This window comes from Streptomyces sp. NPDC051136 (genome assembly GCF_044455745.1).
Taxonomy (GTDB): Bacteria; Actinomycetota; Actinomycetes; order Streptomycetales; family Streptomycetaceae; genus Streptomyces.
In genome coordinates, this window is sequence record NZ_JBITFE010000001.1 from 744,634 (window position 1) to 802,304 (window position 57,671).

A 57,671-nucleotide genomic window follows, 5' to 3' on the forward strand; every position below is an offset into this window, starting at 1 on the left:
GGCGGCCCCGGTGGAAGGTGAAGGCGCTGGGGTACGGCTCGGACTGGGCCCTGACCAGGCGCTCCAGGTCCTCGGCGGGCCAGCTCCAGTCGACCCTGATGTCCTCGGCGGACCGCTTGTGGAAGAAGCTCGCCCGGGACCGGTCCTGCTCGGTGAACTCGGTCTGCCCGGAGGCGATGAGTCCGAGGGCCCCGATGGTGACCGGGGCGATGAGGTCGACGGTCTTGTGGAACAGGTCGGTGGCGGTGTCCGTCGGACCCACCGGCACGGCCTCCTGGCGGACGATGTCGCCGGCGTCCAGTTCCTCGTTCATCATGTGCGCGGTGACGCCCACTTCGGTCTCCCCGTTGATCAGTGCCCAGATCAGGGGGGAGAATCCGGCGTACTTCGGCAGCAGCGAGTCGTGCACGTTGAGCGTGCCGTGGCGGGGCAGGCCGAAGATGCGCGGGGGAATCCAGGTCCGCCAGTTGTTGGCCACGATGATGTCCGGATCGGCGTCCTCGAGACGCTGGAACAGCTCGTCGTCGTCCGGGCGGTTGCGGATCAGCACCGGGACACCGTGCTCCTCGGCGAGGTCGGCGACGGAGTCGCTCCAGATCTTCTCGTAGGCGTGCTCGCTTCTGGGATGCGTCACCACCAGGACCACGTCGTGCTCGGAGTCCAGCAGGGCTCGCAGGGTGCGGTGCCCCCAGGTCTGGTAACCGAACATGACGACCCGCATGGGGTTCCTCCTCGAAGCAGGGGATGGCCCGGGCAGTTAAGCAAGGCTTACCTTAGTTCGCAACATCCATGCGGGACATCGCAGTTGGCTCGATTCCGTCGCTGTCGCGGCCTATCGACAGCCGTCCCTCGTTAGCTTAGGCTCACCTAAGTTTCCGGCGCTCGATGGGAGTGACATGTCACGGGTTCTTCCTGGTGACGCAACGCTGGTCCACGACCTCATTGGAATCGGCTTCGGGCCGTCCAATGTCGCCATGGCGATCGCGATCCGCGAACACAACGCACGGGCCGGCGGGCAACAGGCGCTCGACGCGCACTTCTTCGAGCAGCAACCGCGCTTCGGCTGGCACCGCGGCATGCTGATCGACGACGCCACCATGCAGGTGTCCTTCCTCAAGGACCTGGTGACGTTGCGCAACCCGGCCAGCGAGTACAGCTTCCTGTGCTACCTGCAGAGCAAGGGGCGGCTGATCGACTTCATCAACCACAAGAACCTCTTCCCGCTGCGGGTCGAGTTCCACGACTACTTCGAGTGGGCCGCGGCCAAGGTCGACGACACGGTCTCCTACGGGCACGAGGTCGTCGGCGTCGCACCGGTCGTGCGGGACGGAGCCGTGGACCACCTGGAGGTGACGGTCCGCTCGGGGGAGGGGCTCGGGGTCCACCGGGCGCGCAACCTCGTCATCGGCACCGGGCTGCGCCCCCTCGTGCCGGAGGGCGTGGAACGCGGCGACCGGGTCTGGCACAACTCCGAACTGCTGTCCAGAGTCGACGCGTTGGAGGGCACTTCGCCCTCCCGGTTCGTCGTCGTCGGCGCCGGGCAGAGCGCCGCCGAGAACGTCGCCTACCTGCACCGCCGCTTCCCCGGAGCGGAAGTGTGCGCGGTCTTCTCCCGCTACGGCTACAGCCCGGCCGACGACAGCGCGTTCGCCAACCGCATCTTCGACCCGGCGGCGGTCGACGACTACTTCACCGCACCGGGCACCGTGAAACGCCGGCTGATGGACTACCACGGCAACACCAACTACTCCGTGGTGGACATCGACCTGATCGACGACCTGTACCGGCAGATGTACCGGGAGAAGGTCCTCGGCACCGAGCGGCTGCGCTTCCTCAACGTCTCCCGGCTCACCGACGTCACAGAGGCACCGGACCACGTACGCGCCACCGTGACCTCCCTGGTCGACGGCGAGGAGACCCTCCTGGACGCGGACGTGCTGGTCCTGGCCACCGGCTACGGTCCGGCCGACCCCCTCGGTCTGCTCGGCGAGGTCGCGGACCGCTGCCTGCGCGACCACGAGGGCCGGGTGCGTGTCGAGCGCGACTACCGCGTCGCCACGGACCCCGCCCTGCGCTGCGGCATCTATTTGCAGGGCGGCACGGAGCACACGCACGGCATCACGTCGTCGCTGCTCTCCAACACCGCCGTCAGGGTCGGCGAGATCCTCGACTCGCTCCTCGACCGGGGGCTCAAGTCCGCGTCCGACGAGGCCCGTACGGTCGCCGACGGGACCGGCACCGGCGCGCGTTAGTGTACGTCGCCATGACCACGACTGCGGTTGAGCGTCCGGCGCCCGCGCCCGGCGGCCCGGCACGGGCCCGGCAACGCCGTCTCGCCGGCCTGGGCGTGCTCGCGGCGCTCCTGCTGGTCGCGGCGGCGGCCTCGCTGGCCGTCGGTGCGCGTGCGCTCACTCCCGCCGAGGTCTGGCACGGGCTCTTCGCGGCGCCCGAGTCCGACCGGCGGCTCACGGAGATCAGGCTCATCGTGCAGACCGTGCGCGTGCCCCGCACCGTGCTCGCGGTCGTGGCCGGCGCCGCCCTGGGCGTCGGCGGCGCGCTGATCCAGGGCTACACGCGCAACCCGATCGCCGACACGGGCCTGCTGGGGGTGAACTCCGGCGCCTCGTTCGCCGTGGTGTCGGGGATCGCCGCCTTCGGTTTCACCAGCCCGTTCCAGTACGTCTGGTTCGGCTTCCTGGGCGCGGCGGTCGCCGGGGCCGTGGTGTTCGGGCTGTCGAGCATCGGCCGCGGGGCGGGCAACCCGCTGACGCTGGCCCTGGCCGGGCAGGGTGTCACGGTGTTCCTCGCGGCCATGACCACGGCGGTCGCGCTGACGGACAAGGCCTCGCTGAACGCGCTGCGGTTCTGGAACGCGGGCTCCCTGACCGGCGTCGGCTTCGACGTCATCTGGCCCGTGTCCGCGTTCGTCGCCGCCGGGCTGCTGGCGGCGCTGACCACGCTGCCCTCCGTCAACCTGCTCAACCTGGGCGACGACGTCGCCCGCGGGCTCGGGGTGAACGTCGCGCTGACCCGCACCGTCGGCATCGCCGCCATCACCCTGCTGGCCGGGGCGGCGACGGCGGCCTGCGGACCCATCGCCTTCCTCGGTCTCATGGTGGCCCACGTCGCCCGGTACCTGACCGGCCCGGACTACCGCTGGCTGGTGCCGTACGCCGGTCTGCTCGGCGCCGTCGTGCTGCTGGGCTGCGACATCGTGGGGCGCCTGGTCGTGAGGCCCGGGGAGCTGGACGCGGGGGTCGTCGTCTCGCTGCTCGGCGCGCCGTTCTTCGCCGTCCTGGTGTGGCGCGGGAAGTTCAGGAGCGCGTGAGCGGGCCGGACGGGACGGCGGACGTGGCGGACATGACGGCGGAGGGGGCGAACACGGCGGTGGACGGGGCGGATGCGGGGGTGGACGTGAAGGCGGACGTGCGGGCCCCGGTGGCGCCGGGGGTGCGGTTCGGCGGTGTGTCGTTCGTGTGGCGGCCCTGGACCGCGGGTGTCACGCTGCTCCTCGCGGTGGCGTGCTTCCTGCTTTTCTGCCTGTCGATCGGCGTCGGGGACTTCCCCATCGGCCTGCCCCGGGTCCTCGCCACCATCGTCGGCCGGGGCGAGCAGGTCGACGAGTTCGTGATCATGGACCTGAGGATGCCCCGGGCCCTCGCCGGGCTCGTCGTGGGCGTCGCGCTCGGGGTGTCCGGCGCCCTCACCCAGTCGATCGCCCGCAATCCGCTGGCCAGTCCGGACGTCCTCGGCATCACCAGCGGCGCCGGGGCCGTCGCGGTGTTCCTGGTGACGGTGTCGGGCGGTGCCGCGACGGCCGTGACCGACTCCGTGGGCCTGTCGGCGGCGGCCCTCGCGGGCGGCCTCGGTACCGGCCTGCTGGTGTACTTCATGGCGTGGCGCCGGGGGATCGACGGCTTCCGGCTCATCCTCATCGGCATCTCGGTCAACGCCGTGATGCAGGCGGCCACCACCTGGCTGCTGGTCACCGCCGACATCCGGGACGTGGCCCGGGCCCAGGCGTGGCTGATCGGTTCGCTGGACAACCGGTCGTGGGACGAGGTGCACGTCGCCCTGTGGGTCACGACGGCCCTGCTGGTCGTCGTGGCCTGTGCCGCCTTCCAGTTCAAGCCGCTGCACTTCGGGGACGAGGTCGCCGCCGGTCTCGGCGTCCGGTACGGCGCGGTGCGCGCTGCGCTGCTGCTGTGCGCGGTGCTGCTGGCCGGCGTGGCGGTGAGCGCCGCGGGCCCGGTGCCGTTCGTCGCGCTGGTGGCGCCGCAGGTGGCGATGCGGCTGGCGAGGTGCCCGACCCCGCCGCTGGTGGCTTCCGGCCTGGTGGGGGCGGTGCTGCTGACCGGCTCCGACCTGGTGGCCCGCACCGCCCTGCCGGTCTCGCTCCCGGTCGGCGTGGTCACCGCCGCCATCGGCGGCCCCTTCCTCGTCTACCTGCTGGTGCGGGCCAACCGCCGATAGCTGGTACAAAGTAAGGCGAGCCTAATCGAGGGGGCCTTGTGGTCGTTCAGTCCATCACCGGGACCGGGACGGGAGTTGACGGCGCCTCACGCCTGGCGGCCCGGGGCGTCAGCGTCGGTTACGGTGCGCGGTCCGTCATCGAGGATCTCGACGTGACCGTCCCGCCCGGCGTGATCACCACGATCGTCGGACCCAACGGCTGCGGCAAGTCGACCCTGCTGCGCACCCTGTCGCGACTCCTCAAGCCGACCGGCGGCACGGTCGTCCTGGACGGCGAGGACATCGCCGCGCTCAGGACCCGGGACGTGGCGAAGAAGCTCGGCCTGCTGCCCCAGGCGCCGGTGGCGCCCGAAGGGCTGACCGTGTCCGACCTGGTCGCCCGGGGCCGGCACCCGCACCAGAGCTGGCTGCGGCAGTGGTCGTCGGACGACGCCGACGTCGTACGGCGGGCCCTCGCCATGACCGGGGTGTCCGACCTCGCGGACCGTCCGGTCGACTCACTGTCCGGCGGACAGCGCCAGCGCGTCTGGATCTCGATGACCCTGGCCCAGGGCACCGACCTGCTCCTGCTGGACGAACCGACCACCTATCTCGACCTGGCCCACGCGATCGACGTGCTCGACCTGGTCGACGACCTGCACGAGTCCGGGCGCACCGTGGTCATGGTGCTGCACGACCTCAACCTCGCCACGCGCTACAGCGACCACCTCGTCGTCATGAAAGAGGGCGCGATCCTGGCCCAGGGGCACCCGCGCGACGTGGTCACCGCCGACCTGCTGCACGAGGCGTTCGGACTGCGCGCCAAGGTGATCGACGATCCGGTCGGCGACCGTCCTCTCGTCGTACCGATCGGGCGCACTCACGCCGAACCGGCCCGTCCGGCACCGGAGTTGCAGCAGTGAGGGTAGGCTAACCTCACTCAGGCGCGGTAGGGTTTGCTGCCCTCGGACGGGGGGCAGTGGACGGCGCGACAGCAAGGGATCTCCGGATGCTCCTCAGAACGACGCGTATGCGGCCCCGACGACGACTCGCGGCGGTCCTGTCGGCCGCCGTGCTCGGCGTCGGCCTCCTCGCGGGATGCGGCTCCGAGTCGGACGACTCGGCGGACGACGGCGGAGGCGGCACCCCGGCCGCCGCCGGCGCCTTCCCGGTCACCGTGGAGCACGCGTTCGGAACCACGAAGGTCGCCGAGGCGCCCGAGCGGGTCGTCACCGTCGGCTACACCGACGACCAGACCGTCCTGGCCTTCGGCATCAAGCCCGTCGGCATGGTCGACCAGTACCCGAACCCGGCCGGTCAGAGCCCCGACATCAACACCCAGTGGCCGTGGGTGAAGGAGAAGTGGGGCGACACCGAGCCCGAGGTCATCATGAAGAACGGTGACACCGGACCCAACTTCGAGAAGATCGCGGCGCTGCGCCCCGACCTGATCATCGCGGTGTACTCCGAGGTCGACCAGGCCGCCTACGACAAGCTCTCCAAGATCGCGCCGACCGTGGGACGCACCAAGGCGGAGAAGGAGCCGTTCAGCGCCCCGTGGCAGGACAACGCCCTGCACATCGCCAAGGCCCTCGGCAAGGCCGAGGAGGGCGAGAAGATGGTCGCCGACATCCAGGGCAGGCTCGACACGGCCAAGAAGGCGCACCCCGAGTTCGCGGACCAGACCGCCGTCGCACTCTCCTGGTACAAGGACTCGGTGGCCCCCTTCACCTCCACCGACGTGCGTGGACGCCTGCTGACGGGCATCGGCTTCAAGTACCAGACCAAGATCGACGAGGTCGCCGGCGGCGACTTCTACACCACACTCTCGCCCGAACGCGTCGACCTGGTCGACGTCGACCGCGTCTTCGTCATCAACGACCGGGCGGACCAGGACGCGTTGAAGAAGTTCGAGCTGTTCACCAACCTCGACGCCGTGAAGAACGGCAAGGTGACCTACCTGCTGGACAGCGAGGGCCCGGCGGTCGGCGCGGCCATCTCCCAGGGCACCCTGCTGTCCATGCCGTACGCCGTCGACGAACTCGTCAAGTCGGCCGGGCAGGTGTGAGCGTCACCGACACCCGCGGCGCCGCGGCCCCGGCCGTGCTGCGTACGGCGACCGGTCGCGAGGCCGGCCGGTGGGTCGCGGTCCACTGCCGCGAGGCGCCGTGGCTGAGCGCCACCACGGTGCTCACCACGGTGGCCGGAGCGGCCCTCCAGGTGCTGCCGGTGCTGCTGCTCGGCCGCGTGGTCGACGCGGTGGCCGGGGACGAGTCGCAGTCCGTCCTGGTCACCATCGGGACCCTGATGGCCGCCGCGGCGCTGCTCGGCGCGGCGGCGACCGCGGTGTCGACCTACCTGATCGGGCGGCTGGGCGCCGACCTGCTCGCCCGGCTGCGGGAGGGCGCCGTCCGTGCGGTCCTGGGCATGCCCAGCGCCCGCGTCGAGCAGGTCGGCCGCGGAGACGTGCTGTCCCGGGTCGGCGACGACGTCGCCGTGATCTCCAACGGCATCCGGACGGCCGTTCCCACGGTGTTCTCGGCGGGTGTCCTCGTCGTCATCGCCACGGCCGGCATGTTCGGGCTCGACTGGCGGCTCGGTCTGGCGGGCGCCGGCGCACTGCCCGCGTACGCGCTGGCGCTGCGCTGGTACCTGCCCAGGTCGGCCCCGCTGTACCAGCAGCAGCGCAGGGCCCAGGCCGACCGGGCGCAGGCTCTGATCAGCGGCCTCAACGGCATCGACACGGTCCGCGCCTACCGCCTCGAGGACGCCTTCCGCGACCGGGTCACCCGTGAGTCGTGGCGGGTGCGCGACCTCGGCATCGAGGTGTTCCGGTTCTTCGGCCGCTTCGTCGGGCGGGAGAACCGCGCCGAGTTCATCGGACTGACCCTCATCATCGTGGTCGGCTACGCGCTCCTGGAGGCGGACGCGGCCACCCTCGGAGAGGTCTCCGCGGCGCCGTTGCTGTTCCACCGGCTGTTCACCCCGCTGGGCGCCATCATGTTCACCTTCGACGAGGCGCAGAAGTCGGGTGCGAGCCTCACCCGCCTGGTCGGCGTGCTGGGGGAGGACGCGGAGGACCGGCTGGTGGGCGACGCGTCCGCCGGCGGCGCGGCGGCCGGCCCCCACCCGGTGACGGTGCGGGGCCTCACGTTCACCTACCCGGGCGCCGAGAAGCCCGTCCTCAGGGATGTCGACCTGACCATCCCGGCGGGTGGTTCGCTCGCCCTGGTGGGTGCCACGGGCGCGGGCAAGACGACGCTGGCCGCGCTGGTCGCGGGCATCGGGACCCCGCAGGCCGGATCGGTGTGCGTCGGGCCGACCGACCTGGCCGGACTGGACGAGGCCGGGGCGCGGGCCCTGGTGAGCATCCTGACCCAGGAGACCCACGTGTTCTCCGGGCCGCTCGCCGACGACCTGCGGCTGGCCGCGCCCGACGCGACCGACGGCGAACTGATGGCGGCCCTGCGCACGGTGGGCGCCGGACCGTGGGTCGACGCCCTGCCCGACGGCCTGGCCACCCCGGTCGGCGAGGGCGGCGAGCGCCTCGACGTGACCAAGGTCGCCCAGATCGCGCTGGCCCGGCTGGTGCTGGGCCGGGCACCGGTGGTCGTCCTCGACGAGTCGACCGCGGAGGCGGGCAGCGAAGGCGCCGCCGAGCTGGAGCGGGCCGTGCTGGCGGCGTGCGCGGGCCGTACCACGCTGTTCGTGGCGCACCGCCTGACGCAGGCCATGGCCGCCGACCGGATCGCCGTCCTGGACGCGGGACGAGTCGTCGAGGAGGGCACGCACGAGGAGTTGGTGGCCCTGGGCGGACGCTACGCACGGCTGTGGCGGGCCTGGCGGCAGGGCAGCCGAGGGGATGGTTAGGCGTGCCTAAGTTAGGTTAGCCTGCCTTCACTCCTTGGAAGGGGCGTTGAGTCTTCGATGATGGAACCGACCGCTTCTCTCGTCCGGCTTTCCCGTGGGCACCTGACCGACATGCGCCGGCGCCTCGGCGACCACCGCGACCGGGCCGTCGCCGAGGCGTGCGCCATCGCCCTGGCGTACTGGGCCGCGGGCCGCAGCCCCGCCGGCCTCGACCTCACCCCGGGCACGCTGTTCACCGACGTGCTCGCCTGGGCCGACAACGGCGGGAGCGCACCGAGTGGCTGGCACGTCGCCGCCGACGGCCGCAGCATCACCCTCCCGGACGGTGTCGCACCGGACGAGGCGCGGCTCGCCCTGGACGACCTGGCCGAGTTCCCGCACCGGCCGCTCGGCACCGTCGGCCCGTCCGGTCCCGCGGCGCGGCTGGCGGACCTCGCCCGGTGGAACGACACCGGCGCCGACCGCGTGCGTCCCACCCTGGTGGAGATGTTCCGCGAACAGGCCCGCGCCAGGCCGGACGCCGTGGCCGTGACCGACGAGAGTCGCACCCTGACGTACCGTCAGACGGCCGAGCTGTCCGCCCAGTTGGCCCACCACCTGATCGCCCGCGGCCTGACCGCCGAAGACATGGTGGGCATCTCCCTGGAACGCTCCGCCGAGATGGTGATCGGCCTGCTGGCCGTGCTCCAGGCGGGCGGCGCCTTCGTCCCGCTCGACCCGCACTGGCCCGCCGAGCGCCGGGCCGTCGTCGTCGAGGACGCCCGGGTCGTCCTGCAGCTCAACTCCACGGGCGAGCACGCCCCGGGCGAACCGGAGGCCGTCGCCGTCGACCTCGGCGACTGGCGGTTCGACGGCCACCCCACCGAGGACACCGGAGTCACCGCCCCCGGGGACGCCCTGGCCTACGTCATCTTCACCTCCGGCTCCACCGGACGGCCCAAGGGCGCCATGATCCGGCAGGAGGCGATCAGCGAGCGCCTGCTGTGGCAGATCCACGAGATCCTTCACTTCGGACCCGACGACGCGTCCCTGTTCAAGGCGCCGCTGTCCTTCGACATCTCCATCAACGAGATCTTCCTGCCCCTCGTCAGCGGCGGCAGACTCGTGGTCCTGCGGCCCGGCGGCGAACGCGACCCGCACCACCTGCTGCGCGTGATCGCCGAACAGCGCGTCACCTTCACCTACCTCGTCTCGTCCATGCTGGACGTCCTGCTGGAGATGGCGGGCGACACGGGACGCCTCGACAGCCTCCGGCACGTCTGGTGCGGCGGCGAGGTGCTCACGCCCGAACTCTACGAGCGCTTCCGCACCCGGCTCGACATCCCCCTGTACCACGGCTACGGCCCCGCCGAGACGACCATCGGCGTCTCGCACGTCGTCTACCGGGGAGCGGCCGAACGCCTGTCGACGTCGATCGGCCGGGCCAACCCCAACACCCAGCTGTACGTCCTGGACGACGAACTGCGCCCGGTGCCGGTCGGCGTCGGCGGCGAACTGTACGCGGGCGGACTGCTGCTGGGCCGCGGATACGTGAACGCGCCCGGGCTGACCGCGTCCCGGTTCGTGGCGAACCCCTTCGCGGACGACGGGTCCCGGCTGTACCGCACCGGCGACCTCGCGCGCTTCGCCCCCGACGGCTCGCTCGACTTCCTCGGCCGCGCCGACAACCAGATCAAGATCCGCGGCATGCGGCTGGAGATCGAGGACGTCGAGGTCGGCCTCGCGGAACACCCCCACGTGCGGCACACCTGCGTCGTCGCGAAGAAGAACGCGTCAGGCGGCACCTACCTGGTCGGATACGTGATCCCGGCCGCCGGGCACGAGGACCTGCGCGCGCAGGACGTCAAGGCATGGGCCGGGGCGCACATGGTGGAGTACATGGTGCCCACCCACGTCGTCGTGATGACGGAGTTCCCGCTCACCGCGAACGGCAAGCTCGACCGCGGCGCACTGCCCGAGCCCGTCGTCGACGCCGCCCCGGCCGCCCCGCCGACCACCGACGAGGAGCGCGCGGTGTGCGCGGCGGTCGCGACGCTGCTCCGCCTGGACCGGGTCGGAGTCGACCAGGACTTCTTCCAGCTGGGCGGCGACAGCATCCTGGCGATCTCGCTGCTGAGCGCACTGCGCGACGCGGGCCTCTACGTCACGGCTGGGCAGATCTTCACCCACAGCACGGTGGGCGCGCTGGCGGCGGTGGCGAGCCGCGAGGACACCACGGCCGTGGACCACCGAGACGTGGCGACCGGAACCGTCGTGGGCTCACCCGTCGTGCAGTGGCTCGGCGAGACCACCGACGCGATCGACGGCTTCGTCCAGTCCGTCGTGCTCAACACGCCCGCCACCCTGACCGCCGACGCCCTCGACACGATCCTCGCCGCCCTCGTCCAGCGGCATGCCATGCTGCGCGCCCGACTCGTCCGCGGCGACCGCTGGGGATTCGACATCCCGGAGGCGGACGCCCGCACCGTCGCGGCCGCGGCCCGATGGCAGGACAGCGACCAGCCGCTCGACGCGTGCGTCACCCTCGCCACCGAGGCACTGGACCCCACGGGCGGCGCGATGGTGCACGCCGTCTGGCGACGAGCGGCGCGCCAACTGGTCGTCGTCGTCCACCACGTGGTGATCGACGGCGTGTCCTGGCGGATCCTGATGGAGGACCTCGCCACCGCTTGGCGGCAGTACGCCTCGGGAGCCCCCGTCGAACTGCCCCCGGTGGGGACGTCGTTCCGGCGCTGGACCCAACTGCTGGAGCGCGCCGCGTTCGACGCGGACAGCACCTGCTTCCGGCGCCCGCTGCCGGGGCCGGACCGACCGCTGGGCAGACGGGCCCTGTCCGAGGGCGACACCGTGGCACGCGAGCGCGTCCGCACCGTGTCGGTCGACGCCGCGACCACGGCCGCGCTGCTCGGCAGGACACCCGCCACGTTCCACGCGGGTGTCAACGACGTCCTGGTGACGGCGCTCGCCGTCGCCCTCGCCCGGTGGCGCCGCGACCTCGGCCAGGACCAGACCTTCGCGCACATCGAACTCGAGGGCCACGGCCGCGAACCGCGGTTCGTCGCGCCGACCGCCGGCTACGAACCCGAACTCTCCTGCACCGTCGGCTGGTTCACCACCCTCTTCCCGGTCACCGTCGACCCCGGCCCGGCACCCGACCTCACCGCACCCGCGTACCTGGCCGCCGCGCTCAAGGCGGTCAAGGAAGACCTCGCGCGCGTCCCGGACCACGGCGTCTCCTACGGCGCCCTGCGCCATCTGGCCCAGGCCGCCTTCGACGCACCCGCGCCGCAGGTGCTCTTCAACTACCTGGGACGCTTCGAGGCGGGTTCGTCAGCCGACTGGCAACTCGCGCACACCACCGATCAGTTGGGGGAGCGGCGGGACCCTCGTATGCGCCTGCCCCGGGCCCTGGAGTTCAACGCGATCGCCGAACCCGCCCCCACCGGCGCTCACGAGCTGGTCACCACCCTCTCCTGGCCCGACGGCATGTTCACCGACGCGGACATCACCGCCCTCGGCACCTACTACCAGGAGGCCCTCACCGGCCTGGCCGCGCTCGACCGGGGCGGCCACTCGCCCAGCGACTTCCGCCCGCTGACGCTCACCCAGGCCGACGTCGACGCCCTGGACGGCCCGGCGCTGCTGGACATCCTCCCGCTCACCCCGTTGCAGGAGGGCCTGTACTTCCACTCCGTCTACGACGACGACACCACCGGCAGCTACGTCGAGCAGCAACTGCTGACCCTGGAGGGCGAGGTGGACCCCGAGCGGCTCGCGGCCGCGGCCACCCGCCTGCTGACCCTCCACCCGAACCTCGCCGCCCGCTTCGTGGCCCTGTCCGACGGCCGGGTGGTCAGCGTGCTGGAGAGCGGCGCCGTGCCGCCCTTCACCGTCCTGGACCGCCCGGACATCGGCGACGACGAGATCCGCGCCCTCGCCGAGCGGGACCGCAGGGCCGGGTTCGACCTGGCCACCGGGCCGTTGATGCGGTACACGCTCGTCCGGGCGGGAGCGGACCGGCACGTCCTGGTGCAGACGGTGCACCACATCATCGCCGACGGCTGGTCGGTGCCGCCCATGCTGCGCACCCTGCTGGCCGAGTACCACGCACCCGGTTCCGGACACGCCCTCGGCGGTTTCGCCGACCACGTGCGCGGCCTCGCCGGACGCGACCAGGACACGAGCGACCGGGTGTGGGACCAGCAGCTGGCCGGGCTCGCCGGCCCCTCGCTGATCGCCGAGGGACACCCGCCCTCCGACCGGTTCGCCGACGTCGCCGTGACGGCGGACACCGACGTCGACGCGGCGGCCCGCGCCGCCGGTGTGCCGCTGAGCGTGGCCGTGCACAGCGCCTGGGCCCTCACCCTCGGCGGCATGCTGCACAGCGACGACGTGGTGTTCGGCTCCACTGTGTCCGGCCGCGACGCGGACGTGCCCGGCATCGGGAACATGGTGGGCCTGTTCATCAACACCGTCCCGCTGCGCGCCCGGTGGACCGCCACCACCACCGCGCATGACCTGCTCGCCGCCGTCCGGGCACACCAGAGCGCGGTCCTGCCGCACCAGCACGTCTCGCTGGCGCGGATCGCCCGCCGGTCCGGCACCGGCACGCTCTTCGACACCCTGGTGGTGTTCGACGTGGCGACCGACGTGGACGCGCTGCGGCGACCCGGCGACACGCTCGCCGTCACCGACATCGTCAACGAGGGCGCCCCGCACTACCCGATGACCCTGGTCGTGGAGCGCACACATGACGGCCGCCCGCGCTTCAACCTGATCCACGACACCGGGCTGCTGCGCGAGACCCACGTCCGCGAGATCCTGCACACGTTCACCCGGAACCTCACCGGCCTGCTCACCCGGCCGGACACCCCGGCCGCCGACCTGGCACACCGAGAAGCCGGGCACACCGGGCCGGTCACCCGGGCGACGCTCGGCGACCTCTTCGACGCCGCGGCACGGCGTGCCCCGTCGGCCACCGCCGTCACCCAGTGCGCCCTGGACGGCGCCACCCGCTCCCTGACCTACGGCCAACTGGCCGAAGCCAAGAACCAGCTGGCCGCCGTCCTGCGCGCGGCCGGGGCCGGTCCGGGCCGGCGCGTCGCCGTCGCCCTGCCGCGCTCCGTCGAGCAGGTCGTCGCCCTCGTCGCCGTCGTCGGCGCCGGCGGGGCGTACGTCCCGCTGGACCTGGCCTACCCGGACGAACGCCTGGAGTACGTCCTCGCCGACTCCGCCCCGCAGGTCGTCCTCGTCGACCGGGAACAGCGCGACCGGTTCACCCGGCTGCTGAACCGCGCGGGCGTGCCGGCCCGGGTGCTGGTACCCGAGGAGGAGCCGACGCCGGCCGTCCGGGAACCGGGGCCCGCGGCCGGATGGCACGACCCCGCCTACGTGATCTACACGTCCGGATCGACCGGCCGGCCCAAGGGCGTCGTCGTCCCGCACGCCGCCGTCGTGACACTGCTCGCCCGCACCCGTCCCGCGATGGGCTTCGGCCCGGACGACGTGTGGGTCCAGTTCCACTCCTTCTCCTTCGACTTCGCCGTCTGGGAGCTGTGGGGCGCGCTCGTGCATGGCGGTGAGCTGCTGGTGCCGGAGTACGGACTGACCCGTTCCCCGGTCGACTTCCACCGCCTGGTGCGCGAACACGGCGTGACGGTGCTCAACCAGACCCCGTCGGCGTTCTACCCCTTCGCCGAGGCCGACCTGCGGGCGGGCACGCCGCTGCCCGCACTGCGCCGGATCATCTTCGGGGGCGAGGCGCTGGACCTGGGGCGGCTGCGCGACTGGGTCGACCGGCACGGCACCGCCGCGCCCGAGCTGGTCAACATGTACGGCATCACCGAGACCACCGTCCACGTCACCCACCGGGTGCTGACCGACGCCGACTTCGCGCCCGGCGCCGCCACCACCAGCCCCATCGGCGGCCCGGTCCCCGGCCTCGTCACGCACCTGCTCGACGACCGGCTGCGCCCGGTGCCTCCCGGCCGCGTGGGTGCCATCTACGTCGCGGGCGACCAGGTGTCCCTCGGCTACCTGGGCCGGCCGGGACTGACCGCGGCCCGGTTCGTGGCCGACCCGTTCGGGGCGGACGGCTCCCGCATGTACCACACGGGCGACCTCGCCCGCCGCACGCTCGACGGCGAGCTGGAGTTCGTGGGCCGCGCCGACGACCAGGTGCAGCTGAAGGGGTTCCGGATCGAGCCGGGCGAGGTGGAGTCCGCGATCCGGGCCCTCGACGGTGTGGCCGACGCCGCCGTCACCGTGGCGGACAGCGAGGACCACCTGGTCGCGCACGTCGTGGGCCGGGTGCCGGACGACCTCACCGCGCTCCTCTCGGCGAAGCTGCCCCCGCACATGGTTCCGGGCCTGGTGCTGACCGTGGACGCCCTGCCGCTCACGGTCAACGGCAAACTGGACCGCAGGGCGCTCACCGAACGCGCCGCCCGGACACCGGACGCGAAGGGCGAGGCGCCGAACGGCGGGCCCGACGCCGTGCTCGCGTCCCTCGTCGACCTCTTCGCCCGGGCACTGCCCGGCTCCGCCCCGGACGCCGACACCGACTTCTTCGCCGCCGGCGGCGACAGCATCGTCGCCATCACCGTGATCAACCGGGCCAGGGCGATCGGCCTGCCGATCGCGCCCCGCGACGTGTTCCTGCTCAGGACGCCCCGCGCGCTCGCCGCACACCTGGCGGCGCGTGCCCCCAGTGCCGAGCCGTCCCCCGCACCCGCCCGTCACGAGGACGGCCCGCTGCCACCCACACCGATCATGCTGCGCCAGCGGGAGCTGGGCGGATCGCTCCACCGGTTCGCCCAGGCCAGGACGCTGACCGCACCCGACGGGACCGAACTGCCCGACGTGGAGCGCGCCGCGCGGGCCGTCGTCGCCGCACACCCGGCGCTGCGACTGCGGCTGCGCGTCGAGCACGGCGTCTGGTCCCCGATCACGGAACCGGACCGCGAGGTCACGGTCGTCCGCGGGAGCGGGACCGATGCGGCGCGCGCGGCCGACGACGCGGCCGGCCGCCTCGACCCCGGCGCCGGCGAGGTCGTCGCCTTCACCTGGCTGGAGGCGAGCCGCACCCTCGTGGTCGCCGTGCACCACCTCGCCGTCGACGCCGTGTCCTGGCTGATCCTGCTGGACGACCTGGCCGACGTCCTGCGCGGTGCGGCCCCGGCGTCGCCGACCACGCCCTACGCGGAGTACGCCCGGGCCCTCACCCACCGGTCCGCCCACGAGGCCGACGGCCTGGCCCACTGGATCAGCACGCTCGGGGCCCCCACGCCGCTGCCCACCGCCGGCAGCAGGCGCGAGCGCACGGTCGTCCTCCCACCCGGGGTGAGCGACCGCGTCACCCGCACCGCACCCTCCGCGCTGGGCCTCGGACTCACCGAGCTGCTGTGCGGCGCGCTGCGCACCGCGCTCACCCGCATCCAGCCCTCACCCACCGATCTGGCGGTCGACCTCGAACGGCACGGCAGGGTCCCCGCCCTAGACCACCACGACTACACCCGCACCGTCGGCTGGTTCACCGCCATCGCACCCGTACGGCTGACTCCGCACACCGACCCCGTCGCCGCGGCGCGCGAGGTCGCCGAACGCCAGCCGGACGAACGCGCCCACGTCGCTTACGGCGGCCTCAGGTACCTCAACCCGCAGACCGCGCCGCTGCTCGGCACCGCCCACCCGCAGGTGCTCTTCAACTACCTGGGACGGGGCCACGAGTCCGACGCGCCGCGGCTCACCGGCGGCGACCGGCCCGGCAGCCCGTACGCCGTCGAGGCCGACGCCTGGACCGACGCCGCCACCGGCAGCCTGCACGCCACCTTCACCCTCGCCGAAGGCGTTCCGGACGAGATCACCGAGCACTGGCTGCGCGCACTGGAACACCTCGCGGACGCCTCCGCCACCGCGGAACGCACGGCGCCGGTCACCCCCCTCCAGCGAGGTCTGTACTTCCAGACCCAGCTCACGGGCCCGGCCGGGCACTACGTCGCCCAGAGCTGGTTCACCTTCGAACGGCGCCTCGACGCCGACGCGCTGGCCGAGGCGATGGCGTACGTCATTGCCCGGCACCCGGCCGTGGGGGCCGGCTTCACCACGGACGAGAACGGCAGTCCCGTCCAGGTCCTCTCCGCCGGCCGGCGGGTCACCGTCCGCACGGTCGGCGCGGCGACGGACGCGGAGGCCGACGCCCTGCGGCTGCGGGACCGGGAGGCGGGTTTCGACCCCGGCGAGCCGCCGCTGATCCGGCTGACCGTGGTCCGCCTGCCCGGCGACCGCGACGGACTGCTCCTCAGCTACCACCTGCTGCTGTGGGACGGCTGGTCCAGGGAGATCGTGCTGCGCGACCTGTTCGACGCCTACCGTGCCGTCCTCGACGGCGCGCCCCTCGACGCCGCATCCGCCGGTCCCGGCTTCGAGGACCACGCCCGGGCCCTCGCCGCCAGGGACCCGGCCCCCTCCGAACGCTTCTGGGCCCGGCACCTCGCCGGCCTGACCGGCCCCACCCTGCTCGCCGGGCCGGCGCCCGCGCTCCCCGACGACCTGCCGCGCGCACTGGTGCGCACTCTGACCACCGAGCAGTCGGAGGCGCTGAAGGCGGTGGCCAGGATTCACGGCGTCACCCTGAACACCGTGCTGACCGGCGCGTTCGGCCTCCTCCTCGGCGCCCGCACCGGCCGCGGCGACGCCGTCTTCGGCGTGACCGTCTCGGGGCGGGAGGGCGAAGGACTGTCCGACGTGGTCGGCGTCCTGCTCAACACCGTGCCCATGTGGACGCGCGCCCGGCCGCACGACACGGTGCGCGCCTACCTGACGTCCGTGCAGACGGCCCGGGTCGAGGCCATGGAGCACGAGCACCTCGGGCTCGGCGAGATCCAGCGGGCCGCCGGCCACGACACCCTGTTCGACAACCTGTTCGTCCTCCAGAACTTCCTGGACCTGGACGCCTTCGCCGAGATGAACGCCCGGCACGGTATCACCTCGGTGCGGGCCGACGACTCCACCCACTACCCGTTCACGTGGGTGGTCACCCCCGGCGACCGGCTCACCGTCAAACTGGAGTACCGCGACCACGACACCGCGGGCGCCCGGAGCCTCCTCGACGACTATCTGCGCGTCCTGGAGGACCTGACCGCCTCCGACGGGCCCCTCGGCGCCCTGCCGGGCCCCGTGCCCGCCCCGGAGGCAGGTGAACGCACCGACGTCGGCACGGACACGGTCGTCGACCGGTTCGACCGGGCGGCGGACGGCGAACCCGGGCGAGTGGCACTCGTCGCCCACGGCGCGGCCCTGACCTTCGCCGAGCTGAGGGACCGCAGCCGAGCGGTGGCGGGCGTACTGGTGCGGCGCGGCATCGGTCCGGAGACGACGGTGGGCATCGCCCTGCCGCGCTCCCTCGACTCGATCGTGGCCCTCTTCGCCGTGCTGCGCACCGGCGCCGCCTACGTGCCCCTGGAACTTGACCACCCCGACGAGCGGATCGCGGCGATCGTGGCCGACGCCCGCCCCCGTGTCGTCCTCACCGTCAGCGCGGTCGCACACCGGCTCTCCGGGGACCTGATCGAACTCGACCGCCCGCTCCCGGACGCCGAACCGTTCACGACCTTCGCGCCGGACGACCCGGACCGGCTGAGGCACCCCGCGTACACGATCTACACCTCCGGCTCGACCGGCCGGCCCAAGGGCGTGGTGACCGAGTACGCCGGACTCACCAACATGCTGGTCAACCACCGGCGCCGGATCTTCGAGCCGGTGCTGGCGGACCACGGCCACCGGACCTTCCGCATCGCCCACACCGTGTCCTTCGCCTTCGACATGTCGTGGGAGGAACTGCTCTGGCTCGCCGACGGCCACGAAGTGCACATCTGCGACGAGGAGTTGCGCCGGGACGCGCCCCGGCTGGTCGCGTACTGCGCGGAGCACGGGATCGACGTCGTCAACGTCACCCCGACCTACGCGCAGCAACTGGTCGCCGAGGGCCTGCTCGACGACCCGGCCCGCCGGCCGGCGCTGGTGCTGCTGGGCGGCGAGGCCGTCACCCCGGCCCTGTGGCGCCGCCTCGCCGAGACCGAGGGCACCGTCGGGTACAACCTGTACGGACCGACCGAGTACACCATCAACACCCTCGGCGTCGGCACGTTCGAGTGCCCCGACCCGGTGGTGGGCGTCGCCATCGACAACACCGACGTGTACGTGCTGGATCCCTGGCTCCGGCCGCTGCCCGACGGCGTCCCCGGCGAGCTGTACGTCGCGGGCATCGGCATCGCACGCGGCTACCTCCGGCAGCCCGCCCAGACCGCGCACCGCTTCGTCGCCTGCCCGTTCGGCGCCCCGGGCGAGCGCATGTACCGCACCGGGGACCTCGTGGTGCGGCGGCCCGACGGGAACCTGATGTACCTGGGCCGCACCGACCAGCAGGTCAAGATCCGGGGCCACCGGGTGGAACTCGGCGAGGTGGAGGCCGTGTTCGCGGCGCACCCGGCGGTGCGGTTCGTCGCCGCCGTCGCCCAGCCCGACCCGCAGGTCGACGGCGCCCACCGGCTGGCCGCCTACCTCGTGCTGGACGGCGCCGAACTCGCCGAGGTCGCCGGCGAGGTCGGCGCCGCGCTCCCCGACTTCCTGCGCCCCACCCACTACGCCCGGGTCGACCGCATCCCGCTGACGGTGAACGGGAAGGCCGACACCAAGGCGCTCCCCGAGGCCAAACCGCTCGGGGCACTCACCACGGCGGCGGAACGCGCACCGGAGACGGAGACGGAGACGACGGTGTGCGAACTCTTCGCCGAGGCACTGGACCTGGACGACGACGAGGTGAGCGCCGTGAGCGACTTCACGGCCCTCGGCGGGCACTCCATGCTGGCGGTCCGGCTGACCGGGCTGCTCCGCCGGGAGTACGGTCCAGTGATCACGGTCCGCGATCTGATCACCCTGCGAACCCCGGAAGCGATTGCCCACCACCTCGATGACCACTCCTGACACCCAGCGGCCCCGCACGGGGTCCGACATCCTCCGTACCGCCCTGCGGCGCAACGTCGGCGCGATGGCCTGGGGCACCGTCCTCATGGGCCTCTACCAGGCCGGTGAGACGGCCTTCCCCATCGCGCTCGGCCTGATCGTCGAGCACACCATGCGCCACCGGAGCCCCGAGGCGCTCGGCCTCTCCGTCGCCGCGCTGGCGGTGATCATCACGACCGTGTCGCTGTCCTGGCGGTTCGGCATGCGGATCCTGCAGAAGGCCAACACCACCGAGGCACACCACTGGCGGGTCCGGGTCGCGGGGACCGGGCTCCAGCCGGTGGCCAGGGACGTCGACCTCAAGTCGGGCGAGGTGCTGACCATCGCCACCGAGGACGCCGACCAGACCGCCGACATCATCGAGGTCGTGCCGCTGCTGATCAGCTCGCTCGTGGCGGTGCTGATCGCCGCGGTCGCCCTGGGGCTGGCCGACCTCCGGCTCGGGCTGCTGGTCATCGTGGGAACCGTCGCGATCCTGTCCGTCCTCAGCGTGATGTCCCGGCGCATCGGCTCCAGCACCCGTGAGCAGCAGGCGCGGGTGGCGCGCGCGGGCGCCAAGGTCGCCGACCTCATCATCGGCCTGCGCCCGCTGCACGGCTTCGGCGGCAACCACGCGGCCTTCCGCTCCTACCGCAGGGTCAGCACCGAGGCGAGGCGCCAGTCCGTCACGGTGGCGCGGGTGGGTGGCGTCTACGCGGGCACCGCGCTCGCCCTCAACGCGGTCCTCGCCGCCGCCGTGACCCTCACGGCGGGGTGGCTCGCCTTCGAGGGGCGGATCACCATCGGTGAGCTGGTCATGGCCGTGGGCCTGGCGCAGTTCATCATGGAACCGCTGAAGCTGTTCTCGGAGATGCCGAAGTACGTGATGATCGCGCGCGCCTCCGCCGAGCGGATGGCGCTGGTCCTCGCGGCACCCGCGGTGACGACACCGGGGACCGGGCGGCCGGTCCGGGGCACCGACCTGGAGGTCGACTGCGTCCGCCACGGGACGCTGCGCAAGGTCCGCTTCCGGGTCCGGGCCGGCGAGTTCGTGGCCGTCGCCGCCTACCAGCCCCGAGCTGCGGCCGAACTCGCCGAGGTCCTCGCGCTCCAGGTCCCGCCGGACGCGTACGAGGGGACGGTGCGCCTCGGCGGTCGGGACCTCGCGGACCTGGCGGTGGCGGCGGTCCGCGAGCACATGCTGGTCAATCCGTACGACGGCGAGATCTTCGCGGGCACCCTGCGGTCCAACATCGACCCGTCGGGCACCAGCCGCAGGGTCCCCGAGGCCGTCGAGGCCTCGATGCTGACCGACGTCGTCGCCCTGCACCGGGAAGGGCTCGACCACGCGGTGCGCGACCGGGGCGCCAACCTCTCCGGGGGGCAGCGCCAGCGGCTCTCCCTGGCCCGCGCCCTGGCCGCCGACAGCGACGTCCTGGTGCTGCGCGACCCGACCACGGCCGTGGACGCGGTCACCGAACAGCTCATCGCGCGGGGCGTCGCCGCACTGCGCCGGGGCCGCACCACCCTGGTGATCACCAGCAGCCCCGCCCTGCTGGACGCCGCCGACCGGGTGCTCGTCCTCGACGAGGGCGTCGTCACCGCCGAGGACACCCACCGCCGCCTCCTGGCCACCGACGAGGAGTACCGCCTGGCGGTGACCAGGTGACCAGATGACAAGGTGCCGCCGTGCCGGAGGTTTGCCCCGGGCCTCGCCAGGAAAGGGGCACTGTGATCACCGGTGGCGACAATCCGGTGCAAAGCGTGGAAACACGAGCACCAAGGAGGTATCGATGTCCTCGAAACGACGTCGCAAGAAGAAGGCCCGCCGCAAGAACGGCGCCAACCACGGCAGGCGTCCGCAGAGCTGAGGACGTCCCGGTGCTGAGGGTGGGCGGCTGCGTGCCGCCCACCCTCACGCGTGTCCCGGGACGTCCCGGCCCAGTGTCCAGGCCACGTCCCGCAGGAGGGCGTGCCGCCAGCCCGCCCGGTCGTGGCCCGACGCCGACCGGGAGACCCGCACGGTCGCCCCGGCCCGCTCGGTGAGTTCCTCCACCAGGGCGCAGTGCGGCAGCATCCGCGTCTCGTGCTCGCCCACGTCGAAGGCGACCCGCAGTCCGGACAGGTCGGGACGCCCGCGCAGGCGGTCCGCGAGGGCTCCGCCGGTCGGACCGCCCAGCGGGTCCGCCGGATCCGCGGCCGTCGGTGTCCACCACAACGACGGCGACTGACAGGCCACCCGCGTCACCAGACCGGGGAACTCCACGGCGGCGTACAGCGCGCTCAGCCCGCCCAGGCTCTGTCCCGCCACCACGAGCCCGGCCGGGTCGGCCGGCACACCGCACTCCGCCACGAGGGGCAGCAGTTCGTCCCGCACCGCCTCCCACAGACCGGGCCGGCACCCGAACTCGGCCGCGCGGTCCTTGGCGGGCAGGAACACCAGGGTGACCGGGGGCATCTCACCGCTCGCGACGGCCGAGTCGAACGCGACGGTGGCCGGATGCAGGTACAGCCAGTCGTCCCCGTCCAGCAGCAGCACCACGGGTCCGCCCCCGCCGGCCGCGTGGACCCGGACGGTGCGCCGGCCCCCGAGCCGTTCGCTCGTCCAGCGCAGCCGGGTCCGGGGCAGGGGCAGGACGTCGTCCGCGCCGACCGGGGGCCAGTGCGGCTGGGGAGGCGCGTCGGGGGTCGAGGCGACGGACCGGTCGCCGCCCGCGCCGTCCGGGTTGCACGGGTCCGCGTATGCCGCGTCGCCGGCCAGGAACTGGTACGTCACACGCAGCCGCGCGGGCATGCGCACCGTCGCGTACCAGCAGTCGGTGGCGCCCCACCGGCGCAGTGGCACCGGGTCCGACCAGCTCTCGAAGCCGATGACCGCAGCCTCGCCACCGCGACGCAGGAACAGGGTCCTCCAGCCGTCGCCGTCCGGCACCGACGCGGGCGAGCGCGCGTCCGCCCAGAAGGCTTCCGTGCCAGGGGCGCCGGGCACCCCGAACGCGGCGAAGGGCTCGTGGCCCGTCAACTCCATGCGCGTCTCCTTGTGGAGCGGAACACCGGAAGGTTAGGCTCAGCGATAATTAGGCGAGCCTAACCTAATCCTCCGGGAGGTACCGGGCATGAGCACCAACCCGTTCGACGACGCCGACGGCCGTTTCCTCGTTCTCGTGAACCACGAGGGACAGCACTCGCTGTGGCCGTCCTTCGCGCAGGTGCCCGGCGGATGGACCGTGGCCTTCGAGGAGAACACCCGGGACGCCTGCCTGGCGTACGTGGAGGCCAACTGGACGGACCTGCGCCCCCGTTCGCTGGCCGGGTCCGTCGACTCCTGAGCGGCGGTCCTGCGGGAAATCGTTCGCGTGCGCGTGCCGCGAGCCGCTAGTGTCCCCCGCGGCGCCGGACGGGCGGCGCGGAGCGCACCGCGAAGGGAGCCGGGCATGGGGACCGAGAGCGCGCGGACGGACCGACTCGGCCTGCTGCTCGACCAGTTCGACCAGGCCAGGGAGATGGCCCAGGTACGGATGGCGGGACTCGGGGACGAGGAGCACCTGTGGGAACCGGTGGCCGGGTGCTGGTCGGTCCGGCGCCGCGGCGAGGCGGTGACGCCCAGGGCGTACGGGCCCGGCGAGTGGGTGCTCGACAAGGGGGCCCCGGACATTCCCGCGAGCGAGTACGCCGAGGTGGCCCGGCAGGCCGCCGGGGGCATGCCGGTCGCGAAGATCGCCGACGACTGGAGCGTGACCGTCGCACGGGTCGAGGAGGTCCTCGCCCACACCGGCACGCCCGAGCCGGACACGACGCCGGTCACGACCATCGCCTGGCGGCTGGCGCACCTGCACTCCTGCTTCGCGGGGCAGTGGGAGTGGACCTTCGGTGAACGGCGGCAGGACCCGCATCTGCTGGTCGACTTCACCCCCTCCGCCGACCTGGCACTCGATCGGTTCTGGACGCTGATCGACCGCTGGCGCGAGGACGTCGCGTCCGTCACCGACGAGCAGCTGGACACCGTCGGTTTCTCCCAGTACCCGTACGGCTCGGACCCCGACGACCCCTACATCGTCGTCGTGGCGGGATCCGGCCTCGAGTTCATCCACCACATGGCCGAGATCGCTCTGCTCCGGGATCTGTGGCGGGCCCGCTCGCGGGGGTGAGCCGAGGAGTCAGCGCCCGGCGGAGCGGACGTGGTCGCCGCCCGCGTCGGCCGCCGGGCCGGTCTGTGACCGCCAACCGTTCAGGAGCAGATCGAAGACCGTCTCCACGGTCGCCCGCGGGTCACGCCGTCCCGCGGTGAGCGCCGGCACCTCCAGGACGAAACGGGCCAGCGCCGCGCACGTCAGGTCGTCCGGCTCCCGCCCGAGTTCCTCCGCGATCACGGCACCCAGCGTGCCCGCGTGCCGCATCCACATGCGCTCCCCGTACTCGCGGAGCGCCGGCGTGCCGTCGACCAGCGCCGTGAACCGCTCCCGGCGCGGATCGGTCATGATCGGCAGCCAGGACTCCAGGGCGTGGGTCCGGAGCGCCTCGACCACCCCCTGACCCGCGGGCCGTTCGCGGACGGCGGCGGCCAGCGCGGCGTCGACGTCCGCCTCGCGGTCGAAGACCAGCGCCTCCTTGCTCGGAAAGTGCGCGAAGAGGGTCGTCGTCGACACGTCGGCCCGCTCGGCGACGTCGCGGACGCTCACCCGGTCGAAACCGTGCTCCAGGAAAAGCTCCAGAGCCGCGTCGGCGATGGCCTGCCGTGTCGCGGCCTTCTTGCGCTCGCGGCGGCCCGGGGTCGGTGAGTCGGACATAGCGCCACCCTACCGCACGACTGGAGTCACACAGTAATCGATGTGAGTAGTGAAATGGCATGAGTAAGAAACTGGAACAGTTGCAGTTTCTTACTCACTTCTGCTTTGGTGGTGGCGGAAGAACCGCCGACGGAAGGAAGACGCCATGCACTCTCCGACACCCGCGAAGGCGCGGATCAGCATCATCGGGGCGGGGCCGGGCGGCCTCACCTGCGCACGTGTCCTGCGGCAGCACGGCATCGCGGCGACCGTGTACGACCGCGACCCGGACGCCGCCGCCCGCAACCAGGGAGGCTCGCTCGACCTGCACGAGGAGGACGGTCAGCGCGCCCTGCGGGAAGCGGGCCTGCTGGAGGAGTTCTTCACGCTCGCCAGGTTCGAGAGCCAGGAGGAGCGCCGCCTCGACACCGCGGGGCGCCTCCTCGGACACCGCCTTCCGGCCGAGGGCGACACGGCCCGCCCGGAGATCGACCGTGGCCAGCTGCGGGACCTCTTGCTGCGCTCGCTCGATCCCGGAACGGTGCGGTGGGGGCACACCCTGGAGTCGGTGGGAGGATCCGCCGACGGACCACGGACCCTGACGTTCACCGACGGGAGCACCGTGGAGACGGACCTCGTGGTCGGAGCGGACGGCGCCTTCTCCCGCGTTCGCCCCGCGGTGTCCGACGCCGAGCCGCGCTACACGGGGGTCGGCTTCCTGGAGGCCCGGTTCGACGCGATGGAGACCGCGCACCCGGAGCTGTCCGCGCTGGTCGGGCGCGGCAGCGCACACGTGGCCGACGGGGAGCGCGGCCTGTTCGCGCAGCGCAACAGCGGCGGCCACATGCGCGTCTACGTCATGCGGCGGGTGCCGCTCGACTGGATGGCGGCGAGCGGGCTGCGTCCGCAGGACACCGACGACATCCGCGCCCGGCTCGTCGCCGAGTACGCGGGCTGGTCGCCGCGGATACTGCGGATGATCACCGAGAACGACGGCGCCTATGTCGACCGTCCGCTCTTCGCCCTGCCGGTGCCGCACACCTGGGAGCACACACCCGGGGTGACTCTCCTCGGGGACGCCGCGCACCTGATGCCCCCGCTCGGGGTCGGCGTCAACCTCGCCATGCTGGACGCCGCGGAACTCGCGCTCGCCCTGGCCGGCTCGGCCACCGTCGACGACGCCGTGCGCACCTACGAGAAGACGATGCTCCCGCGCTCGGCAGAGATCGCGCGGATGCTGGAGGGCGGCGCCGGGTTCCTCCTGGAGGAACCGGACGCCGACGAACTCGCCCGGTTCGGCGAACCGGGTGCCGGACCGGCCGACGGCCCCCTCGCGGCCGGGCGTTCGGGTGGCGACGAGGGGGCGGACGGCCGGGCGCCGGTCACTAGCAGCTGAGATTGGCCCCGGGTTCGACGCCGAGCACCTGGGTGAAGCGCTCGTAGTTGTCGATGCGGCTCTGGACCTGCGCCGGGTTGCCTCCGTCGCACTCCAGGCTGCCGTTGATGGCGCGGATGGTCTCCCCGAATCCGGCGCCGTCGACCATCGCGTCGTGCGGGGTCATGCTGCCGGGCCCGGACTGGGTGTTCCAGTACCACAGGCCCGTCTTCCAGGCCACGGCCGAGTCGTTCTGGACCAGGTCGGGGTTGCCCAGAAGGTCGATGCCGAGGGCGTCCCCGGCGGCCTTGTAGTTGAAGTTCCAGCTCAGCTGGACGGGCCCGCGCCCGTAGTACTTGTCGTTGCCGGCCGGGCATCCGTACGGCTGTGAGGTGTCGCAGTAGTGCGGGTAGTTGGCGGTGTTCTGCTCGACGACGTACACCAGTCCGCCCGTTTCGTGGCTGACGTTGGCCAGGAAGGCGGCGGCCTCCTGCTTCTTCACCGTGTCGCTGCCGGTGTTCGAGAACCCCGGGTAGGCGCTGAGCGCGGCGGTGAGACCGCTGTACGTGTAGAAGGAGTTCCGGTTCGGGAACATCTGGTCGAACTGGCTCTCGCTGACCACGAATTCCGCGGCGGCGGTACGGCTGTCGGACTTCTGGGCGAGCGCCGACGGCGCCGTGGTCAGGCTGCACAGGACGGCCGCGGCGCCGGTGGCGGCCAGCAGTGCGAGTTTGCGGTGCTGCACGGTATCGACTCCTGCTCGTGGGGGGACGCGGTGGGAACGGTGGAGGGGGGAGCGACCGCCGTCCCGGAGGCGTGCGGTCGCTCCGGTCTGCTCCGACCGGCCCGTCAGCCGCCGACGTTGACGTCGATGCAGGCGTAGAAGGCGTTGTCCGTGTCGGCGACGTTCCACACGGCGAGGACCTTCTGCGGGCCGGTGAGCCCACCGAAGTCGACCTGGTGGTTCACGACCGCGCCGGGCTTCGCGCCGCCGTCGTCGAACAGGGCGATCCGCTGACCGCCGACGTAGTACTCCCAGGTGCTGGTGGCGTGCTGGGCGGTGAGCCGCCACGAGAACGTCGTGTTCTTCGGCACCGGGGTGACCTGCCAGCCCTTGCTGTCGTCGTCCAGCTCGGCGAAGCGGCTGTTGCCGCCGCTGCAACTGGTCAGGCCCTTGGGGCCCTCGACGCTCTGCGGCTCGTAGGTGATGTCACCGCAGGACACCGTGCCTGCGGCGCACTGGGCCTGGCGGCTGGGCGGGTCGGAGATGTAACCGTGTGCGCTCGCCGAGGAGGCGGGCAGGCTCACGGCGACGACCGGGGCGAGGACCGCGCCGATCAGGGCAGCGGTCTTCCGACGTGCGTGCATGGGGAACTCCTTCACATCCGGCCGTCCGGGGTGCACACGGTCCTGTGTGGGGGTGACCGCGCACGCCGGGGTACGGCCTCTCGTGGGTGGGGCCAGGAGGCGCGAAGGTGACGCGCACTCACCGTCCTCGCGGGGGAGTGGGACCCCGGCAAGGCTCAACTCCGTAAACGGAGCGGTGAGTTCTGTTGGACTAGACCATACAAGCGGTCGACGTGACCGTGTCAAGAGTGGGGTTGCCGTGAACCGGTGCCCGTCGTGGGGTCGTCGGTCGGGCCCGCCGTCTACCCTGCACAGTCGTGACGACTTCACCTGTGAGCCAGGACGACACCGACGTGGCGATCGCCGCCGCCCGGGCCGGTGCGGAGATCGTGCGGACCCGGTACGGGCAGCGGCTGACGCGCATCGACAAGGGCGGCGGGGACTTCGCCACCGACGCCGACGTGGCGGCCGAGGCGGCGGTCCTCGACGTCCTCCGCGCCGCCCGGCCCGACGACGCGGTACACGGAGAGGAGGGCGGACGGCAGGGAGCGGACGGGGCGGTGCGCCAGTGGTTCGTGGACCCCCTGTGCGGCACGCTCAACTACGCCGCCGGCACCACGCTGGTGGCCGTCAACGTGGCGCTGCGCGACGGCCCCGCGGCCGTCGCCGATCCGTTCAGCGGCGAGGTCTTCTTCACCGACGGCGAGACGGCCCGGGTGCGCCGCGACGGCCGGGACACGCCCCTGGTGCCCACCGCGGCCACCCGGCTGGTCGACGTGAACCTGGACCCGCCCTTCCCCGGCGCGCCCGCCTTCCGCGCGGTGGACCTGCTCGCCCACCCCGGGTTCGGGCGCAGCCTGCGGCCGCGGGTCGTGTCCACGACGCTCGCGCTGGCCTGGGTCGCGGCCGGGAAACGCGCCGCCTACGTCACCGACGGCACGGGCCTCACCGAGAGCGTGCACTTCGCCGCCGGGATCGCGTTGTGCCGGGCGGCCGGCTGCGTCGTCACCGGAGTCGACGGCGCCCCGGTTGGTCCCGCGGGCCGGGGTCTGGTGGCCGCGGCCGACGCCGAGACCCATGCGCTGCTGCTGTCGTTGATACGCGAGCCGCTCGGCACCGGTGCGGACCCTCACCGGTAGGGCCGACCGGGTAGAGGATGCCCCGCTCCGTGCCGCCCGCCCGGGAAACGGCCTCTTCGCTGCTAGTTTCGCCAGCCGTCGGAGGAATGCGGACGTCTCGGTCGGAGACGGGCGCCGCTTGCAGAGGGAGTAAGGGTGACTGGAGTGCGCGAGGAATCGTCGGGGACGGGCGCCCCGTTCGGGCGAAGGACCTTCATGGCGTCGGCCGTTCTGACGGCCGCCGCTCCCCTCCCGGCCGCCGCCTCCGCGCACGCGGCGGGGCGGCCGGAGGGCGCCGTGTCCGGCTGCCGGTCCGTGGCCCAGCTGCTCGCCGTCCCCAAGGGCGGTCGCGGCGTCGACTGGCTGCGGGAGGCCCTGCAGGTCGCCGTGGCGCTCGAACTCGCCACGATCCCGCCCTACCTGTGCGGATGGTGGTCCGTGGGCGACCGCTCCAGCCATGTCGCGCGGCTGATCCGGCGCATCGTCGGCGACGAGATGTACCACCTGGGCGTCGTGTGCAACCTGCTGGTGGCGGTGGGCGGCCGGCCACGGATCACCGACTCGGCCCCCGCCTATCCCGGCCCCCTGCCCGGCGGTGTGCGCGAGGGGGTGACGGTCTACCTCTCGGGGCTCAGCCGGCCCTTCGTGCGCGACGTGATGATGGCGATCGAGGCCCCCGAGGCTCCCCTCGCCCGCGGCATGAACGCCTCACCCAGCGTCGGCCACTTCTACAGCGACCTGCTGAGCGCCTTCCGCTCCGCCGCGCCCGGACTGTCGGCCCACGGACAGCTGTCCGAGCGCATCGGCTCCGACGTGCTGGAACCCGTGACCGACCTCGACGGCGTCGAACGGGCGATCGCGATCATCAAGGAGCAGGGCGAGGGCACCGCCAGTTCCCCCGAGGACTCCTTCGGCGACGACCACCCGGCCCACTACTACGCCTTCGGCGAGATCTACCACGGCCGGCAGCTGCGCCGGGAGGACGACGGCTGGAGCTTCACCGGTGCCCCCGTGCCCTTCCCCGACGCACGCCCCATGGCCAAGGTCCCGGCCGGCGGCTGGCCCGACCCGCCGCAGCGGGTCCGCAACCTCCTCGACCGCTTCGACACCGCCTACGCCAAGGTGCTCGGCACCCTGGAGGCGGCCTGGACCGACGGCGACGCACGCACCCTCCGCTCGGCCGTCCGGACGATGCGCGCGCTGGAAGCACCCGCGCTGGAGCTGATGGAGACGGACCTCCCGGACGGCTCCGGCACCTACGGACCCCAGTTCCGCCCGCCGGGCGCGTGACGCCGGTGCCCGTCCCACGCGTGACGCCGTCCCGGAGGGTCAGTGGTGCCCGGTCAGGGTGCCGCCGAGCCGTTCGCGCAGATCTGAACTGCGCTCGTCGAGACCGGCGATCTCGACCTGCTTGCCGCGCTGCGCGTACTTGGTCTCGATCGCGTCCAGGGCGGCCACCGACGAGGCGTCCCAGACGCGGGTCGCGGACAGGTCGATGACGACCCGGTCCGGGTCACCGGCGTAGTCGAACCGGGCGACCAGGTCGTTGCTGGAGGCGAAGAACAGCTCGCCGGTGACGGAGTAGACGACCTGGCCGCCGTCGGGGTCGGTGACCGAGGTGACGTCGGCCAGACGGGCGACCCGCCGGGCGAAGATCACCATCGCGGTGACGGAGCCGACCACGACGCCGACGGCGAGATTGCCGGTCGCGACCACGACGGCGACGGTGACCACCATGACCAGGATCTCGCCTGCGGGCATCCGCCTGAGCGTCCGCGGAGCGACGGAGTGCCAGTCGAACGTCGTGAACGACACCATCACCATCACCGCGACCAGGGCGGCCATCGGGATGTCGGACACGACCGGGCCGAACACGACGCACAGCACCATCAGGAACGAACCCGCGAGGAACGTGGACAGACGGGTGCGCGCGCCGGACACCTTCACGTTGATCATCGTCTGGCCGATCATGGCGCAACCGCCCATGCCGCCGAAGAAGCCGGTGACGATGTTGGCGATGCCCTGACCGATCGACTCACGGGTCTTGTCGGAGTGGGTGTCGGTGATGTCGTCCACCAGCTTCGCCGTCATCAGCGACTCCATCAGCCCGACCAGGGCCATGGCGAACGCGTACGGGGCGACGGTCGTCAGCGTGTCGAGGGTGAACGGCACGTCGGGCAGCCCGGGCACGGGCAGGGCGTGCGGCAGCTCCCCCTTGTCGCCCACGGTCGGTACGGCGATGCCCGCCGCCACGGTGACGACCGTGAGCACGACGATGGAGACCAGCGGCGCCGGGACCACCCTCGTGACCCTCGGGAACAGCACCATCAGCACGAGCCCGGCCGCCACGAGCGGGTAGACGGGCCAGGGCACGTCGGTCAGCTCGGGCACCTGCGCCATGAAGATGAGGACGGCCAGCGCGTTGACGAAGCCGACCATCACCGAGCGCGGCACGAACCGCATCAGCCTGGCCACTCCGAGCGCCCCGAGGACCACCTGGAAGACACCGGCCAGGATCACCGCTGCGACCAGGTACCCGAGACCGTGCTCCCGGTTCAGCGGGGCGATCACCAGGGCGACGGCGCCGGTCGCGGCGGAGATCATCGCGCGGCGGCCGCCGACGACCGAGATGGTGACGGCCATGGTGAACGCCGCGAACAGACCGGTCTCCGGGTCGACCCCGGCGATGATCGAGAACGAGATCGCCTCCGGGACCAGCGCCAGGGCGACGACGAGTCCGGCGAGGACTTCGGTGCGCCACACCTTCGGGTCGGAGAGCCAGTCGGGCTTGAGGCCGCGCAGGCGCGCGGCGGGGGAGAGCACCGGAACAGACAAGAGGAAGGTACCCGTCGTGGTCGGGCACGCCCGGCAGCGAGGGCGTGCGGGGGAGTGCGGAGCCGGGCCGGCCCCGCGCGAGGGCCGCGCGGCGGCGGACCGGGGAGGATGGGGAGAGCGCGTGCCGACGCGGCGGCAGCCGCTCAGCGGCGAGGCGTCACGGCGGGCAGACGGCGGCGCGGGGTGTCGGGGACATGCGCTCGCTCTCTCGTGCCGGCACGGGTGTCCGCCGGGGGCTTCCTCGACCCCGGCATGACAAGGCGGACCGGCTCTCCCGCACCGTGTCGGGTTTCCGGGCCATGGACGCGCCGGGCGGCCCAGCGGCCCGGCACCCGGGCAACTCTACCCTGACGTTACGGTAGGGATCGAAGCCGTGGCGATGGCGGCGGGACGGGCGACGAGGAAGGCGCACGCGTGAGCGGCGGGCACATGCAGATCGGAGAGGTGGCGGCCAGGACCGAGTTGTCGCTGCGCACGATCCGGCACTACGAGGAGACCGGCCTGGTCGTCCCGTCCGCCCGCTCGCAGGGCGGCTTCCGGTTGTACACGGAGGCCGACGTGGCCCGCCTCATGGTCGTCCGCCGGATGAAGCCGCTCGGCTTCACCCTCGACGAGATGCGCGACCTCCTGGAGGCCACCGACCGCCTGGACCGCGCCGGCGGACAGTTGCCGGCGGACGAGCGCGAGCGGCTCCTCGAACGCGTCCGCACCTACGAACGGGCCGCCCGGCAGCGGGTCGCGGACCTGCGGACCCAGCTGGCGCGGGCGGAGGAGTTCGCCGCGACCCTCGCCGACCGCCTCGGGAGCGCGACGGCCCCGTAGGCGGCACCCTCCCCGGCGGGGGCCCTCCAGGTCACGGGGCCTGCATGATCTGGATCAGGTTGCCGCAGGTGTCGTCCAGGACCGCCGTGGTGACCGGACCCGTCTCCACCGGCTCCTGGGTGAAGCGCACCCCGAGTGCGCGGAGCCGGTCGAACTCCGCCCGTACGTCGTCCACGGCGAAGGAGGCCGCCGGGATGCCGTCCTCGGCCAGCGCCGTACGGTAGGGCCGCACCGCGGGGTGACCGGACGGCTCCAGCAGCAGCTCGGTCCCCTCGGGAGCCTCCGGCGAGACGACGGTCAGCCACCGGTCCCCACCGGCCCCCACCGGCACGTCGTGCTTCTTCAGGAAGCCGAGCGCCTCCGTGTAGAAGCGCAGGGCGTGCGCCTGGTCGTCGACGAAGACGCTGGTGAGGTGGATCTTCATGGAGTCTGCTCCGGTGCGTCGGTGCCGAACCGTCGGGTGACGACACGCTCGGGCGGGCCGGGGCCCGCCGGGTCAGCACCTGCCTATCAAGCGCCCGCAGGTCCGGCAACGTCCGTGACCCGCGGCGGGAGCACGGGTCCCGGGGGAGAGCCGGGTGACGGGCCCGGCCACGCCACGTCGTCGATCGCGAGCCAGGGCGCGCCGGCCACGGCCGTGGGAGTGAGCCCGGTGAACGCCTTGACCTCCCGGTGGAGGTGGGACTGGTCGACGTAACCGCTGGCGAAGGCGACGGCGGCGGGCGCGAGGCCCGCCGCGAGCAGGTGGGCGGCGTGGTCGAACCGCACCAGCCGGGCGGCCCGCTTGGGCGTGATGCCGAGCTGGGCGTGGAAGCGGGCCGACAGCCGCTTGCGGCTCCAGCCGACCTCGTCGGCGAGACCGTCGATCCGCACCCGCCCGCGGCTGTCGAGCGTGGTACGCCAGGTGTGGGCGACCTCCGGATCGACCCGCGGCCGTCGCGCCGTACGGCGGACCAGCAGGGCCGCCGCGCGCGCGAACCGCTCGTCCCAGGACCCGGCGGCGCGCAGCTCGTCCCGGACCGGCGCCGCCTCGCGGCCCCAGACGTCCTCGAACGACTCGACGCCCGTGCCGAGCCCGCCCGCCGGGCCCAGCACCGCGGCCGCCACGGGCGGATCCAGCCGGATCTGCAGGCACTCGCGCACCCGGCCCGCCGCCCGCAGGCCTCCCGGAGCGAGCCCGACGACGAAGCTGCCGTGCCCGTGCCGCCCGCGGGCGCCGTACAGCAGGCCGTCGCCCTCGCTCAGGTCGATGAGGACGGTGACCGACGGATGCGCGACCATGGCCATGTCCACGAAGGCCGGCACGGCCTGACGGAAGCCGGCCATGCTCACCCCCGGCAGCCGGACCTCGGGGCGTGGGACCGCCACGTCCACGCTCGACCAGTCGGGTGGCGCCCCGTTCGATGCCCCGGTGGACGACATGTCACCACCCTAGGTCTCGGGACCGGCGGCCGGAACGCCGGCGCCGGTGGCGGTGAGGCCCAGCAGCAGTTCGCCGGTCGCCCCGGGTGCCTCCAGCGGCGGCAGGTGCCCGACCCCCGGCAGCAGTTCGAGCCGTGTGTCCGGTACGGCTGCGTACCGGTGCGCCGACGACGGTTCCCAGCGCGGGTCGGCGGCACCGAAGAGCACCAGCACCGGCACGCTGAGGGCGGCGAGGCGTTCGGGCACGCCCCGCTCGGCGAGGTAGGCCGTGTTCCCGCGCGCCACCGTCCTGAAGGAGCGGTACGACATGCCGCGCAGGTCCTCGATCATGCCGTCCGGGATCTCCACGGGACCGGCGGCCGTCGCGGCGATGCCCTTGCGGAGCATCGTGTCGGTGCGCAAGGGCCACAGGAGCGGACCGAGGGGCGGGGCCAGCAGCAGCCGGAGGAGCAACGGCTGCGGAAGGAACGCGTCCAGACCCGGACCCGTGCTGACCAGCGCCAACGCGCCCACCAGGTCGGGGCGTCGCTCCGCGAGCGCCGTGGCGGCGTAGCCGCCGCTGGAGTGGCCGGCCACGGTCACGGAACGCAGGCCGAGGTCGTCCAGGAGTGCCGCCAACCGCCCTGCCTGCGATGGCACGTCGTACGAGCCGGTGGCCGGGGACCTGCCGCAGCCCGGAAGGTCGACGCGCAGGACGTGCCGGTGTTCGGCCAGCGCCGGGACCACCGGGTCCCAGGAAGCGGCCGACGCGCCGGAACCGTGGATGAGCAGCATGGGCGGCGCCTGGGGCGGGCCGTCGTGGACCACGTGCATGCCGTGCGAGAGATCGGTGTCGTACTGGCTCATGCCGCGATGGTGCGCCGCCGGCCGGACACGGGTCTTGTACAAAAGTCGGCCCAGCACGCCGGGGCGCCGGCCCACGCGGCGGTCGGACCGTCCGGGCCGTCATCCCTCAACGCCGCCCTGCGCGCGGCCGCCGAACACCAGGCCAGCCGGACGGCCGAACCGGACGGCTCCGCGGCCACCCGGGCCGGTCTCGCCGCCGCCCTGCGCGCCGCACTGGCTCTCGCCGCGGCCGGCCTCGGCCGAGAGCGGGTGCGGGGGAGACCGCCCGCCTCAGGCCGCCGCGAGAGCCTCGTGCTTCCAGAAGCCCGAGAAGGTGATGCGCTCCTTCGGCAGGCCCAGACGGTGCAGGTGCCTGCGCCCCTCGGTGGCCAGGGTCGACTCGCCGACGACGAAGGCGTAACCGGTCGCGTCGGCGCGGTTCAGCCGGTGCAGTTCACGGAGCGCGGCGGCACCGGGTACCGAGGAGCCGTCCTGCCGCACCACCCAGGAGACGGTCACGCCGTCCGGGGCCCGGAGCGCGCGTCGGTCGCCGTCGGTGGGGATCTCCTGGATGAGCCGTCCCCTGGTGCCCGCGGGCAGCGAGCGCATGATGCTCGCCGTGGCGGGCAGACCGGTCTCGTCGGCCACCACGGTGACCTCGGAGGCGTCCGGCGGGCAGTCGAAGAGGACGCCCTGGTCGAGCAGGGCGAGCGCGTCCCCGGGCCGGGCGCCGCAGGCCCAGATCGCGGCCCGGCCCTCGATCTCGCCGGTGGGGCCGCGGTGGACGACGAAGTCGATGTCCAGCTCGGCCGTCCGCCTGCGGTAGTCGGCCACGGAGTAGTTGGCGCAGTGCGGCCGCTCCTCCTCGGGGATCGCCAGGTACGGCTGCCACCACTGGGATCCGGTGAACTCCGGCAGGCGCAGGCCGCGTTGGTGGGCGAGGGGGAAGAACAGGCGGAACCAGTGGTCGTACCCGAGCCACGGAAAGCCGCCGAGCCGGGGCCCGGTGACCGTGACGCGCTGCATGGACGGGGAGACCCGCTGGGTCCGCACGACGTGGGCGCGGAACATCTCCGGGTACTGGGGCGTGAGTCGCCTTGGCTTCGCCATGAAGGTAAGGCTAGCCTAAGTCGCGGTCGATTCCGAGTCCGTGATCTCCAGGCGGGCGCCCCGGGTCCGGTCGGACGCCGGGCCCGTCTCCACCTCCACCGTCCCCGGCTCCACCACGAGACGCAGGTCGCGTCCCACCGACGCGAGCGTCTCCGGGCCCACCTCGAAGACCGCGTCCGCCGCGTCGCCCGGCGCGATGCTCAGGCGCACGAAGCCGCGCAACTCCCGCACGCGCGGCCAGGAGGTGCCCCCGGACAGCCTGCGCACGTACAGCTGGACCGTCTCCTCGGCCGGCCGGGACCCCGTGTTGCGGACCGTCACCCGGCAGGTCAGACGGGGCGCGTCCGCACCGACCCGGGTGTGCGACAGCCGCGGCGCCCCGTACGCGACGCTCGTGTACGACAGGCCGTGTCCGAAGGCGTGCAGCGGACCGGCGCTCTGGTCGACGTACCCGCGATAGCGGTGGTCCTTGCCGTTGTAGTACACGGGCAGCTGAGCGGCCGAGCGGGGCACGGAGACCGGCAGCCGGCCGCGCGGCTCGACGTCGCCGAACAGCACCTCGGCCACGGCACGCCCGCCCGCCGGACCCGGGTACCAGGCGCTCAGCACCGCGGCCGCGGGCGCCTCCACCCCGGGCAGGGCGTGCGGCCGGCCCTGGACCAGCACCACCACGACCGGTGTCCCGGTCGCCGACACCGCGGACCACAGGGCCCGTTGCGCGGGCGGCAGCGCCAGGTCCGCCAGGTCCACACCCTCTCCGCAGGTCATGCCGGACGGCGTTCCGGCTCCGGCGACGGCCGCACCGTTCGCGTCGAAGACGGTGTCCGCGGAGCGGGCGCTGGAACCGCCCAGCACCAGCACGGCCACGTCGGAGCCCGCCGCCAGCGCGACGGCGGCCGCGACGTCCGCCACGTCCTCACCGACCAGGGCGCAGCCTGGGCCGTGCAGCACCTCGGTGCCGGGCGCGACCGCCGCGCGGATGCCGTCCAGGACGGTGATGCCGGCGCCGGGGCGCTGCGGCGCCGCGTAGTCGCCCGTCTGCCGCGCCACGGAGTCCGCGTTCGGACCGAGCACCGCGATCCGCCGCACCGAACGGGACAAGGGCAGGACACCGCCCTCGTGCGCGAGCAGCGTCACGGACGCGCGGGCGACGCGCTCGCCCAGCTCGGCGGGGTCCGGCAGGGCCCCGGTCGCGGACCGGCCGTCGGGCAGGGGCTGCTCGAACAGGCCGAGGCGGAACTTCAACGCGAGGACCCGCGCCACCGCGGTGTCCACGGCCGCCTCGGACACCAGGGCGCGTTCCACGGCCTCGCCCAGCCGCGGGAAGCAACCGTCCCACAGGCTCAGGTCGCAGCCCGCGTCCAGGGCCAGCGCCCCGGCCGCGACCGGATCGCCGGTCAGCCGCACCAGCCGGTCCACCGCCGTGCCGTCCGCCATGACGACACCCTCGAAGCCCCACTCCTCACGGAGCAGTTCGGTCAGCAGGTACCGGCTCGCGACGCAGGGCAGGCCGTCGAACTCGTTGTAGGCGGCCATCAACCCGGCCGCGCCCGCCGCCACCCCGGCCCGGGCCGCCGCCAGATGCACCTCGTGCAGTTCGCGCACACCCAGCTCCGTCGCCGCGCTGTTGCGGCCGCCGGTCGTGGCGCCCTGCCCGGCGAAGTGCTTGAGGACCACGGCCACACCCGCCCGGCCCGCGCCCTCTACCAGTGCCTCGGTCATCCGCGCGGCCAGGTACGGGTCCTCGGCGAAGCACTCCTCGCTGCGCCCCCAGCGCGGATCCCGCACCAGGTCCAGGGCCGAGACCAGCGCGACGTGCGCACCGCGCGCCCGCAGTTCGGCGGCCGCCCCGGCCACCGCGTCGGCGTACAGCGCCGGATCCCAGGTGGCTCCGGCCGCCAGGTTCACCGGGAGCACCGTGCCGTCCAGCGCCTGGTGGCCGTGCGGCATCTCCTCGACCAGCAGCACGGGTATGCCGAGCCGCGTGTGCTCCGTGACGTACCGCTGCACGGCCGCGGCCGTCCGCGCCCCGTCGCGTGCGTCGAGGCCGTCCGCGAAACCGACGCCCGACCAGGCGTCGGCCCGCTGCAGCCCGTACAGCGCACCCATGCCGTCGAAGGCGGCGACCTCCGCGCGGAAGGCGTCCGTGAGGCGGTGGCCGCCCCCGGACCTCTGGTAGGCGTCCCAGCCGTACATGCGCTGGTTGAGCTGACCGACCTTCTCCGCGAGGGTCATGCGGCCGAGCAGGTCACGGACGCGTTCGGGCACCGGCGCGGCCGGGTCGCGGTAACGCGGGGCGGTCACCGCAGCTCCAGCACCACGACGCCGTACGCGTCGAGCGCCACGTCCTCGACCGGTGCGCCGTCGTCCAGGCCGTACAGCTTTCCGTCGGCGGCCGGACGGACCACGAGCGGCTCGGAGCTCTGGCTGACCAGCCACACGAAACGGCGGCCGTCGGCATGGACGAGGACGTCCGCCGAGACGTGCGGATCGGCGACCGTGACGGGCCGTCGCACGCCCGCCACCTGCGCGAGCGCGGCGTAGAGACGCTGTGTGACGTCCGGGTTGACGCGGGCGGTGCGGGCCGCCATGTGCTCCAGCGGGTACGCGGCCAGCACCGTGCGCCCCTTTCCGGTCTCGTGGACGACCAGGGCCGGCCGGCCGTGGGCGTCCACCGCGACGACCCGGCCCGCACGCGGTACGACCGGCAGGTAGGCGCGGCTGTCCTCGTTCCCCGCGACGGGGAAGCGCAGCACCTCACCGGCGCGCAGATCGCCGAAGTCCTCGGTGAACGTCATCTCCAGCACGTCGTCGCCGATCGGCTCGGCGACACCGTAGGACAACTGCAGTTCCACGCCGAAGAGCCCGTCGAGATCGTCGAACCAGGGGCCGCGGGTGGCCGGATGCTCGCCGGAACAGAACGACAGGTACACGGTGGCGCCCCCGGCGGCCCGGCGGGCCAGTTCCCTGCGGGTGCGGGTGGTGAGCTGCCGGGTGGCGGGAAGCAGGTAGAGCGACGCCTCGCCCGGCAGCCCGTCGGCCTCGCGGGTGAGGGCCACCGGCAGGTCGGCGGAGCGCGCGGTGACGTAACCCTGGTGCAGGGAGGTGAAGATGAGCGGCCGGTCGGCCGGGCGGCTGTAGGGGTAGCCCCGTTCCAGGAAGGCGGGGACGACCAGGGCGGCGTCGGCGTCCGCGCGCGAGCAGCGCGGGAAGTCCACCGCTTTCAGCACCTTCGCGAACGCGGCCAATTCCCGCAGCGGCTCCTTGGGTGCCCCGGTGGCGTCGGTGATGCCGAAGTGCATCTCGAAGGGGTGGTGGTCGTAGGGAGACTGCTCCCACAGGTCGTCGTAGTCGGTGTTGTTCCAGGCGAGCCAGCCGGTGGCGCCGCCCAGCAGCGAGTTGTGCAGCGTCTGCCGGTAGTGGACGCCCGCGTTGGCGGCCGAGACGGTGTCGGTGGACAGGCCGAACTCCTCCAGCACCACGGGCTGTCCGGTCACCGAGGCCAGCTCGCACTCGAAGGCGGCGCGGTAGTGCTGGCGCGGCCGGTCGGTGTCCGAGCGGTACACGTGCGGGCCGACGAAGTCGACGTACTCGGCCGTCTCCCGCAGCGAGAAGCCGTTGTCGCGGCCGGTGACCTCGATGCCCCACGCCCCGTCGCCCAGCGAAACCGGCTGCGTCGCGCCCGTCGCCCGCACCGCGTTGCACATGGCCTGGGCCCACGCGGTCACCACGTCCGAGGACGGCGGGTCGACCTGGTAGATCCGCCCGTACCCCGGCATCTCGTTGGTGATCAGCCAGCCCGTGACCGCCGGGTGGTCCTTGAAGCGGCGCGCCATCCGGGAGACGAACCACGCCTGGCGACCCACCATCCACACGTCCTCGTACAGGTCGCGGTTGCCGCGCCAGACGGGGTCCCAGTTCTCGCCGGACATGTGGCCGACGATGAAGGTCGGTATCGTCCCCATGCCGGTCTCCGCGTGGGCGTCGAGGAAGTCCTGGAAGCGCGCGCACAGGTCGTCGTCGATCCGGTCGGGCTCCGGGTGGAAGTCCGGCCAGTAGAAGAAGGAACGGGTCGTGTTCAGGCCGTGGTCGGCGAGGACGCGCAGTTCGTCGCGGACGATCTGCGGGTCGTAGTTCCGCCACATCAGCGGGCCGCCGGTGCGGGACCAGAAGTTGGCGCCGAGCCAGGGCAGGACGTCGGGCTGGTGGGTGAGCTGGGCGCTGTGGCGTCGCATGGTCCTTCTCGGGTGGTGGGGGTGCCGAACGGTGCGTGGGTGACCGCGGCATGCCGCGGCCGGGGGGGGGTCAGGCGGGGGCGGGCCCCGTGGACTCGCGTACGACCAGGCGGGGACGCTCGGCGAGGGCGGTGTCCTCGACCTCCTCGCCGCACAGGGCGAGCAGCATGCGCGCGGCCGCCGCGCCCACCCGCTGGACCTGCTGGTCGACCGTGGTCAGCCGGGGGTGCAGCCACCTGCCGAGCGGCAGGTCGTCGTAGCCCACGACGGACAGGTCCCTGGGCACGGCCAGCCCGGCGCGCTGCGCGGTGCCGATACCGCACACCGCCATCGAGTCGTTGGCGTACACGATCGCGGTGGGCCGGTCGGCGGCACCGAGGAGCGCCTCGGTGGCACCGACGGCCCGCCGCTCGCTGAAGTCGGTGGGCAGCACGGCGAACGGCCGCAGGCCCGCCTCGCGCAGGGCGCCCTCGAAGGCCGCCCGCCGCACGCGGGTGTGCTGGAGCTCGGGCGGCCCGCTGACGTAGGCCACGCGCCGGTGACCGAGGTCCAGCAGATGCGCGACGGCCTCGGCGATGCCCGCCCCCTGGTCGCGCAGGCCGACCCGCGGGACGACGGCCGTGCCGTCGGGCGCGCCGAGCAGTACGGCGGGCAGCCCGAGCCGGGCGAGCAGCGCGGGCCGGGCGTCGTCGTCGCGGGCGTCGGTGAGCACGGCGCCGTCCACCCGGCCCTCGGCGGCGAGCCGCTCGTACAGCGCGTTCTCCTCGCGGTGACCGCTGACCAGGTGCAGCAGCAGGCCGTAGCCGCGCGGCGCCAACTCGCCCTCTATGCCGGTGATCAGCTCGCTGAAGTGGGGGTCGGACCCCAGCACGTCCGTGGGCCGCCGCACCACCAGGGCCAGACTGCGGGTACGCGCGTTGCGCAGCGCAGCCGCGGAGGCGCTGGGCGACCAGCCCAGCTCCAGCGCGGCGTCGAGGATCCGGCGGCGGGTCGCCTCGGAGAGCCGGCCCTTGTTGTTGAAGGCCTGGGACACGGCGGCCGTCGACACCCCGGCCGCCGCGGCGACCGCCTTGATCGTGGGCCGGCGTCCGGCCCGCTCGGCGGAGGCGCTCACATCTTCACCGCCCCGCTCACCAGGGCCTGCTGCATGCGCTTCTGCAGCAGGGTGTAGACGAGCCACACCGGCACCAGGGTCAGCACCGTGCCCGCCGTCAGCACGCCGTAGTCCGTGCCGGTGATCGACTTCAGCGTGGGCAGCGCCACCTGGACCGTGCGCTGCGCCGGGTCCGGGCCGATGATGACCAACGAGTACAGGTACTCGTTCCAGAACGTCAGGAAGTTCAGCAGCAGCACCGTGGCGATGCCCGGCAGGCACATCGGCGTGTAGACGTGCCGCAGCACCGCGAACGTGGACGCCCCGTCCAGCCGCGCCGCCTCCTCCATCTCCGGCGGAATGGTGCGCATGAACTGCACCAGGATCACCACCGACAGCGGAAGCGCCGTCGCCGGCAGGAACAGCACCATGAAGATCCGGGTGTGGAACAGCCCGGTGGCCGCCGCGAGCAGGAAGGTGGGGAAGAGCGCCGCGAACGTCGGGATCAGAAAGCCCAGCGAGAAGACCTTCTCGACCACGCCCGCCAGTCGTCCCGTCGACCGGGCCAGCGCGAACGCGGCCGGGATCGCCAGCAGCAGCGTGAGCGCCAGCGAGAACACCGTCACCAGCGCCGAGTTGACGACCGCGAGCCCGAGGTCGGCGCTCTCGAAGGCGGTGCGGAAGTTGCCGAACCCCAGGGAGGACGGCGGGGCGAAGGGGTGCGCGAAGATCTCGTCGTTCGACTTGAAGGCCGAGGCGAGGAAGTAGTACAGCGGGACGACGAGCAGCACCGCGTACGTCCACACCAGGATGTGGGCCGGGAGCCAGCGCTTGCCGAGCTTCATGAGTGCTGCTCCGATCAGTAGGTCTGGCGGAAGACGCGGCGGATCGTCAGCAGCCCGGCGAGTCCGACGAGGAAGAGGAGGACGCCGACGGTCTGGCTGTAGCCGAGGTCGGCGGCGATGAACGCCTTCTGGTAGACGAGGAACGACAGCGTGGTGGACGACGTGCCCGGACCGCCCTGCGTGAGCAGCAGCACGTGCTGCGCGGAGCCGAACAGCGTCCACAGGAACTGGAGCATCGTCACCACGCCGACGTAGTCGCGGATGACGGGGAAGTGCACCGACCACATCGTCCGCCAGTGCCCGGCCCCGTCCAGCTGCGCGGCCTCCCCGAGCTCGTCCGGCACGCTGCCCAGCCGGGCGGCGAACAGGACGGCGGTGAAGCCGATGCCGGCCCAGACGTCCAGGGCGATCAGGCAGGCCAGGGCCGTCGACGGCGAGGCCAGCCAGGCGTCGGTGAGGGAGCCGAGGCCGACGCCCTCCAGCCCTCCGTTGAGCAGACCGTCCGGGGAGAGGGCCGCGTAGAACACCATCGCCTTCGCGGGCGTCGAGATCAGCCCCGGGATGAAGAGCAGATAGCGGATCACCCGGTGGCCCGGAGGCCGCTGGGCCACGTAGTACCCCAGCATGTACGCGCAGACGATCATCACCGGGAGGGCGACGGCCAGTTGTACGGCGGTGTTGCGCACCGCGTCCCAGAACACCGGGTCGTCCAGCACCGTGCGGGCGTTGTCGAGCCCCGCGAAGGACACCGGCTGGAGCATGCCCGGCCAGTGCAGGGCCGCGATCACGAAGATGGCGAGCAGCGGCCCGACCATGAAGACCAGGTACCACACCAGAGCGGGCACCGCGAGGACGGTGCCGCCCTGACGGGGCCGGCGCCCGGCCGGAGCGGGGGAGGCGGGCGGGGCGGACGGGCGGGCCGCGCTCCCGTCCGGCGTCGTGGTGAGCGTCGTCATGCGGTGACTCCCGGGGAACGGGTGGAGCGGGGGAGGGGGGCGTGGGGGACCTGGGCGGCGTGGCCGAGGACGACCGGGCGGCTCATGCGGACCGGTACGCGGACTCGAGGGCGGCACGCACGCGGGCCGGGCTGGTGCCCCGGGTGAACGAAGTGCTGGTCGCGGTGATCAGTGGCTGTGCGGCGGCGGGCGGCACGTACACGTCGGGCAGCAGCACCTGGCTCACCTCGGAGCCGAGCCGCTGGGCCGCCCCCACCAGCGGGAACCCGGTGGAGACGGCGTCCGTGCGCAGGGCCATGTCCCGGCCGCTCTCCGTCACGAACCGCGCGACGGTGTCGTCGCGGTACATGAACCGCAGGAACTTCTCGACGTGCTCGATCTTGCGGACGCCGTTGGGGCTGATCCAGAAGCCGATGAGGGTGTACGCGCGGATGACGGTGGGACCGTCGTGCGCGGCCCCGTCGGCCAGCGGCCAGCCGCCCACCTCCGTGTGCCGGGCCACCTTCCCGGGCACCTTGGCCAGGGCGGAGGACATCGCCGACTGGACGGCCGCCTCCCCGGTGTTGAACTGCGTGGTCATCGAGTCGGAGGTGAGGCCCTGGGCCTTGTCCGCGAACACCCCCGCGTCCCGCAGGTGCGTGAAGTACTCGATGCCCCGGCGCGCGCCGCGCCCGGAGAAGTCGCCCGTGGAGTAGACGTGCCGGGCCTCCTCCTGGGACAGGAACGTCTGGATGATCTGTGCCAGCAGCTTCTGGCCGGTCCAGTCGTTGCCGCCCACGGTCACCGGGGCGATCCCCTTGGCGCGCAGCCTGCGGGCGGCGGCGATCAGCTGGTCCCCGGTGGTGGGTATCGCGTCCACGCCGGCCCGGTCGAGCAGCGCGCGGTTGTAGGCGACGGGCCAGTTGGTGGCGAAGTAGGGGAAGGCCCGCACCCTGCCTTCGTCGTCGGTCCAGTCGGCGAGGGCGGCGGGCAGGACGCGCCCGCGCAGCCCCCACTGGTCGAGGTAGGGCCCGACGTCGACGGTGGCGCCCACGTCCGTCCAGGCCAGCGTCTTGTCGTAGAGGTTGACCATCACGACGTCGGCCTCCTTGCGGGCCAGCCGCGAGGTCTCGTAGACCTGGGCGAGGTCGTCGCCGTTGACGAGGTTCTTGACCTTCACCCCCGGGTTCTCCTCGCGGAAGCGGTCCACGGCCGCGAGGTACGTGGGCGAGCCCGGCGCCGTGGTGCCCAGCTGGGTGTGGACGACGAGGGTGTCCGGGTCGGAGTCCGCCGACGCCAACGACGAGCAGCCGGACAGAGCGGGCAGGGCAGCGGCCGCGGCCAGACCGGAACCGGCGGCGAGCAGTTCGCGCCGCGTCAGCGATGAGCGCACAGGGGTGGTCTCCAACCAAGCGGTTAACGATTGGTTAATCGATGTACCTCGTGAGGTGCGAGGACCATATGGAGTGGAGGGGCCATGGTCAAGGGGGTGGCGAGGGAAGACGGCGGACCACGGGCCGGACGCGGGCTGCCCGGTCAGGCCGTCGCCACGCCCTCTACCGGGACGCCGAGGCGTTCGGCCACCGTCGTCAGGGCAGGTCCCAGCGGGAGCGCGATCCGGGTCACGGCCAGCCGGTCACCGCGGGTGGCGTCGCGGTTGACGATCACGACAGGCTTGCCGGCCTCGGCCGCCTGCCGGACGAAGCGCAGCCCCGACATCACCGTCAGCGAAGAGCCGAGGACCAGCAGCGAGGACGCCGCTCGCACCAGCTCGCGGCAGTGCTCGACGCGGGACGGCGGCACGTTCTCGCCGAAGAACACCACGTCCGGTTTGAGGATGCCGCCGCAGTTCGTGCAGGGCAGCACGCGGAAGTCCCCGACCTGCTCGTCGGTGAGGTCGGCGTCGCCGTCCGGGTTGATGCCGGCGGCCACCGGTGCGAAGCCCGCGTTGGCCTCCGCCAGGCGCCTGGCGAGCTCGCGGCGGGGGCTGAAGGCGCCGCAGGACAGGCAGACGACCCGGTCCAGGCTGCCGTGCAGCTCCACGACGTCGTCGCTGCCCGCCACCTGGTGCAGACCGTCGACGTTCTGGGTGATCACGCCGGTCAGCAGACCGCTGCGCCCGAACGCCGCCACCGACCGGTGCCCCGCGTTGGGCCGGGCGCGGCCGAAGGTGCGCCAGCCGAGGTGGCTGCGCGCCCAGTACCTGCGGCGGGCCTCCGGAGAGCCGGTGAAGTCCTGGTAGGTCATCGGCGTGTGCCGGCTCAGGCTGCCGCCCTCGCCCCGGTAGTCGGGGATGCCCGACTCCGTGGAGATGCCCGCCCCGCTGAGCACCAGCACACCGCGGGCGCGCAGCGCGTCGGCGACCGGCTCCAGGTCCGTGGTGCCCGGCGGCAGGTCCGCTCCCGGGGTCCAGCTCAGAGTGGGACGCATGCGCATGCGGCAAGGGTACGGAACGCGGGGCGCTTCCCGGCGCGGCGGGGAGGGCACGGTGTCCGGTCGGCACGGTGTCCCGGGCGGGCACGGGTGTCCGCGGGCACGGGTGTCCGCGGGTGGGCACGGTGTCTGGTGGGCACGGGTGTCCGCGGGCGGGCACGGTGTCCGGTCGGCACGGGTGTCCGCGGGCGGGTACGGCGTCAGGTCGGCACGGTGTCCCGGCGGGCACGGCACCGCCCCCGGCCGGCACGGTGTCCCGGCGGGCGCGGCGCCGCTCCCGGCCGGCCCGGTGCGGCTCCGGCATGACCTTTTCCACCCCGGGTGACAGACTTGCACTGTCCAGGGGGCCGAGAGGCCCTGCCGGGAGAGGCGGCCTGGCAGGGAGTGGCCGATGTTCAACAAGCGTCCCGCACCCGACGGTGAAGAACTGCTCGACCGGCTGGCCTCGCTGACCACCCGGGCCAGGGAGCTCGCCGAGTTGCGGCGGTCCCAGGTGGAGCTGGCGATCGCGCTGCAGCGCGACATGCTCCCCGCGGACCTGCCCGCCGTGCCCGGCATCCACCTCGCCGCCTGCTACTCGCCCGCGTACGCCGGGCTCAACGTGGGCGGAGACTGGTACGACGCCTTCACCCTCCCCGACGGCCGGATCGGTCTCTCCGTCGGCGACGTCCAGGGCCACGCCATCGACGCCGCCGCCTTCATGGGGCAGGTCCGCGTCGGCCTGCGCGCGCTCGCCTCCGTGACCAGCGAGCCCGGAGACCTCCTCGCCTGCACCAACGAACTGGTCCTCTCCCTCAACAAGGACCTGTTCGCCACCTGCACCTTCATGCGCTACGACCCGGCGACCGGCGTGCTGGAGAGCGCCCGGGCCGGTCACATCCCGTGTGTCCGGGCCACCGCGGACGGCCGGGCGGAGGTGTGCCGGGACGAGGGCGGCCCCCCGCTGGGCGTCATGGAGGGCTCCGACTATCCGGTCACCCGGTACCGGCTGGGCACGGGAGGAGTGTTCGTCCTCGTCACGGACGGGGTCGTGGAGGGCCCGTCGCTGAGCGTCGACGCGGGACTCGAGCGGGTGGTACGGCTGGCGAGCCTCGCCGCCGCGGTCGGTATGGAGGCGCACGCGCTGGCGGCCGCCGTGCTCAAGAACGCCGCGTTGATCGGACACGAGGACGACGCCGCCGTGCTCGTCGTCGGCCACGACCGGCGGGCCGTTACGCCGTAGGGCGGGACGGGGACGGCCCTCACCTGGCTGTCCCGGCGGCGGCGGTGTCTGATGGCTGCTGTGGTGGGTATTCGTGCGTGGCCGCGACCGGTCCTCCTCGCCTGCGCAACGCTGCTGATCGCCGGCTGCTACTACGCGGCGGGGCGGCTGGGGCTGTCCCAGCAGCTGACCGCCGACGGGGCGGTCGTCACGCCCATCTGGCCGCCCACCGGTCTCGCCGTGGCCTGTCTGCTCCTGTTCGGCCCGTGGTGCCTACCGGGCATCGCCCTGGGCGCCCTGCTGGTCGTCGTCTCCCTGGGCGCCCCGGGGCCCGAGGCCGTGGGGATCGTGGCCGGCAACACCGTCGCCCCCGTCTGCGCCTGGCTGATGCTGCGCGCGGTCGGGTTCCGGGTGAACCTGAGCCGCCTGCGGGACGGACTGGCGCTGGTCTTCCTGGGGGCGCTGACCGCGATGCTGATCAGCTCGGGGACGGGCGTCGGCATGCTGCTGCTGTCGGACAAGCTCCCCACCGAACATCTCGGGATCATCTGGCTCGCCTGGTGGGTCGGTGACGCCATGGGGGTCGTCCTCGTCACCCCGCTGCTGCTCCTGCTCTACCGCGCGCGTCTGCCGCCGCTGTCCGCGCGCTGGACCGAGGCCGTCGGGCTCACCGTCGTGGTGTGCGTCGTGGTGCCGCTGATCATGTACAGCTCGATCAGTCTGCTGTTCCTGGCGTACCCGCTCCTGATCTGGTCGGCGCTGCGCTTCCAGCTGGCGGGCGGCATCCCGTGCGCCCTGTACGTCTCGGTGACGGCCACCGTCGTGGCCCGGCAGGAGGCCGGTTCCTTCGGACCGCTGACCGACATCGAGACGCTGATGAGACTCCAGGCCTTCAACGGAACCCTGGGGCTCACCGCCCTGCTGCTCTCCGCGGTGATCAGCGAACAGCTCCACACCCGGCGGTCGGTCGAGCGGGCCTGCCACGAGCTGGTCGAGGCGCTGCAACACCTGAACGCCGGCGGCTCCGGCACCCCGGGTCCGCCCGGGGGAGGGGCCCGGTGAGCGTCCGGTCACGGTCGCCCGGCCGGCTCTACCCTGCGGCCCGTTCACCCCTGCCCGCCCCCGTCGTGCGGCCGAGGGTGCGGTCGAAGAGGGTCAGCAGGAGGTAGAGCACACCGGCGCCGAGCATGACCCACGCCAGCCGGTGCAGGCCGCCGGTGTCGGCATGCTGCCCGAAGGCTGCGGCGGTCGCGGAGGTGGCGACCATCGAGCCGATGTAGGAGAAGGTGCGCAGCAACCCGGCCGAGGAGGCGGTGCGCTCCGGGTCGGTCTGGAAGTAGACGGAGTTCTGCAGGGCCAGGTTGTTCAGCCCCTGCGGTATGCCGAAGACCAGCGCGACCAGGAGCAGCGTCCACAGCGGGCTGTCCCCGGTCAGGGTGAGGATCACCAGGCACGCGGCGATCTGTCCGGCCGCGCCGAGCAGCAGCTTCCCCCGCACGCTCGTACTGCGGCCCGACACGATCGAGACCCCGATCGCCAGCAGGAACATGGGCATCTGCGCCAGACCGGCGTGGAAGGGGGTCAGACCGAAGCCCTCCTCGGTCCACTGGGTGAAGCCGTAGAGGAAGGAGTACGCGACGACATAGGCGACGAGCGCCCGGCCGTAGGTGGCCAGCAGCGGGGTGTTGCCGCCGAGCACCCGCAGGTCGATGAACGGGGTGGCGGCCCGCAGTTCCCGTAGTGCGAACGCGGCTCCCGCGGCGGCGGACAGCGCGAGCAGGTACCAGTCACGCAGGTGCAGATTCATCAGGAAGAGCAGCAGCGAGACGAGCATCGCGGCGAACAGCCCCATGCCGGGCAGGTCGAGCCGGGACGACGGGCTCCCGTGCCGCGGGGATCCGCCCGCCGGCCCGCCCTTGGGCAGCCGCAGCAGCCCGAGGAGTACGGCCGCGACGGACAGGGGCACGTTCAGGGCGAAGGTGGCGCGCCAGCCGCCCACCGCGATCAGCAGTCCGCCCAGCAGCGGGCCGACCACGGCGATCGTCTGGTTGGCGACCGCCAGGGCGGTGAGCACCCCGCCGGGACTGTCCCGCCCCGTGCGCTCGGCCTCGCCGCGCACCAGGGCCATCGCCGCCGGATAGCCGGCGCAGGTGCCGAACCCGAGCAGGACCCGCGCGCCGATCAGGACCCCGAGGCCGGGCGCGAGGGCGCCCACGACACCGGCGACGCCGACGAGGCCGGTGCTGACGAGGAAGAGCCGACGCGGTCCGAAGATGTCGATGAGCCGGCCGACGACCGGCTGACCGAGTGCCGTGGCCAGATAGAGGGCGGAGACGAGCCAGGCCGTCTGCGAGGCCGGTGCCCCGAGCGCCCTGCCGATCGGGACGAGGGCGACCGCGACGATCGTCGAGTTGATCGGGTTCAGTACCGAACCCAGCAGCATCGGCGGCAGCAGCCTGCGGTCGAAGCCGGGCCTTAGCGCCCCGGCCGCGGGGCCCGTCCTCGCTTCAGTCACGGGTCAGTCGTTGCAGCACGGCCATGCTCGCGATGACGGCTTGGCGTTCCTCCTCCGTGCACCTGGCCTGCAACCGGGCGGCGAGCCATTCCGTCCGGACCTGGCGCCCCTCCTCCACGCGGCGCACGCCCTCCGCGGTGAGGGTGATCAGCAGGCGCCGTCCGTCGTCCGGGTCGGGGTGCCGCGCCACGAGTCCCATGGAGGCGAGCGCGGTGACCGTCGCCGTCATCGACTGGTGCCGGACCCCTTCGGTGGCGGCGAGTTCGCTGGCCGTCACCCCTCCCTGGTCGGACAGCCGGGTCAGGACCGAGGACTGGCTCAGCGTGAGGTCCTCGACCTCGGACGCCTTGAGGATGCGTCGGCGCAGCCGGCTGATGACCGCGCGGACCTCGCGCGAGGCCTGGACGGCCGACGGCGACGGGCTCTCGTTCTCGCTCATGTCCCCAAGGCTAATGTGCACAGGTCGAGCTGTACAGCTTCACCTGTACAAATGGCGCAGGTGCACGGTGCCTCGACGGTCCCACCCGGTTGCCGGCGGCCGACTCCGCACGGGTGGCGAGTCCACCCGGACCGGCGACCGTCCGCGTGGCATGCCGGGTCCACGGGGGCCTCGTCGAGTACGACGGCTACAGCAACGACGCCCGGCCGCACCTGTCCGGCCACGGCGGTCACGCTCTCCGCCCTCTCCAACGACGTCGACGACGCCTGGCTCCCAGGAGTGCCCGCATGCTGATCCCCTCCCTCCGACGCCGCGGCCCCGCCCCGCGCCGCAGACCCCGCGCCGCACGCGCCCTGAGCGGCACGGTGTGCCTGCTCGCCCTCGCCGCCACGGCCCTGGCCGCCGTGCCGGCCCCCGCCGCCCCCGCCGCCGCCGACGCCTCCGTCCCGCCCGCTCCGGTGTCCTGGCGCGTGGACCTGTCCGGGACCGGCGCCGACGACGTCAACGTCCGCTACGCGTCGGGCGCCCTGCGCGTGCGGGACGGCTCCGTCAGCCCCGCCTCCCTCGGCCGGGACCGCGGCTACGCCTCCGCCGTGCTGGAGACGCACCCCGTGGACCGCCCCGTGAACCGGGTCGCCGTGGACCTCGACGCCACGGTGCCCGACGCGGCCGGAGTCGAGGTCGACGTGCGCGGACGCGCGGCCGACGGCACCTGGACCGAGTGGCGGCGGGCCGCCGCCGGCGCCCCGGCCGAACTGCCCCGGGACGTCGTCGAGGTCCAGGCCCGGCTCACCCTGTGGAACGCGGAGGACGAGCCCACCGCGGCCGTACGGGGCCTGACCCTGACGGCCGACGACACGGGCGGCGCCCCCGACGCCTCCGCACCGGAGACCAGGGCCGCCGCCTTCTCCGCCCGCGTCTACGCCACCCGCGAGGGCCTCGTCGGGCACACGACCGCCAACGGCCACGTCATCCAGGCGAACGACCACTTCGTGGCCCTCCCCTCCCGCCGGGCGCTGTCGCCGGCCGGCAGCGGCCAGTACTCGGTGCAGGTGTGCGGACCGGCCCGGTGCGAGACGGCTCCGGTGTGGGACGTCGGCCCCTGGAACACGCACGACGACCACTGGAACCCCTCGGCGCAGCGCGAGCAGTGGAAGGACCTGCCGCAAGGGCTTCCCGAGGCGCAGGCCGCCCACCAGGACGGGTACAACGGCGGGCGCGACGAGTTCGGCCGGCAGGTCGCCAACCCGGCCGGCATCGACCTCGCCGACGGCACCTTCTACAACGTCGGCCTGAACGACAACGGCTACGTGACCGTCACCTACCTGTGGACCGAGGGCGGCGGCGACACCACGGCGTTCCCGACCTGGGGCGCCGACGTCAGCGTCCGGCAGCAGGCGACGACCACGTCCACCAGCGTGGCGAGCCTGCCCGGCCCCACGACGGTCCGCGTGCGGTGCCAGGTCCACGGCGAGCCCGTGACGTACGACGGCTACAGCAACGACGCCTGGTCCTACCTGCCCGACTACGGCGGCTACGTCTCCAACATCTTCATCGACGTGGCCGACGCCTGGCTCCCCGGCGTGCCCACCTGCTGAGCCCCCGACGCCGTGCGGCGGTGCGGCACCCGGTTCCCCTTCCGCCGGGTGCCCACCGCCCCGCCCGGCGCGGCGCGGCGGCGCACCGGCTCGTCAACGCTCCCGGGCCGGGAACGACTTGGCGCCCCACCTCGCCGGGCGCGTCCGCCACCCACCCCGGTACACCGGCGGTCGGACCGACCGCACAATGGAGGCATGACGTCCTCCTCCACCCCGCTTGCCGTGCGGCCCGGTCCGACGCGGACGCGCCTCGCCGCCGCGAGGGCCGCAGCGGTGATCGCCGGCGCCGGGCTGGCGCTCAGGGCCGTGGCGGCGGGGGAGGTGGCCAAGTACGGCGGAGACGCGCTGTACACCCTGCTGCTGTTCGCCCTGGTCCGCGTCGCGGCGCCGCGGACCACCCCGGCGAAGACCGCGGCGGTGGCCCTGGCCGTGAGCTGGGCCGTGGAGTTCCTCCAGCTCACCGACCTGCCGGCGCACCTCGCCCGGCAGAGCACGGCGGCCCGGCTGGTCCTCGGCTCCACCTTCAACGCACCTGATCTGTTCTGGTACGCGGTCGGCGCGGCCGCCGGCTGGTGGGCCGTCAGGCGAGGGTGAAGCGCACCGGTGTTCCGGCGACGGCCTGGGCCGCCGCCGCGAGAGCCGGCTCCGCCACCACCGCGACGACCGGGTAGCCCCCGGTGGTCGGATGATCGTGCAGGAAGATCACCGGGCGTCCGTCCGGCGGCACCTGTACGGCACCCAGGACCATGCCCTCGCTGGGCAGTTCACCCGTTGACGTCCGTTCCAGCGCCGGGCCCTCGGTGCGCAGGCCGATGCGGTTGCTGTGCGGCGAGACCCGGTAGGTGGCCGAGGTGAGCGTGCGCAGCGCGGCCGGGGAGAACCAGTCGGCGCGGGGGCCCGGACGGACCGGCAGGACCAGCTCGGCGGGCGGTCCGGGCCAGGGGGCGGCCACCTGCGGCGGCACCGGCCGCGCGGGGGCCCCCACCGCCACGACCTCTCCGTCCCGCAGGGGGGCGGGGCCGAGCCCCGACAGCAGGTCCGTCGAGCGGCTGCCCAGGACGGGCCGGGCGGCGACACCGCCCGCCACGGCCACGTACGAGCGGACGCCCGCGGACGCCGTACCGACGTCGAGCACCGCGCCCGCCGGGACCCGCACCGGCGCGCCCCAGGCCGCCGGCCTGCCGTCGACCTTCACCGGGCAGGGCGCCCCGCCGACCACGACGGTGACGTCCCGGTCGGGTCGCAGCGCGCACCCGGTCAGGGTGGTCTCCAGGACGGCGGCGTCCGGGTCGTTGCCGAGGAGGCGGTTGGCCAGCCGCATGGCGGGCGCGTCCAGGGCGCCGGACCGGGGGACGCCCAGGTGGGCGTGGCCGGGACGGCCCGCGTCCTGCACCGTCGTGAGCGCCCCGGCGCGCACGGTCGTGAACCCGGCCGTCATGCCCCGGCCTCCCGGGGCGCGCCGTCCGCGGCGCTGTCGTCGGTCGCGGTGCGGCCCCGCCCGGCGCCGTCCGCGGGCCTGCCGTCCGCTGCCGTGCCGCCCGCGGGCGTGCCGTCCGCCGACGTGCCGTCCTCCGGCGTGCCGTCCTCCGGCGTGCTCTTCGTCGCCGTGACGTCCGCCGTGCCGTCCGCCGTGACGAACCGCACCCGCGTCCCCGGCGTGAGCAGCGCGGCCCGCTCCCGCGCCGGGTCCCACAGCGGCCGCGGGTCGGGCATCGTGCCGATCAGCTGCCAGCCGCCCGGCGTGGCCCTGGGGTAGACCGCGCTGTAGGGGCCGGCGAGAGCGACCGCGCCGGCCGGCACGCGGGTCCTGGGCGTGGACCGGCGCGGGACGTTCAGGTGGGCGGGGAGCCCGGTGAGGTAGCCGAACCCGGGTGCGAAACCGCAGAACGCGACCCGGTAGGTGAACGAGGCGTGGCGGGCGCCGACCTCGCCGGGTCCGACCCCCCACAGGGCCGCCACGTCGGCCAGGTCGGGCCCGTCGTAGCGCACCGGGATCTCCACCACGTCACCCGTGTCGTCCGCGACCGGCGGCACCTCCCACTCGGTGACCCGGCGGGCCAGCGCCTCCGGGTCGGGCACCCCGTCCAGCAGGACGGTCCGCGCCCCCGGCACCACCTCCGTGACCGGCGGCAGGGAGCCGGCGGCGCGCCTGCGCAGCACCTCGGTGTGGAAGGCCGCCGTGTGCTCGGCGTCGGACAGCTCGACGAGCAGGGCGTGGCGGCCGGCGGGATACGCGGTGAGGGGCCGGGAGACGGTCATGCGAACGCCCCGATCCCGACCCCGGCCTCCTCCAGCGCCGCGCGCACCCGGGCGGCGATCCGGGCGGCGTCCGGTGTGTCGCCGTGCACGCACAGGGAACGGGCGGCGACCGCCACCGACGTACCGTCCACGGCCTCCACCCGGCCCCGCACGGCGAACGACACCGCACGGCGCACCACCGCGTCCGCGTCCGTCACCACCGAGCCCGGCTCGCGGCGGGGGACCAGGGTGCCCTGCGCGGTGTAGGCGCGGTCGGCGAAGGCCTCCGGGACGCCGGTGAGCCCCGCGTCCGCGGCGGCCGCGAGGAGCAGGGAGCCCGGCAGGCCGAGCACCGGCAGCGCGCCACCCGCCAGCCGTACCCCGTCCACGACGGCCCGTGCCTGCCCGTCGTCGTGCACGGTGCGGTTGTAGAGCGCGCCGTGCGGCTTCACATAGGCCACCGCGGCACCCGCCGCCTCGGCGAAGACCCTGAGCGCGCCGATCTGGTACGCCACCTCGGCCGCCAGTTCGTCGGCGGGGACGTCCATGGCGCGCCGCCCGAAGCCCGCCAGGTCGCGGTAGGACACCTGGGCGCCGATCCGCACCCCGCGCTCCGCGGCGAGGTCGCAGACGCGGCGCATCACCGAGGGGTCGCCCGCGTGGAACCCGCAGGCGACGTTGGCACTGGTGACGACGGAGAGCAGGGCGTCGTCGTCGGTGAGGGTCCAGCGGCCGAAGCCCTCACCGAGGTCTGCGTTGAGGTCGATCACACCTTGAACGTAGACGATCGTTGAACGATCCGACAAGAGGAAACCGGCTCGACCGCTCCCGGAGAAGATGAGGATTCACCTCTTGTTAGATCGTTGAACGATCGCTAGTGTCCGTGCATCTGCCACGTATCAGGAGCTATGGTCCCCGGGACCGATGAGTCACGTTCCGAAGCTCCGGATCCGTGCCCTGCCCCCTCATGCCTGAAGAAGGCCACCGAATGATCGTTCTCCTCGGTGTGGTCGTGGTGATCCTCGGATTCGTCACGCGCCGCAACCCCGTCCTCGTGGTGGGCGTCGCCGGTATCGTCACCGGACTGCTCGGCAAGATGGACCCGCTGGAGGTCCTCGCGGCCTTCGGCCGGTCCTTCGCCGACAGCCGCTCGGTCACCGTCTACGCCATCGTGCTCCCGGTGATCGGGCTGCTCGAGCGCTACGGCCTGCGTGAGCAGGCCCGCAATCTGATCGGCCGCCTGGGCAAGCTCAGCGCCGGCCGGTTCCTCACCGTCTACCTGCTGGTCCGGCAGGTCACCGCGGCCTTCGGCCTCAACAGCATCGGCGGCCCGGCACAGACCGTGCGGCCCCTGGTGGCGCCCATGGCCGAGGCGGCCGCCGAGCGCTCCACCGGGGCGCGGCTCCCCGACAGGCTGCGCGAGAAGGTGCGCTCCTACTCGGCGTCGGCCGACACCGTGGGCGTCTTCTTCGGCGAGGACTGCTTCATCGCCATCGGCTCCATCCTGCTGATCACCGGCTTCGTGAACTCCACGTACCACCAGGACATCGAGCCGACCCAGCTCGCCCTGTGGGCGATTCCGCTCGCCGTCTGCGCCTTCCTCATCCACGGTGCCCGACTGCTGCTCATGGACAGGCAGCTCGAACGCGAGATGGCCCAGGCCGCCGCCGAGCACGACCTGCCGCTTCCCGAGGGGGCCGACAAGTGATCAAGGTCGAATGGCTCTACTGGCTGATAGGCCTCGTCTTCGTCGTCATGGCCGTGCAGATGGCCACCGACCGCAGCAACCCGAAGCGGTGGACGTCCGCCGCGTTCTGGGGCCTGCTCGGACTCACCTTCCCGTACGGCACCGGCGTCGCCAACGCCACCGCCGGCAACGGGGACTGGACCCTGCCCGCCGAACCGCTCGGCGTCGCCGTCCTCGCCCTCATCGTGCTCGCCGGCTTCAACTTCCTCGGCAAGGGTGTCCCGGTCACCACCACCGGTGAGCAGCGCGACGCCGCCGCCGCCCGGCTCGGCAACAAGATCTTCATCCCCGCCCTGACCATCCCGCTCGTCGCCATCGTCTGCGCCTCCGTGCTCGACGAGTCCGGACTCTTCGAGTCGGGCAAGGCCACCCTCCTCGGGCTCGGCCTCGGCTGCGTCGTCGCGCTCGTCGTCGGCATGCTCGTCACCGGCGAGAAGAAGCTCTCCGTCCCGATCCACTCCGGCCGCTCCATGCTGGAGGCGATGGGCTCCGCCCTGCTGCTGCCGCAGCTCCTGGCGGTGCTCGGCTCGATCTTCGCCGCCGCCGGAGTCGGCGACCAGGTCGGCGACATCATGAACAAGGTCCTCCCCGACGACTCGAAGTACCTCGCCGTCGTCGCGTACTGCGTGGGCATGTTCCTGTTCACCGTCATCATGGGCAACGCCTTCGCCGCCTTCCCCGTGATGACGGCGGCGATCGGCTGGCCCGTGCTCATCCAGCAGATGCACGGCAACGAGCCCGGCGTCCTCGCGATCGGCATGCTGGCCGGTTTCGCCGGCACCCTGTGCACGCCGATGGCGGCCAACTTCAACATCGTCCCGGCCACCCTGCTCGAACTGAAGGACCAGTACGGGCCGATCAAGGCTCAGCTGCCGACCGGCATCGCGCTGCTCGGCTGCTGCACGGTCATCATGGCGCTCTTCGCCGTCTGACCGCCCCGCCCTCCGGGCGCCGACCGCGCCCCGCACCGGCGCCGCTGCGCCAGACCGCCCCGGCGCCCGGACGCCAGACCGTCCCGGCGGCCGTGCGCCCGTCGCACCGGCGCCGCTACGCCAGACCGTCCCGGCGGCCGTACGCCCGCCGCACCGGCGCCCGTACGACCCGCCCAGCAAGGCAAGGAACCGCCCATGACCCGTGTCCTCGTCACCGGCTTCGCCCCCTTCGGCGGCGAGCGCGTGAACCCGTCCTGGCAGGCGGCGTCCCTGGTGGCGGCCGAACCGCCCGCCGGGCTCACGGTCACCGCCGCCGAACTGCCCTGCGTCTTCGGCGAGTCCCTCACCGTCCTGCGCGACGCCGTCCGCGCCGAGGCCCCCGACCTGGTCCTCTGCCTGGGCCAGGCGGGCGGCCGCCCCGGCGTCACCGTCGAACGCGTCGCCGTCAACGTCGACGACGCCCGCATCCCCGACAACGCGGGCCGGCAGCCGATCGACGAACCGGTGGTCCCGGGCGGTCCCGCCGCCTACTTCTCCTCCCTCCCCGTCAAGGCGTGCGTCGCCGCGATGCGGGAGGCCGGTGTCCCGGCCGCCGTCTCCAACACGGCCGGCACCTTCGTCTGCAACCACGTGGCGTACGGCCTCGGCCACCTCGTCGCCACCGAGTTCCCCCGCCTGCGCGGCGGGTTCGCGCACGTGCCCTGGGCGCCGGAGCAGGTGCCCGACGGCACCGCGCCCGCCCTGCCGCCCGCCACCGTCGCCCACGGCCTGCGCGCCCTGCTGGCCACCGCCGCACGCATCCCCGCCGATCAGGACCTGAAGGTCACCGAAGGAGCCACCCACTGATGCCGCTCAGCGCCCACGCGGCCCCCTTCGCCCAGCTCGCCCTGGCGAACATCACCCGCGCGTACCCGAACTTCCCCGCCCACCTGATCACGTCCGCCGACGAGGACCACGAACCCCGCTCGCTGCACCCCGCCTTCTACGGCGCCTACGACTGGCACTCCTCGGTGCACATGCACTGGCTGCTCGTCCGCCTGCTCCGCCGGCACGGAGGCACCCCGGCGCTGCCGGACACGGCGGCGGCCGTCGCCGTGCTCGACCGGCACCTCACCCCGGAGCACCTCGCCACCGAGGCCGCCTACCTGCGCGACCGCCCGTCCTTCGAGCGCCCCTACGGCTGGGCGTGGCTGCTCGCGCTCGCCGCCGAGTGCCGGGCGCACGGGGGAGCGGAGGGCGACCGCTGGACCGGGGCGCTGAAACCGGCCGTCGACGCCGTCGACGACCTGCTGGCCCACTGGCTGCCCAAGGCCACCTATCCCGTACGCCACGGCAACCACCCCAACAGCGCCTTCGCACTGGGCCTCGCACTCGACTCGGGCGAGCTGTCGGCCGGGACCGACCGGGCCGTGCGCGAACGCCTGCTGAGCTGGTTCGCCGACGACCACGACGCTCCCGCGCACTGGGAACCCTCGGGCCAGGACTTCCTGTCCCCGGCGCTCACCGAGGCCGACGCGATGCGCAGGGTGCTCGGGCCGGAGCGGCTCGCGGCGTGGCTCGACCGCTTCCTGCCCGGACTGCGGGCGGGTGCGCCCTGCGCCCTGCTGGAGGTGCCCGTGGTCTCCGACCACGCCGACCCGCAGATCGGCCACCTGCTCGGGCTGACCCTCAGCAGGGCCGCCGCGCTGCGCTCCCTCGCCGACGCCCTGCCCGGCGGAGCCGTCCGTGCCCGCCTGGACGCGGCGGCCGACGCCCACCTCGCGGCGGGCCTGCCGGCGGTGGAGCGCGGCGACTTCACCACCGACCACTGGCTGGCGACGTTCGCCGCGCTGGCCCTCGACCCGGTGACCCCGGCGGCTCCGGTGGCCCCGCGCCGCTGACGTCGCGTCACTCGCCGCGCGCGGGAGCCCGCCTGACCGGCAGCATCGTCTCGACCTCGCCCTGGGTGAGGTGGTCCTTGATCAGGCCGTTGACCAAAGCTGCCTTCTCCAGCGGCACCAGATGGGAGGCTCCGGGGACGACGCAGAGCTGGGCACCGGGCACGGCACGGTAGAGCGCGCAGGTGTGCTCCAGTGTCATCAGGTCGTCGTCACCGGCCAGGACGAGGGTCGGTGCCTGGACACGGGCCAGTTCGTCCGTGGTGAGCGTCGGCTGGGTGCGCCACATGTCGAGCACCTTCGCCGCCGCCACCGGCCAGTGGTCCGGGCCGTCCGGCGAGACGGCCTCGTACATCTCGCGGAAGAAGGCCAGGTCCGGTCCCTCGGGTGTCATCGCGTCGAGCATCCCGGGCTCGGCGAAGCATTCCGGCCCCGGCCGGAAGGTGGCCCCGATCACCACGAGTCCGCGTACCAGGTCGGGCCGGGAGAGGGCGACGAGGAGGGCGACGACGCCTCCGTCGCTCCAGCCCACCAGGTGCGCCGGTCCGCCCACCACGGTCTCGAGGAAGGCCACGGTGTCCTCGGCCATGTCCCGGTAGGTGAGCGGGCCCGGCACGTCCGGGGTGTGACCGTGCGCGCG

At 73.3% G+C, this 57,671-nt stretch carries 45 protein-coding genes and 1 pseudogene (2 of these 46 only partly in view); 23 read left to right on the top strand and 23 right to left on the bottom strand.

All coding sequences use genetic code 11. The annotated features are described in order from the left end of the window. Window positions 1-721: the 5' portion of a methionyl-tRNA formyltransferase gene (locus tag ACIBCJ_RS03265; protein ID WP_365978648.1), read on the bottom strand. Its footprint begins 227 nt before the window's first position; only the first 721 of its 948 coding nucleotides appear in the window; its start codon is at window positions 719-721; the stop codon falls past the left edge of the window. A 175-nt stretch (window positions 722-896) separates the two neighbouring features. On the opposite strand from ACIBCJ_RS03265, the gene ACIBCJ_RS03270 reads away from it, so the two are divergent. The 9 genes from ACIBCJ_RS03270 (at window position 897) to ACIBCJ_RS03310 (ending at window position 21,194) form a co-directional block, all read left to right on the top strand. Further along, window positions 897-2,252, top strand: a complete 1,356-nt coding sequence (locus tag ACIBCJ_RS03270) for a lysine N(6)-hydroxylase/L-ornithine N(5)-oxygenase family protein (RefSeq protein WP_365978647.1) — start codon at window positions 897-899, stop codon at window positions 2,250-2,252. Window positions 2,253-2,263: 11 nt separating this feature from the next. Continuing rightward, window positions 2,264-3,328, top strand: a complete 1,065-nt coding sequence (locus ACIBCJ_RS03275) for an iron ABC transporter permease (RefSeq protein ID WP_365978646.1) — start codon at window positions 2,264-2,266, stop codon at window positions 3,326-3,328. Between the two features lie 32 nt (window positions 3,329-3,360). Beyond that, complete coding sequence (locus tag ACIBCJ_RS03280; protein WP_365978918.1) at window positions 3,361-4,473, top strand: iron ABC transporter permease; 1,113 nt, start codon at window positions 3,361-3,363, stop codon at window positions 4,471-4,473. A 38-nt stretch (window positions 4,474-4,511) separates the two neighbouring features. After that, entirely contained in the window at window positions 4,512-5,375 is an 864-nt protein-coding gene (locus ACIBCJ_RS03285) for an ABC transporter ATP-binding protein (RefSeq protein ID WP_362098113.1), read from the top strand. Between the two features lie 86 nt (window positions 5,376-5,461). Continuing rightward, window positions 5,462-6,520, top strand: a complete 1,059-nt coding sequence (locus tag ACIBCJ_RS03290) for an iron-siderophore ABC transporter substrate-binding protein (protein WP_362098116.1) — start codon at window positions 5,462-5,464, stop codon at window positions 6,518-6,520. Continuing rightward, entirely contained in the window at window positions 6,517-8,322 is a 1,806-nt protein-coding gene (locus ACIBCJ_RS03295) for an ABC transporter ATP-binding protein (RefSeq protein WP_365978645.1), read from the top strand. Before ACIBCJ_RS03290 ends, ACIBCJ_RS03295 begins: the two co-directional genes overlap by 4 nt. Window positions 8,323-8,379: 57 nt before the next feature. Beyond that, entirely contained in the window at window positions 8,380-19,305 is a 10,926-nt protein-coding gene (locus tag ACIBCJ_RS03300) for an amino acid adenylation domain-containing protein (protein ID WP_365978644.1), read from the top strand. Beyond that, window positions 19,292-20,992 (top strand): ABC transporter ATP-binding protein, encoded by a 1,701-nt coding sequence (locus ACIBCJ_RS03305; RefSeq protein ID WP_362098125.1) that lies wholly within the window; start codon window positions 19,292-19,294, stop codon window positions 20,990-20,992. The genes ACIBCJ_RS03300 and ACIBCJ_RS03305 overlap by 14 nt, the downstream gene beginning before the upstream one ends. Window positions 20,993-21,116: 124 nt before the next feature. Beyond that, a complete protein-coding gene (locus ACIBCJ_RS03310) occupies window positions 21,117-21,194 on the top strand; it encodes a 50S ribosomal protein bL37 (RefSeq protein ID WP_372486533.1) in 78 nt (25 codons plus the stop codon). A gap of 44 nt (window positions 21,195-21,238) precedes the next feature. On the opposite strand, the gene ACIBCJ_RS03315 is transcribed toward ACIBCJ_RS03310, so the two are convergent. Next, window positions 21,239-22,351, bottom strand: a complete 1,113-nt coding sequence (locus ACIBCJ_RS03315; RefSeq protein WP_362098128.1) for an alpha/beta hydrolase-fold protein — start codon at window positions 22,349-22,351, stop codon at window positions 21,239-21,241. Window positions 22,352-22,439: 88 nt separating this feature from the next. Here ACIBCJ_RS03315 and ACIBCJ_RS03320 point away from each other — a divergent pair, with 88 nt between their 5' ends. Continuing rightward, on the top strand, window positions 22,440-22,652 hold the full coding sequence (locus tag ACIBCJ_RS03320; RefSeq protein ID WP_362098132.1) for an MbtH family protein: 213 nt from the start codon (window positions 22,440-22,442) through the stop codon (window positions 22,650-22,652). A 105-nt stretch (window positions 22,653-22,757) separates the two neighbouring features. Next, window positions 22,758-23,471: a DinB family protein gene (locus ACIBCJ_RS03325; protein WP_362098135.1), complete on the top strand. Its 714-nt coding sequence runs from the start codon at window positions 22,758-22,760 to the stop codon at window positions 23,469-23,471. A 9-nt stretch (window positions 23,472-23,480) separates the two neighbouring features. On the opposite strand, the gene ACIBCJ_RS03330 is transcribed toward ACIBCJ_RS03325, so the two are convergent. Next, entirely contained in the window at window positions 23,481-24,110 is a 630-nt protein-coding gene (locus ACIBCJ_RS03330; RefSeq protein WP_362098138.1) for a helix-turn-helix domain-containing protein, read from the bottom strand. Between the two features lie 145 nt (window positions 24,111-24,255). Here ACIBCJ_RS03330 and ACIBCJ_RS03335 point away from each other — a divergent pair, with 145 nt between their 5' ends. Continuing rightward, window positions 24,256-25,485 carry an NAD(P)/FAD-dependent oxidoreductase gene (locus ACIBCJ_RS03335; RefSeq protein WP_365978643.1) on the top strand — a complete coding sequence of 410 codons (1,230 nt, stop codon included), beginning with the start codon at window positions 24,256-24,258 and terminating at the stop codon, window positions 25,483-25,485. Here the strand turns inward: ACIBCJ_RS03335 and ACIBCJ_RS03340 are convergent. Further along, window positions 25,475-26,209 (bottom strand): chitinase, encoded by a 735-nt coding sequence (locus tag ACIBCJ_RS03340; protein ID WP_362505923.1) that lies wholly within the window; start codon window positions 26,207-26,209, stop codon window positions 25,475-25,477. The two genes, ACIBCJ_RS03335 and ACIBCJ_RS03340, sit on opposite strands and share 11 nt — an antisense overlap. Before the next feature lie 104 nt (window positions 26,210-26,313). Further along, complete coding sequence (locus ACIBCJ_RS03345; RefSeq protein ID WP_133884708.1) at window positions 26,314-26,832, bottom strand: lytic polysaccharide monooxygenase auxiliary activity family 9 protein; 519 nt, start codon at window positions 26,830-26,832, stop codon at window positions 26,314-26,316. Between the two features lie 296 nt (window positions 26,833-27,128). Here ACIBCJ_RS03345 and ACIBCJ_RS03350 point away from each other — a divergent pair, with 296 nt between their 5' ends. Together ACIBCJ_RS03350 and ACIBCJ_RS03355 are read left to right on the top strand one after the other, a co-directional pair. Then, window positions 27,129-27,950: an inositol monophosphatase family protein gene (locus ACIBCJ_RS03350; RefSeq protein ID WP_365978642.1), complete on the top strand. Its 822-nt coding sequence runs from the start codon at window positions 27,129-27,131 to the stop codon at window positions 27,948-27,950. Window positions 27,951-28,145: 195 nt separating this feature from the next. Continuing rightward, the gene (locus tag ACIBCJ_RS03355) at window positions 28,146-29,219 is read left to right on the top strand and encodes a ferritin-like protein (RefSeq protein ID WP_362505914.1); all 1,074 of its coding nucleotides are present in this window, start codon (window positions 28,146-28,148) and stop codon (window positions 29,217-29,219) included. 39 nt (window positions 29,220-29,258) lie between these two features. On the opposite strand, the gene ACIBCJ_RS03360 is transcribed toward ACIBCJ_RS03355, so the two are convergent. After that, window positions 29,259-30,764 (bottom strand): SulP family inorganic anion transporter, encoded by a 1,506-nt coding sequence (locus tag ACIBCJ_RS03360; protein WP_362505911.1) that lies wholly within the window; start codon window positions 30,762-30,764, stop codon window positions 29,259-29,261. A 414-nt stretch (window positions 30,765-31,178) separates the two neighbouring features. On the opposite strand from ACIBCJ_RS03360, the gene ACIBCJ_RS03365 reads away from it, so the two are divergent. After that, window positions 31,179-31,586 (top strand): MerR family transcriptional regulator, encoded by a 408-nt coding sequence (locus ACIBCJ_RS03365; protein WP_362098155.1) that lies wholly within the window; start codon window positions 31,179-31,181, stop codon window positions 31,584-31,586. A 31-nt stretch (window positions 31,587-31,617) separates the two neighbouring features. On the opposite strand, the gene ACIBCJ_RS03370 is transcribed toward ACIBCJ_RS03365, so the two are convergent. From ACIBCJ_RS03370 to ACIBCJ_RS03420, 11 genes are all read right to left on the bottom strand, one after another. Then, a complete protein-coding gene (locus ACIBCJ_RS03370; protein ID WP_362098158.1) occupies window positions 31,618-32,010 on the bottom strand; it encodes a VOC family protein in 393 nt (130 codons plus the stop codon). Window positions 32,011-32,096: 86 nt separating this feature from the next. Further along, the gene (locus tag ACIBCJ_RS03375) at window positions 32,097-33,008 is read right to left on the bottom strand and encodes a helix-turn-helix domain-containing protein (protein WP_365978641.1); all 912 of its coding nucleotides are present in this window, start codon (window positions 33,006-33,008) and stop codon (window positions 32,097-32,099) included. A gap of 9 nt (window positions 33,009-33,017) precedes the next feature. Continuing rightward, complete coding sequence (locus ACIBCJ_RS03380) at window positions 33,018-33,854, bottom strand: alpha/beta hydrolase (RefSeq protein ID WP_365978640.1); 837 nt, start codon at window positions 33,852-33,854, stop codon at window positions 33,018-33,020. 270 nt (window positions 33,855-34,124) lie between these two features. Continuing rightward, window positions 34,125-34,943 carry a siderophore-interacting protein gene (locus tag ACIBCJ_RS03385; RefSeq protein ID WP_365978639.1) on the bottom strand — a complete coding sequence of 273 codons (819 nt, stop codon included), beginning with the start codon at window positions 34,941-34,943 and terminating at the stop codon, window positions 34,125-34,127. Window positions 34,944-34,958: 15 nt separating this feature from the next. Further along, window positions 34,959-37,247: a glycoside hydrolase family 3 N-terminal domain-containing protein gene (locus ACIBCJ_RS03390; protein WP_365978638.1), complete on the bottom strand. Its 2,289-nt coding sequence runs from the start codon at window positions 37,245-37,247 to the stop codon at window positions 34,959-34,961. Then, entirely contained in the window at window positions 37,244-39,178 is a 1,935-nt protein-coding gene (locus tag ACIBCJ_RS03395; RefSeq protein ID WP_365978637.1) for a cellulase family glycosylhydrolase, read from the bottom strand. The genes ACIBCJ_RS03390 and ACIBCJ_RS03395 overlap by 4 nt, the downstream gene beginning before the upstream one ends. A 70-nt stretch (window positions 39,179-39,248) precedes the next feature. After that, window positions 39,249-40,292, bottom strand: coding sequence for a LacI family DNA-binding transcriptional regulator (locus tag ACIBCJ_RS03400; protein ID WP_362098181.1), 1,044 nt, complete (start codon window positions 40,290-40,292; stop codon window positions 39,249-39,251). Continuing rightward, the gene (locus tag ACIBCJ_RS03405; protein ID WP_133884699.1) at window positions 40,289-41,116 is read right to left on the bottom strand and encodes a carbohydrate ABC transporter permease; all 828 of its coding nucleotides are present in this window, start codon (window positions 41,114-41,116) and stop codon (window positions 40,289-40,291) included. The genes ACIBCJ_RS03400 and ACIBCJ_RS03405 overlap by 4 nt, the downstream gene beginning before the upstream one ends. A gap of 14 nt (window positions 41,117-41,130) precedes the next feature. Further along, window positions 41,131-42,072 (bottom strand): sugar ABC transporter permease, encoded by a 942-nt coding sequence (locus tag ACIBCJ_RS03410; protein WP_362098185.1) that lies wholly within the window; start codon window positions 42,070-42,072, stop codon window positions 41,131-41,133. 82 nt (window positions 42,073-42,154) lie between these two features. Further along, on the bottom strand, window positions 42,155-43,444 hold the full coding sequence (locus tag ACIBCJ_RS03415; RefSeq protein ID WP_362505886.1) for an ABC transporter substrate-binding protein: 1,290 nt from the start codon (window positions 43,442-43,444) through the stop codon (window positions 42,155-42,157). Window positions 43,445-43,587: 143 nt separating this feature from the next. Beyond that, a complete protein-coding gene (locus ACIBCJ_RS03420) occupies window positions 43,588-44,487 on the bottom strand; it encodes an NAD-dependent protein deacetylase (RefSeq protein WP_365978636.1) in 900 nt (299 codons plus the stop codon). 388 nt (window positions 44,488-44,875) lie between these two features. On the opposite strand from ACIBCJ_RS03420, the gene ACIBCJ_RS03425 reads away from it, so the two are divergent. Beyond that, window positions 44,876-45,706 (top strand): PP2C family protein-serine/threonine phosphatase, encoded by an 831-nt coding sequence (locus tag ACIBCJ_RS03425; RefSeq protein ID WP_362098194.1) that lies wholly within the window; start codon window positions 44,876-44,878, stop codon window positions 45,704-45,706. A gap of 51 nt (window positions 45,707-45,757) precedes the next feature. Continuing rightward, entirely contained in the window at window positions 45,758-46,747 is a 990-nt protein-coding gene (locus tag ACIBCJ_RS03430; RefSeq protein ID WP_362098197.1) for an MASE1 domain-containing protein, read from the top strand. 28 nt (window positions 46,748-46,775) lie between these two features. Here the strand turns inward: ACIBCJ_RS03430 and ACIBCJ_RS03435 are convergent, their stop codons facing one another. Beyond that, on the bottom strand, window positions 46,776-48,128 hold the full coding sequence (locus tag ACIBCJ_RS03435) for an MFS transporter (RefSeq protein WP_365978635.1): 1,353 nt from the start codon (window positions 48,126-48,128) through the stop codon (window positions 46,776-46,778). Window positions 48,129-48,192: 64 nt separating this feature from the next. Next, complete coding sequence (locus ACIBCJ_RS03440; RefSeq protein WP_362505879.1) at window positions 48,193-48,639, bottom strand: MarR family transcriptional regulator; 447 nt, start codon at window positions 48,637-48,639, stop codon at window positions 48,193-48,195. A gap of 287 nt (window positions 48,640-48,926) precedes the next feature. Between ACIBCJ_RS03440 and ACIBCJ_RS03445 the strand changes: the two genes are divergently transcribed. Together ACIBCJ_RS03445 and ACIBCJ_RS03450 are read left to right on the top strand one after the other, a co-directional pair. After that, window positions 48,927-50,237, top strand: coding sequence for a hypothetical protein (locus ACIBCJ_RS03445; protein ID WP_365978634.1), 1,311 nt, complete (start codon window positions 48,927-48,929; stop codon window positions 50,235-50,237). A gap of 195 nt (window positions 50,238-50,432) precedes the next feature. Next, window positions 50,433-50,831, top strand: coding sequence for a DUF2809 domain-containing protein (locus ACIBCJ_RS03450; RefSeq protein ID WP_365978633.1), 399 nt, complete (start codon window positions 50,433-50,435; stop codon window positions 50,829-50,831). On the opposite strand, the gene ACIBCJ_RS03455 is transcribed toward ACIBCJ_RS03450, so the two are convergent. The 3 genes and pseudogenes from ACIBCJ_RS03455 to ACIBCJ_RS03465 form a co-directional block, all read right to left on the bottom strand. Beyond that, the gene (locus tag ACIBCJ_RS03455; protein WP_365978632.1) at window positions 50,818-51,675 is read right to left on the bottom strand and encodes a biotin-dependent carboxyltransferase family protein; all 858 of its coding nucleotides are present in this window, start codon (window positions 51,673-51,675) and stop codon (window positions 50,818-50,820) included. The genes ACIBCJ_RS03450 and ACIBCJ_RS03455 overlap by 14 nt on opposite strands. A 185-nt stretch (window positions 51,676-51,860) precedes the next feature. Next, window positions 51,861-52,496: pseudogene (locus ACIBCJ_RS03460) on the bottom strand (allophanate hydrolase subunit 1); the annotation flags it as partial. Then, window positions 52,493-53,245, bottom strand: a complete 753-nt coding sequence (locus ACIBCJ_RS03465) for a 5-oxoprolinase subunit PxpA (protein ID WP_365978630.1) — start codon at window positions 53,243-53,245, stop codon at window positions 52,493-52,495. The pseudogene ACIBCJ_RS03460 and the gene ACIBCJ_RS03465, both read right to left, overlap by 4 nt. A gap of 218 nt (window positions 53,246-53,463) precedes the next feature. Between ACIBCJ_RS03465 and ACIBCJ_RS03470 the strand changes: the two genes are divergently transcribed. The 4 genes from ACIBCJ_RS03470 (at window position 53,464) to ACIBCJ_RS03485 (ending at window position 57,034) form a co-directional block, all read left to right on the top strand. Beyond that, window positions 53,464-54,183, top strand: coding sequence for a DUF969 domain-containing protein (locus ACIBCJ_RS03470; RefSeq protein ID WP_362098220.1), 720 nt, complete (start codon window positions 53,464-53,466; stop codon window positions 54,181-54,183). After that, window positions 54,180-55,154: a DUF979 domain-containing protein gene (locus tag ACIBCJ_RS03475; RefSeq protein ID WP_362505864.1), complete on the top strand. Its 975-nt coding sequence runs from the start codon at window positions 54,180-54,182 to the stop codon at window positions 55,152-55,154. Before ACIBCJ_RS03470 ends, ACIBCJ_RS03475 begins: the two co-directional genes overlap by 4 nt. A gap of 195 nt (window positions 55,155-55,349) precedes the next feature. Further along, entirely contained in the window at window positions 55,350-56,000 is a 651-nt protein-coding gene (pcp, locus tag ACIBCJ_RS03480; protein WP_362098225.1) for a pyroglutamyl-peptidase I, read from the top strand. After that, complete coding sequence (locus ACIBCJ_RS03485) at window positions 56,000-57,034, top strand: DUF2891 domain-containing protein (protein ID WP_365978629.1); 1,035 nt, start codon at window positions 56,000-56,002, stop codon at window positions 57,032-57,034. The genes pcp and ACIBCJ_RS03485 overlap by 1 nt, the downstream gene beginning before the upstream one ends. Window positions 57,035-57,041: 7 nt before the next feature. Here ACIBCJ_RS03485 and ACIBCJ_RS03490 read toward each other — a convergent pair whose 3' ends face one another. Beyond that, a protein-coding gene (locus ACIBCJ_RS03490) for an alpha/beta hydrolase (RefSeq protein ID WP_362505855.1) crosses the window boundary here: on the bottom strand, window positions 57,042-57,671 show its 3' portion. The gene runs 162 nt beyond the window's last position; 630 of the gene's 792 nt are visible here — the last part of the coding sequence; its start codon lies off the right edge, out of view; it ends in the stop codon at window positions 57,042-57,044.

What these genes read in the sequence shown, in the direction of transcription:
- ACIBCJ_RS03370 (WP_362098158.1), bottom strand. Translation starts at nt 32,010, where the DNA reads ATGAAGATCCACCTCACCAGCGTCTTCGTCGACGACCAGGCGCACGCC.
- ACIBCJ_RS03270 (WP_365978647.1), top strand. Translation starts at nt 897, where the DNA reads ATGTCACGGGTTCTTCCTGGTGACGCAACGCTGGTCCACGACCTCATT.
- ACIBCJ_RS03430 (WP_362098197.1), top strand. Translation starts at nt 45,758, where the DNA reads ATGGCTGCTGTGGTGGGTATTCGTGCGTGGCCGCGACCGGTCCTCCTC.
- ACIBCJ_RS03310 (WP_372486533.1), top strand. Translation starts at nt 21,117, where the DNA reads ATGTCCTCGAAACGACGTCGCAAGAAGAAGGCCCGCCGCAAGAACGGC.
- ACIBCJ_RS03410 (WP_362098185.1), bottom strand. Translation starts at nt 42,072, where the DNA reads ATGACGACGCTCACCACGACGCCGGACGGGAGCGCGGCCCGCCCGTCC.
- ACIBCJ_RS03315 (WP_362098128.1), bottom strand. Translation starts at nt 22,351, where the DNA reads ATGGAGTTGACGGGCCACGAGCCCTTCGCCGCGTTCGGGGTGCCCGGC.
- ACIBCJ_RS03405 (WP_133884699.1), bottom strand. Translation starts at nt 41,116, where the DNA reads ATGAAGCTCGGCAAGCGCTGGCTCCCGGCCCACATCCTGGTGTGGACG.
- ACIBCJ_RS03320 (WP_362098132.1), top strand. Translation starts at nt 22,440, where the DNA reads ATGAGCACCAACCCGTTCGACGACGCCGACGGCCGTTTCCTCGTTCTC.
- ACIBCJ_RS03445 (WP_365978634.1), top strand. Translation starts at nt 48,927, where the DNA reads ATGCTGATCCCCTCCCTCCGACGCCGCGGCCCCGCCCCGCGCCGCAGA.
- ACIBCJ_RS03450 (WP_365978633.1), top strand. Translation starts at nt 50,433, where the DNA reads ATGACGTCCTCCTCCACCCCGCTTGCCGTGCGGCCCGGTCCGACGCGG.
- ACIBCJ_RS03305 (WP_362098125.1), top strand. Translation starts at nt 19,292, where the DNA reads ATGACCACTCCTGACACCCAGCGGCCCCGCACGGGGTCCGACATCCTC.
- ACIBCJ_RS03325 (WP_362098135.1), top strand. Translation starts at nt 22,758, where the DNA reads ATGGGGACCGAGAGCGCGCGGACGGACCGACTCGGCCTGCTGCTCGAC.
- ACIBCJ_RS03330 (WP_362098138.1), bottom strand. Translation starts at nt 24,110, where the DNA reads ATGTCCGACTCACCGACCCCGGGCCGCCGCGAGCGCAAGAAGGCCGCG.
- ACIBCJ_RS03395 (WP_365978637.1), bottom strand. Translation starts at nt 39,178, where the DNA reads ATGCGACGCCACAGCGCCCAGCTCACCCACCAGCCCGACGTCCTGCCC.
- ACIBCJ_RS03375 (WP_365978641.1), bottom strand. Translation starts at nt 33,008, where the DNA reads ATGTCGTCCACCGGGGCATCGAACGGGGCGCCACCCGACTGGTCGAGC.
- ACIBCJ_RS03385 (WP_365978639.1), bottom strand. Translation starts at nt 34,943, where the DNA reads ATGGCGAAGCCAAGGCGACTCACGCCCCAGTACCCGGAGATGTTCCGC.
- ACIBCJ_RS03345 (WP_133884708.1), bottom strand. Translation starts at nt 26,832, where the DNA reads ATGCACGCACGTCGGAAGACCGCTGCCCTGATCGGCGCGGTCCTCGCC.
- ACIBCJ_RS03435 (WP_365978635.1), bottom strand. Translation starts at nt 48,128, where the DNA reads ATGCTGCTGGGTTCGGTACTGAACCCGATCAACTCGACGATCGTCGCG.
- ACIBCJ_RS03420 (WP_365978636.1), bottom strand. Translation starts at nt 44,487, where the DNA reads ATGCGCATGCGTCCCACTCTGAGCTGGACCCCGGGAGCGGACCTGCCG.
- ACIBCJ_RS03275 (WP_365978646.1), top strand. Translation starts at nt 2,264, where the DNA reads ATGACCACGACTGCGGTTGAGCGTCCGGCGCCCGCGCCCGGCGGCCCG.
- ACIBCJ_RS03335 (WP_365978643.1), top strand. Translation starts at nt 24,256, where the DNA reads ATGCACTCTCCGACACCCGCGAAGGCGCGGATCAGCATCATCGGGGCG.
- ACIBCJ_RS03485 (WP_365978629.1), top strand. Translation starts at nt 56,000, where the DNA reads ATGCCGCTCAGCGCCCACGCGGCCCCCTTCGCCCAGCTCGCCCTGGCG.
- ACIBCJ_RS03280 (WP_365978918.1), top strand. Translation starts at nt 3,361, where the DNA reads ATGACGGCGGAGGGGGCGAACACGGCGGTGGACGGGGCGGATGCGGGG.
- pcp (WP_362098225.1), top strand. Translation starts at nt 55,350, where the DNA reads ATGACCCGTGTCCTCGTCACCGGCTTCGCCCCCTTCGGCGGCGAGCGC.
- ACIBCJ_RS03300 (WP_365978644.1), top strand. Translation starts at nt 8,380, where the DNA reads ATGATGGAACCGACCGCTTCTCTCGTCCGGCTTTCCCGTGGGCACCTG.
- ACIBCJ_RS03470 (WP_362098220.1), top strand. Translation starts at nt 53,464, where the DNA reads ATGATCGTTCTCCTCGGTGTGGTCGTGGTGATCCTCGGATTCGTCACG.
- ACIBCJ_RS03355 (WP_362505914.1), top strand. Translation starts at nt 28,146, where the DNA reads ATGGCGTCGGCCGTTCTGACGGCCGCCGCTCCCCTCCCGGCCGCCGCC.
- ACIBCJ_RS03380 (WP_365978640.1), bottom strand. Translation starts at nt 33,854, where the DNA reads ATGAGCCAGTACGACACCGATCTCTCGCACGGCATGCACGTGGTCCAC.
- ACIBCJ_RS03440 (WP_362505879.1), bottom strand. Translation starts at nt 48,639, where the DNA reads ATGAGCGAGAACGAGAGCCCGTCGCCGTCGGCCGTCCAGGCCTCGCGC.
- ACIBCJ_RS03455 (WP_365978632.1), bottom strand. Translation starts at nt 51,675, where the DNA reads ATGACGGCCGGGTTCACGACCGTGCGCGCCGGGGCGCTCACGACGGTG.
- ACIBCJ_RS03425 (WP_362098194.1), top strand. Translation starts at nt 44,876, where the DNA reads ATGTTCAACAAGCGTCCCGCACCCGACGGTGAAGAACTGCTCGACCGG.
- ACIBCJ_RS03290 (WP_362098116.1), top strand. Translation starts at nt 5,462, where the DNA reads ATGCTCCTCAGAACGACGCGTATGCGGCCCCGACGACGACTCGCGGCG.